This is a genomic window from Rathayibacter sp. AC451, from assembly GCF_979253095.1.
Genome location: NZ_CEEDBD010000001.1, coordinates 113611 through 170255, shown reverse-complemented (window position 1 = coordinate 170255; position 56645 = coordinate 113611). Strand labels below are relative to the sequence as shown.

Sequence of the window (56645 nt, the reverse complement as noted above, 5' to 3'; positions counted from 1 at the left end):
ACGAAGACGGTCGCGTCGGGCTGACGGGTCTGTGCTCGGAGCGCCGCGAGGGTGCGTTCCAGATACGCTGCGCCGTTGCGCGCGACGAGGACGGCGGTTACTCGGGGATACATCGCGGACCACCCTAGGCGATGCCGACGGACCACCCGCCAGCGGCTCGCCGCCCCGCCCCCCGCGCCCGCTCGCCGGCGCCCCCTCCTCGAGGGAGCCCCGTCACCGCCCGCCGCTGATCACCAGGGAGCGAGCCGACGCGGACGCTGCTCCGGGCGGCCGATCGCCTGCGCCGACGCACCGAGCCCTTCCGGCTCCCGGGCGTGCGACCGAGAAGTACGCACAACCTGAGCGGAACACGCCCCATCGCGCAAGCGGCACCAGCCATGCTCGACCCGAGCCGGATCCGTGCCACGCATCCCCTGCGGCAGCAAGCACGCGCAGCCTCGGCGGAGCGTGCCCCACCTCCCCTGCGGTAGCGAGCACGCGCAGCCTCGGCGGAGCGTGCCCCGCCGGGAGGGCGAAGAGCAGGGGGCGGAATTCAGGCCCGGCGTCGGAGCTTGCGGCGCTCGCGCTCGGACAGCCCGCCCCAGATGCCGAAGCGCTCGTCGTTCTCGAGCGCGTACTCGAGGCACTGGGAGCGCACCTCGCAGGACGTGCAGATCTTCTTCGCGTCGCGGGTGGAGCCGCCCTTCTCGGGGAAGAACGCCTCGGGGTCGGTCTGCGCGCAGAGCGAGTCGGCCTGCCAGGAGAGGGCACCGCCGGGCGCCTCGCTCTCCGTGACGATGCCGGGGCGGACGCCGGGCACGCCCAGGCGGATCGGGTCGACGAACCAGTCGTCGGGCACTCCCGCGCGTCCTGCTGCTCCGGAGAGACGGTCTGCTGCGGCGGCGTGGTCCGCTTCGGAGAAACGGTCCGCTCCGCCGACGCTGTCGGGAATCGCCATGCCGTCTCCTACCCCGCCGGTACCGATGAACGGCGACCCGCTCCTCCCGGAGGCGCCGCCCACGTAATTACATCGGTGTCATTCGCTGAGGTCAAGTCGCAGACTGTAAACCCTCAACAACCCGTGGAGGGTTCACGACACTCCGGCGTGTCGCAAGCGTGACGCCGGAGTGCCGTCGGTCAGGAGGTCGCCGCGCTCCGCGCGCTCCAGGCGCTCTCGACCATGTCGGAGAGCGAGTGGCGCATCTCCCAGCCGAGGTCGCGCGCCGCGCGCTCCCCCGACGCAACGATGCGCGGCGGGTCGCCCGGACGGCGGGGAGCAGTCTCGGGCTCGAAGGCGATGCCGGTGGTCTCGGCAATGGCGCGCATGATCTCGCCGACCGAGGCGCCGTCGCCGCTGCCCAGGTTGTAGACCGGCTCGATCGGCTCGCCGGCCGCCAGGCGGCGGGCCGCGGCGACGTGGGCGAGGGCGAGGTCGGCCACGTGGATGTAGTCGCGGACGCACGTCCCGTCGGGCGTGGGGTAGTCGGCGCCGTTGATGCGCGGCGTGCGACCCGCCAGCAGCGCCTCGAAGACGAGGGGGAAGAGGTTGTGCGGACTCGTGTCGTACACGTCCGGGTAGCCGGAGCCGACGACGTTGAAGTAGCGGAGCGAGGCGTGCCGCACGCCCCACGCGCGCCCCGCGTCGGCGAGGAGCCACTCCCCGATCAGCTTGGTCTCGCCGTAGGGCGACTCCGGGCTCTTGGGGGTCTCCTCGGTGACCAGCTCGACGTCGACCGCTCCGTAGACCGCGGCGCTGGAGGAGAACACGATCGAGGACACGCCCGCGCGCTCCATCGCCGCGAGGACCCGGAGGGTCGCGGTCACGTTCTGCTCGTACGTGTGCAGCGGCCGCTGCACCGAGACGCCCGCGTACTTGAAGCCCGCGACGTGCACGACCCCCTCGATGTCGTTCTCGGCGAAGGCGCGGTCGAGCAGCGCCTCGTCGAGGATCGAGCCGCGGTAGAAGGGGACGCCCTCGGGCACGAACGAGGCGTGGCCCGACGAGAGGTCGTCGATGACGACGGGGTCGATGCCCTGCTCGGAGAAGGCCCGGACGACGTGCGCCCCGATGTACCCGGCTCCTCCGGTGACCAGCCATGCCATGTGCGTCCTCCTCGTGATCCACGTCGGCCGTCGACGTCAGCGCTCGGCGCCGTCGCTACCCTATCGGCGCGGTACGACGGCGCAGGACTGGCAGGAACGGGACGCCGAGCGCTATCCTGCCACCGTGCTCCACTCCGTCGCCCTCGTCGCGCTGCCCGGCTTCGCCCCGTTCGAGTTCGGGGTCGTCTGCGAGGTCTTCGGGATCGACCGGAGCGAGCAGGGCGGGCCGCGTTTCGACTTCCGGGTCGTCACCGCCGATCCGGGTCCGGTGCCCATGAGCCTCGGCCTCGACACGATCGTGCTCGACGGTCTCGACACGGCCGAGAGCGCCGACCTGATCGCGATCCCGGCACTCCCGCGCGGACCCGTCGACGAGCGCGTCCTGGCCCTGCTGCGCCGCGCGCACGAGCGGGGGGCGTGGATCCTGAGCGTCTGCAGCGGTGCGTTCGTGCTCGCCCAGGCGGGACTGCTCGACGGTCGGCGTGCGACGACCCACTGGATGCACGCGCAGGAGCTCGCCGAGCGCTTCCCCGCGGTCCGGGTCGATCCCGACGTCCTCTTCGTGCAGGAGGGGCGGATCGTCACCAGTGCCGGCACGGCCGCGGGCATCGACGCGTGCCTGCACATCGTCCGGGAGGAGTGCGGGGCCGCCGCCGCGAACGTCGTAGCGCGGCGCATGGTGGTGCCGCCGCAGCGCCACGGAGGGCAGGCCCAGTACATCCGCACCCCCGTCCCCGAGGTGCGGGCCGACTCCTTCGCCGAGGTCACGGAGTGGATGCTCGACAACCTCGACCAGGAGCTGTCGGTCGAGACGCTCGCCCGGCGGGCGCTGATGTCGCCCCGGACCTTCGCACGGCGGTTCCGCGCCGACCTCGGCACGACTCCGCTCGCCTGGCTCAACCGGCAGCGGCTCCTGCGCGCCCAGCAGCTGCTCGAGGAGACGGACCTGACCCTCGAGACCATCGCCGGACGCGTCGGCTTCGGCACCGCCGCCGTCATGCGGCACCACTTCGTGCGGGTGCTGCAGACGACGCCGGCCGCGTACCGGCGGACCTTCGCCTGCGCCGCGGCGTCCTGACGCGCGCCGCCGCCGGGGGTGCCGCGTCCTACAGCGTCGCGACGAAGAGCGTGCCCGTGCCGGTCACCGAGAGCCCACCCTCGGACGGAGTGACGAAGACGCTGGCGCCGCGCTCGACGCGCGCCTCCCCCTCCGCCCCGCGCAGCACGAAGGCGCCCGAGGTCGCGATCGCGATGGCCGGCCCGGTCAGGGCCAGCTCGACGGCGTCCTCCGAGACGGGCTCGATGACGGCGAGCACGAAGTCCGGCACGTCGGGGCGGTAGATCCGGAGTCCGGGAGCGGCGTCCTCGGCGGCGAGGTAGGGCACCGGCAGCGGCGAGAACTCGAGCACGTCCAGAAGCTCGGGCACATCGATGTGCTTGGGGGTGAGCCCGCCCCGCAGCACGTTGTCGGACGCCGCCATCAGCTCGACCCCTGTGCCGTGCAGATACGCGTGGATGTTGCCCGCGGGGAGGTAGAGCACCTCGCCGCGGGCGAGTCGCACGCGGTTCAGCAGGAGCGAGAGGACGATCCCCGGGTCGCCCGGGTAGCTGTCGGCGAGGTCGCCCACGGTGCGGAGCTCGAGCCGCTCGTCGCCGGCGGCCGCGCGCACGACGGCGTCGACGAGCGCCGCCACCTCGGCGCGGTCGCCGTCGGCGAGGAGCCAGGACACGGCACCGCGGAGGACCTGCTCGGCCTCCCCGTCGAGGGTCGCCGCGAACGCGAGGACCGCGTCGGCGCCGGCGTCCGGCAGACGGGCGGCGAGCTCCGCGAGCAGCGAGCGCGTGCTCTCGGGATCGCGGAAGCCGCACAGGGCGTCGAAGCTCTCGCTCAGCGCGTAGATCAGCTCGGGCTTGTGGAACGGGTCCTTGTAGTTGCGGTTCGCGGCCTCCCGCGCGATGCCCGCCTCGTCCTCCTCGACGAAACGGCGCTGCGCGGTCTCGGCCGAGGGGTGCGCCTGGAGCGAGAGAGGAGCGCCGGCGGCGAGGATCTTCAGGAGGAACGGCAGCCGGGGCTCGCCCGAGACCGGGTCGACCGAGCCCTGCACTCCGGCGAGCGCCGCCTCGGGCTCCCGGGCGATGAAGTCGGCGAGGGTGCGGGCGCCGACCCGGTCCGGCTCGAGGATCCTCGACGGCGATCCGGCGTGTGCACCGAGCCACAGCTCCGCCTCCGGGCCGCCCGAGGCCGGCGTGCCGAGCGCGTCGGAGATGCCGGTGGAGGAGCCCCAGGCGTAGTCGCGGGGGGTGTTGCCGATCGGGATGAACACGGGGCGGGCCTTTCCGTCCGGGGAGCAGTGGGAGCCGCGCCGTCCGGACCCTGCCGGGGCCGCTCCGCTGCGACGGTAGCAGGATCCACAACGGCGACCGCTGGTCGCGGGCACCGGGTTGGCGCTCCCCTCCACCGTTCGTGCCCCGACGGCGTGGTCTTCGTACGCTGGCGGGAGCCGCGTCGCCGCCGCTGGAACACAGGGGCGGCCCGGCTCGAGCGAGGGAGCGACGGAGCACATGGACAGCACGATCTTCGAGACGTTGGCGGCCGACTTCTACGGGTTCGCGGGGAGCCTCTCCCCCGCCGAGAAGGAGCTCCTCGCGGGCATGCGCTCGTTCCTCGAGGAGCAGGTGCGCCCGATCGCCGACGACTACTGGGAGCGCGCCGAGTTCCCCCGCCACCTGGTGCCCGGCATCCACGCCACCGGCGCGATCGGACTGTCGTGGCCCGGCACCCGGGCGATCGAGAACTCCGCGGTCTTCCGCGGCTGGGTGGCGCTGGAGTTCGGTCGGGTCGACGCGGGCATCGCGACCTACGTCGGCGTGCAGAACGGGCTCGTGATGGGCACGGTCCAGGTGACGGGCTCGGACGAGCAGCGCGCGGAATGGCTGCCGAGGCTCGCGTCGGGCGAGGTGATCGGAGCCTTCGGGCTGACCGAGCCGCAGTCCGGCTCCGACTCCGCCCAGGGCCTGCGGACGACGGCGCGGCGCGAGGGCGACGAGTGGGTCCTCGACGGGGAGAAGCGCTGGATCGGCAACGCGACGTTCAGCGACATCACCGTGATCTGGGCCAAGGACGTCGCCGATCAGCAGGTGAAGGGGTTCCTGGTCCCGACCTCGACGCCGGGCTACCGTGCCACCGCGATCGCCCGCAAGCAGAGCCTGCGCACGATCCAGAACGCCGACATCGTGCTCGAGGGCGTGCGGGTCCCGGAGTCGCTCCGCCTGCAGAACGCGAACTCGTTCCGCGACACCGCGAAGGTGCTGCGCCTGACGCGCGCCGAGGTGGCGTGGCAGGCGATCGGAGTCGCGATCGGCGCCTACGACGCGGCACTGCGCTACGCCCGCGAGCGCGTCCAGTTCGGCAAGCCGCTGGTCGGCCACCAGCTCGTGCAGGACCTGCTCGTCAAGAGCATCGGCAACATCACCGCCAGCATCGCTCTGGCGACGCGGGTGTCCGAGATGCTCGACGCGGGCGAGCAGCGCGACGAGCACTCCGCCCTCGCCAAGGCCTACACGACGGCGCGGATGCGGGAGACGGTCGCCTGGTGCCGCGAGGTGATGGGCGGCAACGGCATCGTCCTCGACTACGGAGTCGCCCGCTTCTTCGCCGACGCGGAGGCGCTCTACTCCTACGAGGGCACCCGCGAGATGAACACTCTCATCGTCGGCCGCGCCATCACCGGGACGGCGGCGTTCGTCTGATCCGCAGTTGCGCGGCCCCTCTCTAGACTGATCGCCATGATCCGTCGTGCCGCGCCCTCCGCTCCCCGGGTGCTCGCGGTCGCCGTGCTGACGGTCCTGATCTCCGGGCAGGCCCTGCGGAACCTGGCCGGGTGGTGGGGCTGGGGCCTCGTCGTCGGCGCTCTCCTCGTCGCGGTCGTCGTCGTCGTCGTGCGCGAGCGGCCGAGGCTGCTCTGGAGCCGCACGCCCAAGTCGCTCCTCGCGTTCCTGTGCCTCGTCGTCCTGTCGCTGCTCTGGTCCGCGTACCCCGGTGCGAGCGCGATCGGAGTCACCGCGCAACTCGCCACGACCTTCGGAGGCGTCGCCCTCGGGCTCCTGCTCGGCACCGGCGCCTTCGTCACCGCTCTCGGGCGAGCCCTGCGGATCACGGTCGGCCTCTCGCTCCTCTTCGAGCTGGTGGTCGCCGTCGTCGTGCGGCAGAGCGTGCTCCCCCTCGTCATCGACCTCCCGGCGAGCGGCCGGATCCCCGACGCCTTCTACTGGTCGCAGGCCGCCCTGTTCACGGGCGACCCGATCCAGGGCATCGTCGGCAACCGCAATCTGCTGGGGTTCGCGGCCCTGCTCGGCCTCGTCGTGGTGCTCCTCGAGCTCGCGGCGCGCACCGTCCGGCGGCGCTGGGGCGTCGTGTGGGCGCTGGTGTTCGCCGCGACCCTGCTGCTCACCCGCTCGTCGACCGTGCTGCTCTGCCTCGTCGCCGTCGCCCTCGCCGCGGTGTTCGCGCTCTGGGCCCGCCGCCGGGGCGAGGACGGACGCCGGCCGGTGTACCTCACCGCGGCCGCCGTCGCAGCGGTGCTCGCCCTCGGTCTGCTCGCGGGCCGGGGTGCGCTCCTCGCCCTCCTGGGCAAGAGCGAGGACGCGACCGGCCGCCTCGACATCTGGAGCGCGGTCGCGGCCCTCGCCGCCGAGCGCCCGGTGCTCGGCTGGGGCTGGGTCAGCTACTGGGCGCCCTGGGCCGCGCCGTTCGACACGCTCGCCGAGCGCAAGGGCGTCCTCTACCTCCAGGCCCACAACGCCGCGCTCGACGTCTGGTTCCAGCTGGGCGCCGTCGGTCTCGTGCTCTTCACGGCGCTCGTCGTCTCGACCCTCTGGCGCTCCTGGTTCCGCGCCGTCGACCGACCCCGCCGCAGCGCCACCGCCGCGCTCCCCTACTCCACCCTCTCTCTCGCTCCGCTCCTGATCGTCGTCGCCCTGCTCGCGCAGTCGCTGGCCGAGAGCCGTCTGCTGATCGAGAGCGGCTGGCTCCTGCTCGTCGCCCTCGCCGTGCTGACGAAGCAGCCCGCGAACGAGGCGGAGGAGGCCCTGGCGGCCGAGCCCGTCCCCCTCGCCGGCGAGCGCGCAGGGCGATGACGGGCCGGCGTCCGTCCGCTCTCCCGCCGTACCTGTCGGACGCGGTGGCCTCGCCGCAGTTCGCGGCCGCCCTCGCCCAGTCCACCCTCGTGGTGGTGCTCTGCGCGCCCGCCGTCCGCGGGGTGATCGGCTGGCCCGGCTACATCGCGGCCATCGCCACGCTGACCGTCCTCGCCGCGGCGATGATCGTCCTGCGCCGCGGGATGCTCGACTGGGAGGGGCTGCTGCCGACCAGCATCCTCGTGTTCCTGGGGTGGATCGCGCTGAGCGTGCTCTGGAGCGGGTACCAGTGGTCGACGGTCTCGGGTGTCGTCTACCAGCTCGCGCTCGCGTTCCTCGCCGTCGCGATCGGGGTGACCCGCGACATCATCCAGATCATCCGCTCGGTCGGCGACGTCCTGCGCTTCGTGCTGATCGCCTCCGTCGCCGTCGAGGTGGTGGCGGGCGTGCTGATCGACCGGCCGCTGCGCTTCCTCGGCGTCGAGGGCCAGCTCGCGGTCGGCGGTCCGATCCAGGGCCTCGTCGGCACCCGGAACCAGCTCGGACTGGTCTGCCTGCTCGCCGTGGTCACGTTCGCGGTCGAGCTGATGACCCGTTCCGTCGCGCGCGGCCCGGCGATCTCCTCCCTCGCCCTCGCCGTCGTCACCCTGCTCTTCACCCGGTCGGCCGTGAGCGCGGGGGTGCTGGTGGTCGCCGCCGTCGTCGCTCTCGCACTGCGCTGGGTGCGGCGCGGAGACAGCGAGCACCGGCGGACCCGGCAGTACGCCACCCTCGGAGTCGCCGTCGCCGCCGCTCTCGCCGCCTGGATCTTCCGCTCGCGGATCATCGCCCTGCTCAACGCGGGCAGCGAGTTCGAGTTCCGGCTCACCCTGTGGCAGCAGGTGTGGCGCTTCACCGACCTCGATCCGCTGATCGGCTGGGGCTGGGTCGGCTACTGGCGCACCGACATGTACCCCTTCAACGCCATCGACTACCTCTCGGGCCGGCCGCACTCATCGAGCCTGAACGCCCTGTTCGACCTCGCCCTGCAGGTCGGCGTGGTCGGCGCCGCGCTCTTCGTGGCGCTCGTCGGGCTCGCACTGTGGCGGTCCTGGCTGATCGCGTCCGAGCGCAAGGCGGTCGTGCACGTGTGGCCGGTGATGGTGCTCACGGTGCTGGTCGTCACCGGACTCGCCGAGAGCTCGATCCTGCTCGACGCCGGCTGGCTGCTCGTGGTGATCTGCGCCATGCGCGCCGCGCAGGGGCTCAGCTGGCGGCGCCTCCTGCACCCGCGCGACTGATCCGGCGGCGCCGGGATCCCCGGCGGACGCGCCGTCCCTCCGCCACGGCGCGGAACACCTCGAGGTGCTCCCGGCGGCAGCGCTCCCAGTCGAAGCGGGCGGCCCGGGCCAGGCCCAGCGGAGCGAGCTCCTCGCGTCGGGCGATCGCCTCGAGGATTCCGTCGGCGATCGAGCGCGGATCGAGCGGATCGACGTACACGGCGGCGTCCCCGCAGATCTCGGGCAGGGATCCGGCATCGGCCGCCGCGACCGGGCATCCGGACGCCATCGCCTCGATCGGCGGGAAGCCGAAGCCCTCGTAGAGGCTGGGGAACGCGAGCACCGCCGCCCGCCGGTACAGCTCGGCGAGCTCCTCGGGATCGACGTGGCCGTGCCACTCCACGAAGTCGGGCAGCTCGCCCAGCCGGTCGAGGTCCCCACCGGTCAGCACGAGGCGCAGGTCGTGTCCGTCGGCGCGCAGCAGCCGCATCGCCTCGAACAGCCGCACGTGGTTCTTGTGCGGCCACGCGCGCGCCGGGAAGAAGACGAAGTCGTCGCGCTCGCCGAGGTTCGCCCGGAACCGCGAGGTGTCCACGCCCAGGTGCGAGACGTGCACCCGCTCCTCCGGGATCCCGAGCAGCTCGACGATGCGGCCCTTGGTGAAGGCGCTGATCGTGATGACCGCGTCGGCGCGGCGGGCCGTCGCCTCGTAGGCGACGCGGCGGAACACGCGCTCGACGCGGGGGAAGAGCTCGGGGAGGTCGCGGTGCTGGAGGTCGAACAGCATCTGCACGTGGCCCTGGCGCCGCGAGGGCCACGGCAGCGGAACCGTGAACGGGAAGTAGAGGATCTCGTCACGATCCAGCCGCCGCCTCAGCCGCACGGTGCGCGCGAGCGCCTGCAGCATGCCGATCGCCCGTCGGCGGTGCCCCGCTCCGCTGATGACTCCGTCCGCGACCTGCTCCGGGACGCCCTCGCTGAAGCCGCGCGCGTTCTCGGGCACCAGCACGCGCACGCGAAGTCCCTCCTCGCCGGGACGCGGCACCAGGAGGCGCGTCAGCGCGCGGGCGTAGGTCTCCCCGCCGCCCATCCCGCCCGGGTCGACGGTGAGCACGGCGAGGGTGACGGGGAGCGGTTCCGGCATGGCGTCCAATCGTGTCCGAGACGGGTCAGGATACCGGCGCGCGGTGCCGCCCCGCCGGTCCCGATCCGGACGGCGCGGGAGGCGATGGGTAGTATGTAGCCCGCTGTCATCGACCCACGACGAAACGGACCACCACGTGCCCCGCGCTTTGATCACCGGAATCACCGGCCAGGACGGCCTCTACCTCGCCGAGCTGCTGCTCTCGAAGGGCTACGAGGTCTTCGGCCTGGTCCGCGGGCAGAACAACCCGAAGTACGAGCTCGTGCGCCGGGTCGTGCCCGAGGTGACGCTGCTCACCGGTGACCTCACCGACGTCTCGAGCCTCGTCCGCGTGCTCGCCGTCGCCCAGCCCGACGAGGTCTACAACCTCGGCGCCATCTCCTTCGTGGCGTACTCGTGGGAGAACGCGTCCCTCACCTCCGACGTCACCGGCAAGGGCGTGCTCAACATCCTCGAGGCGACCCGCCTCTACGCCGGCGACGACATGTCGCGCGTGAAGTTCTACCAGGCGTCCTCCTCCGAGATGTTCGGCAAGGTCCAGCAGGTGCCGCAGCGCGAGGAGACCCTCCTCTGGCCGCGCTCGCCCTACGGCGTCGCCAAGGTGTTCGGTCACTACATGACCATCAACTACCGCGAGTCCTACGGCATGCACGCCTCGTCGGGCATCCTGTTCAACCACGAGTCGCCCCGCCGCGGCCCGGAGTTCGTGACCCGCAAGATCAGCCTCGCTGTCGCCCGCATCAAACTGGGCCTGCAGGACACCATCGAGCTCGGCAACCTCGACGCGAAGCGCGACTGGGGATTCGCCGGCGACTACGTCGACGCGATGTGGCGCATGCTGCAGCAGCCCGAGGGCGACGACTTCGTGGTCGCGACCGGCGAGACCCACGAGATCCGCGAGTACCTCGACATCGCGTTCCAGCACGTCGGCATCGACGACTGGACCCCCTACGTCACGCAGAACCCCGCGTTCATGCGCCCCGCCGAGGTCGACCTCCTCATCGGCGACCCGTCGAAGGCCCGCGACGTCCTCGGCTGGGAGCCCAAGGTCTCCTTCCCCGAGCTGGTCGCGATGATGGTCGAGAACGACCTCGTCGAGCAGACCGCGCTGATCAAGTAGTCATGCCCTCCGCTCTCGTCACCGGGGCGAGCGGGCAGGACGGGGGCTACCTCGTCGAGCGCCTGCTCGAGGACGGCTGGGACGTCACCGCGCTCGTGCGCGGGGACGACTCCGGTCTCCCGGCCGCCGTCCGCTCCCTCGAGGGCGACCTCCGCGACGCCACCGGCCTCGGCCGGGTCGTCGCGGAGGCGGCGCCGGACACGATCTTCCACCTGGCCGGGCTGTCCTCCGTCGCCCTGTCCTGGCAGGAGCCGGTGCTGACCGCCGAGGTCACCGGCACGGCCGTCGCCGCACTGCTCGAGGCGGCGCTGTCGCTGCAGGAGTCGACCGGCCGCGAGGTGCGCTTCGTGCAGGCCTCCTCCAGCGAGATCTTCGGAGCCGCGGTCGAGAACCCGCAGACGGAGTCGACTCCGATCCGCCCGGTGTCGCCCTACGGCGCCGCCAAGGCGTTCGCGCACCTGCTCGTGGGCGTCTACCGCGGTCGCGGGCTGCACGCCTCCTCCGGCATCCTCTACAACCACGAGTCGCCCCGCCGGCCCGAGGCCTTCGTCACGCGCAAGATCACCGCGGGCGTCGCGGCGATCGCCGCGGGAACGGCGACCGAGCTGTCCCTCGGCAACCTCGACGTCCGCCGCGACTGGGGCTGGGCTCCCGACTACGTCGACGCCCTCGTCCGCGCGTCGCGGGCCGACGAGGCGGGCGACTACGTCGTGGCGACGGGAGTCGCGCACTCCGTCCGCGAGTTCGTCGCCGCCGCCTTCACCGCCGCCGGGATCGACGACTGGGAGCGCCTCGTCGTCCTCGATCCGCGCTTCGCCCGCCCGGTCGACGCCCCGGAGATGCGCGGCGACGCCTCCCGCGCCCGCGACGTCCTCGGCTGGCGGCCGACCGTCGCCTTCGAGGAGATCGTGGCCCGCATGGTCGCGCACGACCTCGACCTCGCCCGGCGCGCGAGCTGAGCCACCGGGCCTCCGTCTCCCGCCTCTCCCGGGGCTCCGAGCGGACGGAACCGTACAATGATCCCGCTGCCGCCACGGCAGTGCTATGGCTGGGAGACCGATGAGCACCAACAAGTCGACGATCACGCGCGCGGCCGACCGCGTCGACGCGATCGCGCAGGAGCCGTTCCACCAGAGCGGCACCCAGCCGGGCACGAGCCGCGCGAGCGGATTCGTCTCGTCGCTCCTCGACATCTTCCGCCACCGCGAGCTGCTCAAACTCCTGGTGAACCGCGAGCTCAAGGCGCGCTACAAGGACTCGAGTCTCGGCTTCGTCTGGACGCTCATCCGCCCGCTCGTCATGCTGATGATCTACTACGTGGCGATCGGTCAGTTCCTGGGCGCCGCCCGCGGGATCCCCGTCTTCGCGATCTTCGTCTTCTGCGGCCTGACGCTGTGGAACCTCTTCAGCGAGATCGTCGCGACCGGCACCACCTCGATCCTCGCGAATGCGGGCCTGATCAAGAAGGTCTACCTGCCGCGCGAGATCTTCCCGGTCGCCACCATCGGGGCCGCGCTCTTCAACTTCGCGGTGCAGTTCCTGGTGCTGATCATCGGGGCCGCGGCGCTCGGTGCTCTCGAGATCAGCTGGCAGCTGCTCTTCATCTTCCCGGCCCTCGCGGTGACCCTCGTCTACGGGCTCGCCCTGGCACTCGCCCTCTCGGCGCTGAACGTCTACCTCCGCGACATCCAGTTCCTGGTCGAGGTGGGCCTGCTCATCTTCTTCTGGCTCTCGCCCATCACCTACGCGTGGTCCTTCGTCGTCGAGACCGTGCCGCCGTGGCTCGAGCAGATCTACCTGCTCAACCCCATGACCAACGCGATCCTCGCCTTCCAGCGCGCCATCTGGGGTCCCGGCTCGCGCGAGACCATGGTCGAGCAGACCGACGGGACCGTCCGGGCCGTCGCCGGCCAGCCCTGGCCCGCCGACATGGCACTCCACCTCTTCCTCGTCTTCCTCGTCGGGCTCGTGCTGGTGTGGGTCTCGCACCGCATCTTCCGCCGCCTCGAGGGCAACTTCGCCCAGGAGATCTGATCCCATGACTCTCGAATCCGAGATCTCCGTGCCCGACTCCGTGGCGATGCCCACGATCATCCGGGTGCAGAACGCGTCCAAGCGGTTCGTCATCCGCAAGGACAAGAGCCTCAAGGAGCGCGTCGTCAACTTCGGCCGGGGCAAGCAGCACCGCGACGACTTCTGGGCGCTCAAGGACATCGACCTCGAGATCCCGCTGGGCTCGACCGTCGGGCTCATCGGCGCGAACGGCTCGGGCAAGAGCACGCTGCTCAAGCTCATCGGCGGCATCATCCAGCCCACGACCGGAACGGTCGAGCGCCGCGGCCGCCTCGCCGCGCTCCTCGAGCTCGGCGCCGGATTCCACCCCGACCTGACCGGGCGCGAGAACGTCTTCCTGAACGGCGCGATCCTCGGACTCTCCCGCAAGGAGCTCGAGGACAAGTTCGATTCGATCGTCGACTTCTCCGAGATCGCCGACTTCATCGACACCCAGGTCAAGTTCTACTCGTCCGGCATGTACGTCCGGCTCGCCTTCGCCATCGCGATCCACACCGACCCCGACCTCCTGCTGGTCGACGAGGTGCTGGCCGTCGGCGACGAGCCGTTCCAGCGCAAGTGCATGGACCGCATCCGTGCGTTCCAGCGCGCCGGCAAGACGATCGTGCTGGTCACCCACTCCCTCGAGCAGGTCGGCGAGCTGTGCGATCGTGCGATCGTGCTCCAGCACGGCGCGGTCATCTACGACGGCGAGACCGCCCGCGGCCTCGAGGTCCTCCGCAACGGCTTCGAGAACTCGCGCCAGGAGCGGGTCGAGCGCGAGACCGCCGAGGCCATCGTCGAGGCCGAGGAGACCGGTGAGGAGCCCGAGCAGATCCAGCCGGGCGAGATCGTCGGCATCGAGCTGGAGGGCGGCACCCTCGAGGACGGCAACCGCACGCTGCGCCCCGGCGACGACCTGCGCGTGCACGTCACCCTGCGACCCCTGACCAGCACGCCGCTCGAGCGCTGGTTCGTGGGGATGGGAGTCGACACCCCCATGGGGCAGATCGTCTTCGGCACCAACACCATGCGCCTCGGCTTCGAGCACCCCCCGCTGACGGAGGAGACGACGATCACGTTCGACCTCCCCGACATCCGCTTCGGCGGCGGGACCTACGCCGTGCACGCGTCGGCATCGACCCTCGGGAACGGCGAGTTCACCCGCGTGCCCGTGGGCGCGAGGTTCACCGTGGAGCGCAGCGACAAGCGCGTCGGCCTGGTGAGCGTCGCCGCTTCGGCGACCGTGAACGGGGTCACGAAGGCGTGAGCCGCCGCGTGCGCCTGCGCATCGACGCGACTCCGCTCGCTGCAGGGGCGATGACCGGCGTGGGCCATGTCCTCCTCGAGACGGTCCGCGCGCTGGGCGACCCTCGCTTCGCGGAGCGGATCGACCTCGCGCTGTTCGTGCCCCGCTCGGAGCGGGCCGCGGTCGAGCGGGTCGTGCCGGCCGGGACCCGGGTGATCGGGGTGCCGCTCCCCCGCCGTGTGCTCGGCGTCCTGACCCGCACCCCGATCCCGCTCGATCTGCTCGTGGGCCGCGGCGTGTACTTCTTCCCCAACTTCCGCAACTGGGCTCTCACCGCCCGCTCGGCGGGCATCACCTTCGTGCACGACGCGTGCTTCGCCGTCGCACCCGAGCTGGTGCCGGAACCGCGCCGCTCCCTCCTCGCCGCGCGGATGCCGGGCTGGCTGGCGCGCTCGCGCCTCGTCGCGACCGGCACGCCCTCGGCCGCCGCCGAGATCGCCGGGAGCCTCGGGATCCCCGAGAACCGCCTCCGCGTGCTGCCGACCACCGTCGACACCCGCGTCTTCCGGCCGAGGCAGGAGGCGGAGGTGCGCGCCGTGACCCAGCGGCTCGGGCTCTCCCACTACCTGCTCTTCGTCGGCTCGATCGAGCCGCGCAAGAACGTCGCGGAGCTCGTCCGCGCCTACGCAGCGGCCGAGCGCCCCGCCGGGCACACCCTGCTGCTCGTCGGCGGCACGTCGTGGGAGGCGGAGGACGTGCACCGGGCCGTGCGCGACGCGGTCGCCGCGGGGGCCGACGTGCGGTTCCCCGACTCCTTCGTCGAGGACGAGGAGATGCCCGCCCTGATGACCGGGGCCGACGCGCTGGCGCTCGTCTCGCACCACGAGGGCTTCGGTCTTCCCGCCCTCGAGGCCGTCGCGACCGGCACTCCGGTCGTCGTCTCCGACATCCCCGGGATCCGGGACGCACTCCGCGGCAACGAGCACGCGGCCGTCTTCGTCGAGCCCGGCGACCGGCGGGGTCTCGTCCGCGCTCTCCGAGCAGGCCGTGAACGCCCCCGGCGGGTGCGAGCCGAGGCGATCCGACCGTGGACCGACGCGGCCCACGCGCTGGTGGGCGCCGCCGAGGGCCTCAGCGCCGGCCGTCCGCGGGCCCGGCGCCGCTGATCAGGACGCGGCGACCGCGGGCGTTCCCGTCAGGAAGTCCCAGAGGGAGTCGGCGTACTCGGCCCACGACGAGTTGTCCCGGGTGAGGGCCTCCGTGCGCAGACGCTCGAGGAGCTCGTCGTCGGTCAGCAGCGCGCGCATGCCGCGGGCGATGTCGTCGTCGTCGCGCGAGTCGACGAGCACGGCTCCGCCCTGCGACGCGATCTCGGCCATGCTGCCGAAGCGCGCCGTCACGACGGGGGTGCCGACGGCGAGGGACTCGGCGACCGGCAGGCCGAAGCCCTCGTTGAGCGAGGGGAAGACGGTGAAGCGCGCCAGCCGGTACGCGCTCCAGAGGAGTTCGTCGGTGATGGCGGAGTGCGACGAGACCTGCCGGCCGTCGTTCTGCAGCTCGCCCAGTCGGACCTGGAACTCCTCGCTGTTCCAGGCGTTGCCGCCGACGAACACCAGTGCGAATCGCTGCCCCTCGCGCCAGAGGAGCTCCGCCGCGTGCAGCACGGCCAGGTGGTTCTTGCGCGGCTCATGGCTTCCCACGCACACGACGAGCGGCAGATCCTCCGAGAGCAGGTCGGCCCGGGCCCGGAGGAGCCCGTCCTGATCGACGACGCCGGCCTCGGAGGGCAGGATCACCTCGCGGATCTCGGGGCCGGTGCGGCCGACCCCGCGGAGCATCTCGCGCCAGCCGCCGTACTCGATCGCCGCGGCCTCCGAGATCGTCGCGACGCGGTCCATGTGGCTGACCGCCACGAGGGTGCGCGAGAACGCGGCGCTGATGCCGATGTGCGCGGTCTCCGCCGTGGTCAGGGGAACGCAGTCGAAGCCGATGGTCGAGGACGCGTTGCCGCTGAACTCGGCCAGAGCGGCGATGCGCGAGGTGCGCTCGTCCTCGGTCGCGAGCTCCGGGAGGATGTAGCGCGAGCGCCACGGCACGAGGATCTCGGCAGCCGGGTCGGCCTTCGCATCCGGGAGCGTGCCGTACAGGGCGTTGCGGCGCAGGGCCGGATCGAGCTCGCGGAGCGTGCGGCCCGCGCCGTCCCAGCCCACGAGGACGATCTGGTGGCGCTGGACCCACTCCGCGATAGTCTTGCGGACGACGCGCTGGATGCCGGTGGCGAGCCCGGTGCGCGCGGTGTGGTGCACGTCCACGACGACGGCCCCCGAGACCACGCGGACTCGGGGCGTGCGCAGGCGGTTGAGGACGAAGCCGTTCGCCCGGCTGCCGATGAGGGAGCGGACGAGGGCGCGGGGCCCGTCGAGCCGCACGAGGCGGAGCGCGTCGACCACCTCGTCGCGCACGGGCAGGGCGCCGGTGAGGACGGAGAGCGTCAGCCACACCTCGTCGCTGCCTGGCTCGGCGAGCGCGTCCGCGAGCTGGTGGACGAGACCGTCGGCGACGGCGGCCGGAGCGATCTCGGGGGCCAGTGCCTCCAGCAGCACGCTCATGCGGTCCACGGCGAGTGCATCACGCATCGACGTCCTCCTTCGTGATGACGGAGCGGGCGGCTCCCCGACCGTCGGGGACGAGCGCGTCCCACAGCTCCTGCGCGTAGTCGTCCCAAGTGCGGACCGGTCGAGCGAGAGCCTCGGCACGGAGCTGCTCGATGCGCTCGTCGGAGTCGAGCAGCTCGCGCATCGCGGCGAGCAGCGCGTCGTCGTCGCCGGGGTCGACGGTCACGCAGCCCCCGTCGCGGGCGATCTCGGCCAGCGAGCCGTGATCGGACGTGATGACCGGGACCCCGAGGGCGAGGGCCTCCGCGACGGGCAGTCCGTATCCCTCGTGCGTCGAGGGGAACACGAGGAAGCGCGCGTTCTCGTAGGAGGCGATGAGCTTGTCGTCGCTCGCCCCGCGCCACAGCTCGACGGTGCGCCCGCGGTTCTGCGCCTCGCGGATGCGGACGTCGAAGACCTTCGTCGACCAGTCGTTGCCGTTGCCGATGAAGCGCAGCGTGAACACCTCCCCCTCGCGCCAGAGTCGCTCGGCCGCGTGCAGCACGGCGAGGTGGTTCTTGCGCGGCTCGGTGCTTCCGACGGCCAGCACGAGCGGGCCGACGACCGAGGGGGCGATCGACGCGTCGACCGTGTTGGGTCGGTCGACGGGGAGGGCGACCGTGCTGATCCGCGGCCCGACGAGGCCCTGGGCCGGGAGTGCGTGGGCGAAGCCCTCGAACTCGGCGGAGGCGGACTCGCTGATGCCGGCCACACGGTCGGCGTGCTTCACGATCGAGAGGTAGTTCACGAAGCGGGCGGTCTCGATCCCGGGGACGGTCTCGGCGCTCACGACAGGGATCGCGTCGTACCCGATGAGACCGACCGAGTTGCCCGAGTGGGCCGCGAGGGACGCGTAGGGAGCGCACAGGTTGAATCCCGGGACTTCGGGGATCAGCACGGTGGAGCGGAAGGGCACGACGAAGCTCACCTGGTCCGGATCGCCGTCCTGCCAGGGCTTGGAGCGGCTGACCTCGTAGTCCACGACACGCTCGAGCTCGACGGGGCTCAGACGGCGCATGGCCATCGAGCCGTTGACCCAGGCCACCGGCAGGACGTCCTTGTCGCCGTGCCAGCGCCTCATCGTGTTGCGCACCACCCGCTGGATGCCGGTCTGGTGGGCGTGGCGCGCGCAGAAGTCGACGTCGGCGACCACTGCACCGGTGACGATCTCGACCGTCGATCCGAGGTCGGCGTAGCCGGTGGTCGCGCGGGCGCCCGCCGCGAGGAAGACGCGGATCGCCTCGTCCGGCTCGCAGAGCTCGAGGGAGCGGCGGAACCAGAGGAAGAAGTGCTCGACGGGCATGACCGCGAGGAACGCGGCGAGCGCGAGCCACGTGATGTCGTCGGACGCGCGCCGTTTCGTCTCTCTGGCGATCGCGTCCAGGAGCGGCCCGGGGCCACGACCCAGGAGGGCCGCGCGCCGGTGCTCGTCCTCGATGACGAACGGGGCGAGCTGGTCGAGGCGCTGCTGGAGGAACGCCCGCCGCTGGGAGCGGGTCGACTGCTCCGCCATCAGGCGCGGCGGCCGAGTCGGCGGGAGACGTACCGGGCCGTGTGCCCGACCGCTCCGCCCACACCGAGCTGGGAGGCGCGGATCTGGAAGAGGCGGACGGCCCGGAGAGGCTTCGTGACCCGCCACGAGAGGGTCGACTCGAACGGCGCCGCGGCGACCACTCCACCGACGTGCATGTGCTGGAGCCACTCGTCGAGAGGATCGTTCAGCAGAGCGTCGAGGCGCGCTCGGAGCTCCTCGACGGTCTCCTCCTGCGACGGAGCGGCGGTCGCGGAGTCGGATGCTGCGGGGTGGGAGTCCTCGCGGGGCGGCTCGTTCTCTGTCACGTCAGGCACCCGTACATATTAGGCGGACGTCGCGGAGCCGACCGACTCGAGGGCGGTGCGGTCGAAGAGGTCTCGGTACTGCGCCACCACGGTCTCCCGCGAGTAGAGCTCCCCGGCGATGCGCGCACCCTCGACGCGGTCGAGGGTGTCCGAGCGGATGCTCTCGATGGCCCGCGTGATCGCCGGCGCGTCGCGCCGGGGCACGATCCGGCCGAAGCCGGTGCGCTCCACCGGCGTGCGGACGCCGGGCAGATCGGAGGCGATGGCCGGTGCACCGGCCCGCATCGCCTCGACCTGCACGATGCCGAAGGCCTCGAGGGCGTTGATCGACGGGAGGGCGAAGATGTCGAGCGACGCGTAGAAGTCGGGGATGCTCTCCTCCGCGACGAAACCGAGAACGGTGATGCGGTCGTCGCCGCCGATGCGCCGGCGCACCTCCTCGATCACGCTGCCTCCCGCCACCGCGGCGAAGTCGCCTCCGATCAGGAGGCGCGCGTCCGGGTCGTCGAGGGCGCGGAAGCCGTCGACGAGGTAGCCGATCCCCTTCTCCTCCACGATGCGCCCGAGGAAGCCGACGTGCAGCCCGTCGCCATGGCGGAAGGTCGGCGATCCGCCGGTGCGGTCGCGGGTGGGCGGCGGGATCTCCTCGAGGTGGCCGCGCCGGAGGGTCGACGCGAGACGCGAGTGCGTCGCGTAGTCGAAAGTGGTGACGACGGTCACCGTCGACAGCCGGACGGCCGCTCGGCACGAGGCGTCCATGGCGGCCATCTGGAAGCGCTCGAAGGCACTGGAGCCCAGCGTGACGTCGCAGTTGTAGGTCGAGATCACGGGGGTGCCGGTGCGGGCGATCGCGGCGACGACCCCGGACTCGAGCATGGGGAGGTGCATGTTCACCACGCGGCTGCGGCGCGCGTACCGCGCCGCGACGACGGGGAAGGAGGCGGACAGCAGGCCCTTCCCGATGCGGACCTGGACGGCGCACCGGACGACCTCGACTCCCGCGAGCACCTCGTGCGACGCGAGGGAGTCGTCGTGCTTCTGGGCGACGACGACCACGCGCCTGCCCTCCGCGGCGAGCGACTCCGCGACCATCCGGACGACGTCGGTGAGGCCGCTGACGTAGGGCGCGTAGTAGTTGAGGACGAAGAGGACGTCGATGTCGCGGTCGGGACGGGGCACGCCGCTCCTTTCGGGTTCTGAGCAGGATCGGGTCGTGATCGGGATCACTGCGGTCGGGTGACGGCCGCGACCCGGACGAGGTGCAGGGCTCCTGCGATCACCGATCCGACGGCGAGCGGGAGTACCGATCGTACGACATCGTCGACGGGGAGCAGGAGGGCGAGCGCCCCGGCGACGGCCCCGACCAGCCAGTGCGCCGAGAGCGCGGCGTGGTCGCCGAGGGCGGCCAGTCCGTCCGAGGCGACGAGGGCGACCAGGAGCAGCGAGACGGCGGCGGCGATCGAGCCGATGCCCACCGCGTCGGGGGCGGCGACGGCCGGGAACGCGAGGGACATGACCCAGGGGCCCAGCAGCGAGGCCGTCGCCGTGACGAGGACCGCGACCGCGGCGGCCGCGCCGACCGCCACAGCGACAGCGCGCCGCGCCCGGGGGCCGTCCCCCTCGCGGATCGCTCCGGCGACCACCGGCAGGTACATCGACTGGATCGACTGGTACACGAAGATCGGGATGCGCGCCAGCGTGACCGTGGACAGCACGGCGCCCGCGAGCGCCCCCGGCGAGAACGCGGCGGCGAGCAGCGGCGGGGAGTTGAGCAGGAGCTGCAGGACGATGGTGCCCAGGACCAGGCGGGACAGCCCGCGGCGCACCTCGGCACCGGTCGGAGTGCGCGCGGCGTCGGCCCGCGGGCCCCGCTCCCCCTCAGCGCGAGCAGCGCCGGGAGCGCCGATGCGGCGGCGGCGACGGCGACGAGACCCGCGAACGCCGCCGTCTCGGGCAGGAGCAGCGCGACCAGGAGCGCGAGGACGATCCGCGCGACGCCCTCGGACGCGACGACCGCTCCGTAGAGCGCGCGACGGCCGGTCCCCGCGAGATGCCCGCGCACCGAGAACTGCACGGCGTATCCCGCATAGCTGAGGACGAGCGCGCCGAACAGCAGGCTCGAGCGGGCGGAGAAGCCCACCAGGCCCGCCCAGACCGCCGCGCTCACGACGCCGGCGAGGAGAGCGAGCACGAGACCGCGGCGCAGCATCGACCCGATGACCGTCGAGGCCGGCCCGCTGAGCCTGCCCGTGCTGACCAGTCGCGAGGTCTCCTGCTCCAGCGGGAGGAAGACGCCGAGCGCGACGATCACGGTCATCGACCAGAAGACCGAGAACTCGGAGTACGCCGACGCGTCGGTCGTCGCGGCGACGATCAGCACCAGCGCGTACGTCGCCACTCCCGCCACGCCGGCTCCTGCGAGGAGGACGAGCGCGGTCGTGCGAGGAGCGAGCGCCACGCTCAACGGCCGATCAGGGTGAGCTCGTCCAGTGCGACGCGGACGTCGGGGCCGGGTGCGCTCGCCGGGTCCAGCGTCTCGACGACGCACACGCCCGAGGAGGCCGAGACCTCCGCGGCGGTGACCTGGGCGGCGTCGCTCACGGCGGAGCAGCCCTCCCCGTCGAAGTCGACGTCGACTCCGGCGTCCGCCACACCGGCGAGGTTGACCACGGCGAGGCCGACCTCGACGTCGGTGTTGCCGACGACGGCGATGCGCGCGCCGGTTCCTCCGTAGAGCCGCTCGCTCGGGTCCACGAAGTAGCTCCACGCCGGACCCGGCGAGGTGTTGACCGCGGCCGCCGCGGCCCCGGCGCTGAGATCGAGCAGGACGAACGTGCCGTTGCGCTCGAGGACGGCGCTGTCGGAGGCGGCGTAGCGCGCTCCCGTGCCCACGAGCAGGTAACGGGTCGCCGTCCCGTTCCAGAACGAGGACATCGAGAGGTCGCCGCGGTAGCCGAGGTCTCCGCGCAGACTCGGATAGGCGACGTCCGGCTCGTCCTGCAGCTCGTCCGAGATCCACATCTGCTGGAACAGGTCTCCCGTCATCACGGTGACGTCGGCGCCGTCGTCCAGCGCCGCGACCCAGTCGCCCGCCTCGCGGTAGTCCGGGCTGATCTCGCGCTCGCCCCAGGTCGGGATGAGCTGCTGCCCGTAGGCGATGCCGTTCACGGCGACCCAGCCGAGGGAGAGCCCTCCGAGCGCGACCGCGCCGACGATCCGGGCGGCTCCCCCGCGACGCACCAGCGGGACCAGGAGCAGCACGACGCCGAGGGCGCTCACCGCGACGACGAAGGGGCTGACGACGTCGATCATCCGCTGGAAGAAGTACGACGAGCCCCGCAGCGCGCCGTAGGAGGCGAGGAGGACCGACGCGATCAGCACCGCCCGGCCCACCCGGGCCGTGGAGCGGTGCACGGCCGCGACGAGGAGTCCGAGGACGACGACGACCCCGACGCCCCAGACGGTGGCCGAGGACAGGAGCGTCGAGAGGCGGCCGGTCGGAGCGAACCCGTGCAGGCCGACGAACTCGCCGGCACTGGCCAGGGTGCCGAAGACCGTGTCGACGATGTAGTCCTCGCCCTGCTCGGTCGGCGGGGCGGCGACCGCGGCGATGTTCAGGACGTTGCTGACGGTCCTGACCCAGCCGACGGGATTGAGGACGAGCGAGGCGAGCGCGATGACCACCGCGCCCAGCAGGGCTCCCGGGACGGCCCGGACGGGGCGCAGGACGGTCACCAGCCCCAGCACCACGATGACGAAGGAGAAGTACTCGGAGTAGGTGCCGGCGAGCCCCGCGAGCGCGAAACCGGCCAGTGCGACGAACGGGGCGCGGTGCTCCGGCGTCTCGAGGGCTCGCCACACGAGGCCGATCGAGAGGATCGCGAAGGACCCGCCGAGGAGCGAGTCGGCGTTCTGCGCGACGAACTGGTGCAGGACGTTGTTCGAGGTGGCGACGGCGAGCGCCGCGATCACACCGGCCACCGGAGGAAGCCGCAGGATCTGGGCGAGGGAGAACGCCGCCAGGGCGATGAGCGCGATGTAGAGCGCCGTCCACGCGGTGAAGGCGTCGGTCAGGTCGATGCCGGTCAGGCCCGACAGCCAGCCCTGCACGAGCTCCTGCCCGTACCGCAGGGAGAAGAAGAGCGTCTCGGACGCCGGTCCGGCGTTCGGCGCCGACACCCCCGCCACGGGGTCCTGCTCGATCGAGGGGACGATCGTGGTGGCGTTCTCCGAGAACCAGCGCGCGGTGGAGATGTAGTAGTAGCCGTCGTTGCTCAACCCCATCAGGAGCGAGCGCGAGGAGCCCGTCCCGATCATGGGGATGAGCGCGACAGGGATCGCGACAGCCGACACGAGGACGCCCGTGACGGCGCGTCCGACGCCCGAGCGCCCGCCGAGGGAGACGGAGCGGTGCACCCGAGCGCCGATGACGGCGAGCACCACGGCGAGGATCGGGAGCACCCAGGGCGCGACAGCCGTCCCGACGACGAGCGAGTGCAGGTGCAGGTAGCAGACGGCGAGCGCGACGCCCAGGATCGGCGCGGCCGGCAGGACCTGCGCGCGCACCGCCGGCGGCAGGAGCAGGACCACGGCGAGACCGAGGAGCGACAGGATCGCGAGCGCGAGCAGGGCGACGATGATTCCGATGAACACGCGGGCGCGGATCCCCTCCGAAGGCGGTGCGACCGAGCGGCGACCGGGCTGAGCCGTTGCGGGCGACGGCGGCGACGATCCTAGCAAGCCGCGTCCGCGGACCGCCGTCGCCGGCTGCGACTAGGGTGTCGGTGTCGTCCGTTCGGATCGGCCCCCTCGCCCCGCTCACGCGGCCTCCGCCCCGTCTCAGGAACCCCTCACATGCTCACGAGTCTCATCGCCGGCCTGCGTCCCCGCCAATGGGTGAAGAACATCCTCGTGATCGCCGCCCCGCTCGCCGCGGGGATCCTCCTGCAGCCGCCCGTGCTGCTGCGGGTCGCGATCGCCTTCGTCGTGATGTGCCTCGCCTCCTCGGCGATCTACCTCCTGAACGACCTGCTCGACGTCGAGGCCGACCGGGCGCACCCGAAGAAGCGCTTCCGCCCGATCGCCTCGGGCCGCCTGCCGGTCCCGCTCGCCTGGGTCGCGTTCGTGGTGCTCGTGATCCTCGCGCCCGTGCTGGCCCTGGTCTACGGGACCTTCGGGTTCTTCACGATCGTGATCCTCTACATCGCGCTGCAGGTCTGCTACTGCGTCTGGCTGAAGCACGTGGTCGTGCTCGACCTGGTCATCGTCTCGAGCGGCTTCCTCATCCGCGCCGTCGCCGGTGGTCTCGCCACCGATGTCACGCCGTCGCAGTGGTTCCTGCTCGTGACCGCCTTCGGGTCCCTCTTCATGGTGGCGGGCAAGCGCTACTCCGAGAAGCGGCAGCTCGAGGGCTCGAGCGAGACGCGCCGCAGCCTCGCCGCGTACAGCCCGGGCTACCTCCGCTTCGTCTGGCAGACGGCGGCCGGAGTGGCCCTCGTGGCCTACACGCTCTGGGCCTTCGAGCTCTCCGCCCCGGACTCGGCCGTGGCCTGGACGACGATCTCGATCATCCCCTTCGCCGTCGCCCTCCTGCGCTACGCCTACGAGATCGACCGCGCCGAGGCGGGCTCGCCGGAGGACACGGTCCTGGGCGACAAGCCGCTGCTCGTCCTCGGCCTGCTCTGGGTCCTGACCTTCTCGCTGTCGGTCGTCGTCCGCTGACCCCCTCGCAGACGGCCCCCATCGGAGGACGGGCCCTCGCGGGCGACCGGTGTCGGATGACGGCAGGATCGACGCGTCAGCCTTGCGCGGGCACCTCGAAGAGGAGCCAGCGGCCGGCACCCTCGAGGCCACCTCGGGGTCCAGGTCCGGCGACACGGCGCCGACCAGCGACCGCCACGCCTCGGCGTCCTCGGGGTAGGCCGCGGTGTCGACGAGGACCGCGCACGCTCCGCTCCCGCGCACCGCCTCGGCGAACGACGCCGGTGATCCGGAGCCGTCCCACACGTCGAAGCCGGTCGTGCCCTCGATCGATCCGTAGCTCCAGCGCAGCGCGGCGTCGTCGGTGTAGAGGTAGGGCAGCGCCTCGTCGTAGTCGCGCATGCCGCCGATCGGACCGGTGTCGGGGAAGCTCTTGATCGGCAGCTGCACGACTCCGCACCCGTCGGGCAGAGCGTCGTCGACCGAGTCGACCAGCTGCACCACCTCATCGTCCGCCACGGGATCGACCGGCAGGTCCTCGCGGACGCCCAGGAGCTGATCGGACACCGCGACCAGCGCGAGCAGGCTCGCCACGACGACGAGGGAGCGCCGGCGCATCCGCTCGAGCGCCAGCGCGAGTGCGCCCAGCGCGAGGAGGCACAGGACGATGCTCAATCGCGACCAGGCGCGGATCGTCGGACCGACGAGGAAGGCGAACGCCATCCCGAGACCCGTGAGCAGGTAGAAGGCCAGGGTCCAGAGCGTGGCCGCGGCCAGCACGCGGAAGCGGGAGTCGTCGAGCAGGCGTCCGACGGCGGAGCGCCGCAGTCCTGCACCACCGAGCGCCAGGACGGGCAGCGCCGCCAGGAGGACCCCGAGGGCGAGCGACGCGATCAGGGGCAGGCCCGGCGGCTCGGTCATCGGACTCGAGCCGGACTCCGCGTAGTAGAGGACCGAGATCGTGCCGAGCTTCGGGATCCCTGTCGCAGCCCAGGGGAACAGCAGAGGCAGGAACTTCCCGGCGTACAGCTCCGACTCCGCGATCCGCCTGCCCTCGAAGTACGGCGCGTAGCGCTCTCCGTAGCCCAGCGAGAGCAGGAGCAGCTCGGCGCCGATCACGACGGCGAGGGCGACGACGGGCGCCGCTCCCCCCAGCGCGGAGCGCAGCCCTCCTCCGCGGACCAGGCGGGAGACCGCGCCGATCCCCCACACGCCGCCGACCACGATCGCGGCGAAGACGTAGTAGTAGCCGCCGCCGCTGGCGATGAGCAGGGCGACGACGGCGGGGGCGGCCCACCTCCGCAGCAGCGCCGAGCGGCGGCTCGTCGAGGAGCGCGCCCAGCGGCGGAACGGATCGGTCGACTCCCCCGCGACCGCCAGCACGAGGATGCCGAGCAGCGGGATCGTCCAGTAGTTCGCGAGGAAGGCGTGCCCCGAGGCGACGCGGAGGAAGTGGTACGGAGCGAGGGCGAAGACGACCGCCAGAGCGGCGGAGAGCCAGGGGCGGACGCGCAGGACGCGGAAGAACGGGTAGGCGGCGGCTCCGACCGAGCCGAACGTCAGCAGGTAGAACGTGTTCAGCAGCACGATCCCGTTCGGGATCGCGAGCCCGAGGACCGAGACCGTCAGCGCGCTCGCCAGGTCGAACTGCGTGCTGAAGAAGGCGTTGAACCCGTCGGGGAAGCCCAGCGCCCCGTTCGTCGCGAACGGGAAGGACTGCGTCGCGCTCGTGAACAGCAAGTAGTGCAGGATCTGGTCGTCACCGCCCGCCGTCCACCGGCGGGCCAGGTCGCCGGGGTCCAGGCCCAGGGCGAGTGCCGCGGCGAGGATCGGCACCACCGCGGCTCCTGCCGCCCAGGCGACCTCGACGAGGAGCGGTCGGGAGCGGCGGAGAGCGCGGCGCGGCCGTGTCAGAAGTCACGATCCTCCTTCGCCCGGTCGATGCTCTCGCCCACCAGGCGGTTCAGCTCGGCCGCGCCGGGACCGCCCTCGTAATCGTAGATGTCGAACTCCCCGCAGGGCACGACGGCGAGCGGCTCGCCGAGCGCCCGCGTCGCCAGCACTCCCCAGTCGGGATCGTGGTCGGCGAGGACGAAGGTGAAGGGCCGGCGCTCGTAGTCGTCGATGTTGCTCATCCAGAGCTGCGCCGAGAAGTCGAAGTTCACCTGGACGAGCTCGAGGCGCGGATCGCCGTAGAGCTGCAGCGGTCGCACCGTCCAGAAGGATCCGACGCCGGCCAGCTCGCGCTCGCCGATCCAGTCGGTCAGGCACCGCTCGGACGACGAGTCCCGAGTGCCCGCGGACGCCGACGCCACGGACGGCAGCGCGACCGCGGCGACGACGAGCGAGGCGACCGCGGCGATCGCCGCACCCGCACGGCGCACCCCGCGCCGCGGCGTCCTCGGTGCCGCGCGCGCGACGAGCACCAGCGCGGGCAGAACGGCGAACACGGCGACCGGCATGAGGTAGCGCGTGACAGTGCTCCCGGTCACGACCTGCCCCGACAGCATCGCGAGCGCGGCGACGACGGGGAACACGGTGAGCAGCGCGGCCGTGACGTCCGGGTCGTCCCCCTCCGGCGCGCGGAGCGCAGGACGACGACGGGGACGACCACCAGCAGCGCCGCCAGCAGGACGAGCTCGAGCACGCCCGCCGGAGTCGACGCGACCGACTGCACCTGCAGCCGGAGCGCCCCCGCGGCGAAGCGGATCCGCTCGAGGTGGAGGTAGGTGCTCGCGTCCACGGCGACGAAGCGCTCGAACGGCCCGCGCGACGCGTAGCCGAGGACGGCCGAGCCGACCACGGGCGCCGCGAGGAGCATCGCCGCGCGCACGGGCACGACGCGCACCAGCGCGAGCAGGACGACCGAGGCCAGCCACGGAGCGACGACCACGAGCACGAACAGCGGATTCGAGAGGGTCGTGAGCGCGCCGATCACGAGGGCGAGCACCACGGGCACGACGACGGAGCGGCCGTCCCGCCGGCGGCGCAACGCGTGGAGCACCAGGGCGAGGCAGGCCAGCCCCGAGAGGACGACCCCTCCGTAGTACGTCGTCAGCAGGAACGTGGTGGCGAGGGCGCCCTCGTTGTTGAGCGCCCGCCCCTCCGTCAGCACGAGCACCAGCAGGAGCAGGGTCGCGACGACGGCGCCGACCACCGCCTGCGGCCGCCGCGGGGCGACCAGCGAGGCGAGAGCGCGGAGGAGGGCGTAGAGGACGACGACGTTCAGCACCGCGTTCACGAGGAGCGAGCCCTCGACGGACCCGCCCAGCAGTCGGCTGAGCAGGTGGAGCGGGATCTCCGGGAAGAGGAAGATCTGGCTCGTCATCACCCAGTGCAGGGGATCGACGTCGGTGCGCAGCAGCAGCGGCAGCGCGAGCGAGTCCCCCTCGTAGAGGATGTAGTGGCGCCACGGACCCGAGACGAGCACGGCGAGGGTCGCGATCGCCGACGCGGTGACGACGACGAGGCTCAGCACCTCCCGCGCGACGGCCGCACGGCGTCTCCCGGCGGGGTCGGAACCTCCTGCGATCGGCTCCCCCATCAGCGCCGCCGCGAGAATCGGAGCCGCAGGACGAGCAGGAGGTTCCGCGCGAGGGTGTCGCGCGGGATCTTGGACGTGCCGTGCGTGCGGTCGACGAAGACGATGGGCACCTCCCTGGTCCGCTTCGATTCGCGCAGGGCCCGGTGCTTGAGGGCGATCTGGAAGCCGTACCCGGACGCGTCGACGTCCTCGACGTGGATGCGCCGCAGGAGCTCCGTGCTGAAGAGGTTGAAGCCGCCGGTCCAGTCCGTGAGCCGGGAGCCCAGGAGCAGTCGTGTGTAGATGTTGCCGCCCCAGCTCAGCAGCTTGCGGTCCAGGGTCCAGTCCGGCGTGCCACCGCCGCGGACGTAGCGCGACGCGACGACCAGATCCGCTCCCGCACGGACCTCCTCGAGGAATCGCGCCACGTACTTCGGATCGTGCGACAGGTCGGCGTCCATCTGCAGGATCGCGTCGGGCGGGTGCTCCGAGGAGAGGATCCGCTCGAACGCCCAGAGGTAGGCGGCTCCGAGTCCCTTCTTCTCGGCCCGGACGAGCACCTCGACCGAGAACCGGTCGGAGACGAGGCCCGCACCGACCTCGCGAGCCAGTTCGGCGGTGCCGTCGGGCGACGAGTCGTCGACCACGACCACGCGCACGACGGTGTCCGCCTCCCGGGCGGCGACCTCCGCGAGCCGTCGGAGGAGCTCGCCGATGTCGGCGGCTTCGTTGTAGGTGGGGACGACGAGTGTCAGCGAGAGCATCAGGATCCGATTCGTACCGGGACGGCGGCGGCGGTGGACGCGGGCAGCCGAACATTATCAGCGCTTCCGCGGCCCTTCCGCCGAGTGGATGTCCGTGGAACGACTTCTCAGACGCCGTTCGCCTGCGAGGGGGTCACTCTTCAGATCCAGTGCGTAGTGTCGATTCCGTCGTGTTCGTCCGAGCCGATGGAGACGAGCCCGGAGGACACCCCGCACATGCCCCACCGCGAACCGGATCGCAGTGCTCGCAGGAGCACCGTCCGGACTGCCCGCGCCGAGGCGCGCGGCACCGGTGCGCGCGGCGTGCGGCGCGTGCTCGATTCGCAGAAGGTGCGCTTCCTCCTGGCCGGGTGCACCAACACCGCGCTCGACTTCCTCGTCCTCAACGCGCTCATCCTGCTGCTGCACCTGCCGACCCTGGTCGCGAACGTCTTCTCGGTGCTCCTGGGCATCACGATCTCGTACGCGCTCAACCACTTCTTCGTGTTCCGTCACCCGGGTCGCATCAAGTGGTCGACCTTCGCGAAGTTCTTCGCCGTCACGGGCTTCAGCTCGCTGGTCCTGCAGTCGGTCGTCATCTGGGGCTTCGAGGTGTTCTTCGACACCCGTTTCGGCAACTCCCTGCTCTTCCTGCCCAGCTCGGGCGAGAACGCGTTCCTCGCGATCAACGTGGCCAAGGCGTTCGCGGTGTTCGTCGGCCTGATCTGGAACTTCTGCATGTACAAGTTCGTCGTGTTCCGCGCTTCCGCGACGCCCCCGGTGCCCGCGCTCGAGACCGTGTCCCCGGCGGCCGTCGCCGTCGCCGGCGAGCCCCTCGACGTCACCCGCTGAGGCTCAGGGCCGCTTCTCGGGCCCCGTGCTAGCCTCGTCGAGTTCTTCCGACGGAGCCTTCGCCCGTCGACGCCGCACCTCCGGAGGCTCCCATCGCCCGCTCGACGTTGCCCATCGCGGTGGTCGTGGTCACCCACTTCTCGGGTGAGGTCCTGCGCGCGTGCCTCGAGTCGATCCCGGAGGCGACCGAGCACGACGTGCACGTCGTCGTCGTGGACAACGCGACGACCGACGACTCGGTGCGCAGGGTCGTCGAGCGTCGTCCCGAGGTCGTGTTCCACGAGACGGGCGAGAATCTCGGCTACGGCAAGGCCGTCAACTACGCCGTCGACCGCCTGGGTCCGGAGTACGAGTGGATCCTGGTGACGAACCCGGACACCGTGTTCCTCCCCGGCTCGATCGACGCTCTCTACGCCGCGGCCTCCGCCGACTCCCGGATCGGCTCGATCGGCCCGCGCATCCTCGACTCGGACGGCACCGTGTACCCGTCGGCGCGCGCCCTGCCGTCGCTGCGCACCGGAGTCGGTCACGCCCTCTTCGCGCACGTCTGGCCCGGCAACCCGTGGTCGGCCCGGTACCGCCGCTCCCGAGCGGTCGGCACCCTCGAGCACGGGAGCATGACGGCCGGCTGGCTCTCGGGCGCCTGCGTGATGGTGCGCCGCACCGCGTTCGAGCAGATCGGCGGCTTCGACGAGCGCTACTTCATGTACTTCGAGGACGTGCAGCTGGGCGACTCGCTTGGCCGACTCGGCTGGACGAACCTCTACCTGGCGGACGCCCTGGTGTCGCACCTCGGCGGCCACTCGACGCGGCTCGCGTCCGCGCGCATGCTCGCGGTGCACCACCGCAGCGCCTACCTCTACCTCGCGCAGAAGTACGACGCCTGGTACCTGGCGCCGGTGCGTCTCGGGGTGCGCATCGGGCTGCTCGCCCGAGTGGGGCTGATGCGCCTCCGCCCTCACCGCTGAGGCAGAGCGGAGGCGCTCGTCAGCGCCCGAGTTCGAGCAGCCGCTTGAGGTAGGCGCCGTAGCCGCTCTTGACGAGGGGTGCGGCGAGGTCGGCGAGCTGGGTGTCGTCGATCCAGCCGTGGCGCCAGGCGATCTCCTCGATGCAGCCGATCTTGAACCCCTGACGCTGCTCGATCACCCGCACGAACTCGGTCGCCTCGATCATCGAATCGAACGTCCCCGTGTCCAACCACGCCGTCCCACGGTCCAGGACCTGCACGTTCAACCGGCCCGACTCGAGGTAGCGCTCGTTGATCGTCGAGATCTCCAACTCCCCCCGAGCCGACGGCTCGATCGTCTTCGCGATCGCGACGACGTCGTTGTCGTAGAAGTACAGACCCGGGACCGCGTAGTTGCTCTTGGGCGTCTCGGGCTTCTCCTCGATCGACAGAGCCCGGAACTCGCCATCGAACTCCACCACCCCGTACGCACGAGGATCCGCGACCTGGTACGCGAAGATCACCGCACCCTCGATGACCGTGTTCGCCGCCAACGCGGTGCCCAAAGCGGTCCCGTGGAAGATGTTGTCGCCCAGCACCAGCGCGACGGAGTCGTCGCCGATGAAGTCCTCACCGATCAGGAACGCCTGCGCCAACCCGTCCGGCGACTCCTGCACCGCATACGAGATCGACATCCCCAACGACGATCCGTCGCCCAGCAGAGCCCGGAACTGGTCGTTGTACTCCGGCGTCGTGATCACCAGGACCTCATCGATCCCGGCCATCATCAACGTCGACAACGGGTAGTAGATCATCGGCTTGTCGTAGATCGGCATCAACTGCTTCGAGATGCCCTTCGTGATCGGCCACAACCGCGACCCCGACCCACCCGCCAGAACGATCCCCTTCATCGACCCGCCTCCTGCTCGTCGAGACCCGAGTAGTAGGCCCGAGCCTCGTCCCACGTCGGCAGGAGGCCCTGCGCCTCGGCCTCGGCCAGGGTCGGGGCGTCGGTGTCCTTCGGCGAGAGCAGCAGCTCGCCCGCCTCGGCGGGGAAGCGGAGGCCGATCTGCTCGTCGAGCGGGTCGATCCCCTTCTCCCGCACCGGGTCGAAGGTCGAGTTCACCAGGTACGAGACGACGGCGCCCTCGGTCAGGGCGACGAAGGCGTGGCCGATGCCCTCGGAGATGTAGACGGAGCGGCGGTCGACGTCGTCCAGCAGGATCGTCTCGTACTGCCCGAAGGTGGGCGACCCGACCCGGATGTCGACGACGTAGTCGAGCACCGCGCCCGAGAAGCACGACACGTACTTCGCCTGCGACGGCGGGATCTGCGCGAAGTGGATGCCCCGCACGGTGCCGCGCTTGGACACGGAGGTGTTGCCCTGCTTCAGCGAGAGCGGGTGGCCGACCTTCTCGGCCAGGTGGTCGAAACGGTAGAACTCGAAGAACACCCCCCGGTCGTCGGGGAACTGACGCGGAGTGATCTCATAGACGTCGGGGATGTCGAGTTCGCGGATCTGCACGGGGGCCAGTGTAACGAGCGCGTGTTTCCAGGACGCGACGCCCGTGCGGGGGCACCTCCCCGTCGGGCGCGGTGCGCCCCCTCCTCGCCGGACGGCGCCTCCGGCATGATGAACGGGTGACCTTCCTCCTCACGGGCGCCTCCGGCATGCTCGGCACCGACCTCCGCTCCGCACTCGGCGATCGACCCGTCACGGCCCTCGGCCGCCGCGACCTCGACGTCACCGATCTCGACGCCGTGCGCGCCGCGGTCGCGGGGCACGACGCGGTCCTCAACTGCGCCGCCTACACCCGCGTCGACGACGCCGAGAGCGACGAGGAGGAGGCGCGCCGGGTCAACGCGCTCGGTGCGCAGAACCTCGCCCTGGCCGCCGCCGAGATCGGCGCGGCGATCGTGCAGGTCTCGACCGACTACGTCTTCGACGGATCCGCGACGAGCCCGTACCGCGAGGACCACCCGCGCGAGCCGATCTCGGCGTACGGCCGCACCAAGGCCGAGGGCGAGGAGCTCGTGCTCGCCGCGAACCCGGAGCGCGGCTACGTGGTCCGAACTGCCTGGCTCTACGGGGCGCACGGCGGCAACTTCGCGAAGACCATGGTGCGCCTCGCCGGCTCGCACGAGACTCTCACCGTCGTCGACGACCAGCGCGGACAGCCCACCTGGACGGGCGACCTGGCCGTGCGGATGATCGAGCTGATCGACTCCGCCGCCCCGTCGGGCGTCTACCACGGCACGAACGCCGGCGAGACGACGTGGTTCGGCTTCGCCCGCGCCGTGTTCGAGAAGGCCGGGCTCGACCCCGAGCGGATCCGCCCGACCGACAGCGGCAGCTTCGTCCGCCCCGCCCCGCGCCCCGCCTACTCCGTCCTCGGCCACGACGGCTGGAGCCGGGCGGGCCTCGCTCCGCTGCGCTCGTGGGAGGACGCGCTCGCCGCCGCCCCCTCGAGGCGGTCACGCCGTGACCACGACCCTGCGCGTCGTCGTCGACCAGATGCTCGCCCGCGTCCCGGGCGGCATCGGCCGGTACACCGAGGAGCTGACCCGGGAGCTCATCGCGACCGCTCCGCGCGACTGCGAGGTCGAGGCCGTCGTCTCGGCGCATCCGCCCGAGAAGGAGGAGGAGCTGCGGCAGCGCCTCCCCGGTCTCGCCCGCATCCACCGACTGCACCTGGGTCGGCGCGAGCTCTCGCGGGCGTGGCAGTACGGCATCGGCATCCCGGCCGGCGGCGGCATGCTGCACGCACCCAGCCTCTTCGCACCGCTGCGGAGTCACGAGGGCCGCGAGGGCGAGCAGATCGCCGTGACCATCCACGACACCGTGCCGTGGACGCACCCCGAGACGCTGACGCCCCACGGTGCGAAATGGCACCGCGCCATGGCGAAGCGGGCGCGCAAGCACGCCGACGCCGTCGTCGTGCCCACCCACGCGGTCGCCCAGCAGCTGTCCGAGGTCCTCGATTTCGGCGACCGGCTGCGCGTGATCGGCGGCGCCGTCGGCTCCGCTCTCGTGCTGCCCGACGACGCCGACGAGCGCGCTGCGGCTCTCGGACTGCCGGACGAGTACGTCCTGAGCGTCGGGACCCTCGAGCCCCGGAAGGGCCTCGTCTCGCTGATCACGGCGTTCCAGGGCGCGTCCGCCCCGCAGATCCCCCTCCTGATCGTCGGGCCGACCGGGTGGGGCGAGCTCGACATCGCCTCGGTCGCCGACGAGCAGGGTCTGGACGAGCACCGGGTGCGCGCCCTCGGCGTGCTGAGCGACGCCGACCTCGCCGTCGTCCTGTCCCGCGCGACGCTCTTCGTCTACCCCAGCATCGCGGAGGGCTTCGGCCTCCCGGTGCTCGAGGCGATGCACTTCGGTGTGCCGGTGATCCACTCCGACGACCCCGCCCTGCTCGAGGTCGCGGCCGATGCCGGAGTGGCCGTGGAGCGCGCGGTCGCCAAGGACTACCCCGAGCGCCTCGCCCTCGCGATGAGCAGCGTGCTCGCGGACACCGCGCTGCGCGAGCGGCTGTCGATCGCCGGTCGCGACCGTGCGCGCGCCTTCAGCTGGCGCGACTCCGCCGAGCGCGTCTGGGCGCTGCACGCCGAGATCTGACGACCCGCGGGGCCCGTCGAGCTATTCCCCGGAGTCGGGGAACAGCGCCTCGCGCACCATCGAGTGCACGAGGTCGTAGTCGGGGTCCGTCGGATCGATCGCCGGCGGCACCATCTCGACCGAGGAGACCGGCAGGCCCTTGGTCTTCAGCCCCAGCTGCACGAAGTAGCCCAGCATCCCCTGCGGCACGTCGGTCTTGATGACCTGGGATCCCGCCGCGGCGACGTCCTGGAACTTCGAGAGCACGTTGGCCGGCTCGAACTGGCGCAGCAGCGCCTCCTGCACCTGGCGCTGCCGGTTCATCCGGTCGTAGTCGCTCGTCGTGTAGCGCGAGCGGGCGTAGGCGAGTGCCTGCTCGCCGTTGAAGTGCCAGTCGCCGGGGTCGATCCACTGGTTCACGCCCTGCATGACGCCGTCGGAGTCGGGCAGGCCGCCCAGCGGCAGCGGATCCGGACCCGCGTAGGTCACGTCGATCCCGCCCAGCGCGTCGATGAGCTGCGCGAAGCCCTCCATGTCGATGAGCGCGTAGTACTGCACGGGGAGGTCGAGGATCCCCTCGACCGCGTCGCGCATCGCCTCGATGCCGGGCTCGCTCCCGTCGGCGACCGCGTCCGGGTAGAGCTCGGCGTTCTTCAGCTCGACCTCGGTGTAGATGGAGTTGAGCTGGCAGACGTCGACGTTGCAGTTGTAGGTGTTGTAGCCGTCCGGGTAGAGCTCGTGCATCGGGCTCCCGTCCGGGAACGGGATGTTGTGGAAGTCGCGGGGCAGGCCGATGATCGTCGCCTCGCCGGTGGAGGCGTCGAGGCTGACGACCGAGACGCTGTCCGGGCGCAGCCCCTCCCGGTCCTCGCCGGCGTCGCCGCCGAGCAGCATGATGTTGTACCGGCCGTCGACCGGAGCCTCCATCGCGCCCCCGCCGAAGATCGACGAGAGAGTGCCGCGCGTGACGCCGAGGAGGTACGTGCCGACTCCGGCCGTGCCGACCGAGACGGCCAGCAGCGCGACGGTCGCGAACGCCAGCACCCCGCGCATCCTCGGCCGCACGCGGACGACCCGGATGAGCCGCAGGGTGTCGAGGGTCAGCACGAGCCAGACGACCGCGTAGATCACGAGCGCCGCCTGGAGCGCCAGCATCGACAGATCGAACGTCGCGAGGGTGTAGAGCCCCGTCGGGAAGACGAAGTAGAGGGCGACCGCGACCAGCAGAGCGGTCCACAGCGCGAGGGTGAACGCGAGCCCGAGCCGGCCGAGCCGGCGATTGCCCGCGAGGACCTGGGCGGAGCCGGGCACCAGGAAGTTGCCGACCAGCAGCCACCAGGCTCGGCGCGTCATGAACGTGCTGGACCGCACGTCCGGATGGCGCAGCGGCAGGGACACCGCCGTCACAGGCTCGCCACCAGGGCGTCGTTCTTCGCGGCGACCTGGGTCTCGAGGTCCGCGGCGAACGCGACGAGCTTCTCGGAGAGGGCGTCGTCGGCCGTGGCGAGGATCTTGACGGCGAGCAGCCCCGCGTTGCGGGCTCCGCCGATGGAGACGGTCGCGACGGGGACGCCGGCGGGCATCTGCACGATCGAGAGGAGGGAGTCGAGGCCGTCGAGCCGGGCGAGAGGCACCGGCACGCCGATCACGGGCAGCGGAGTCACCGCCGCGAGCATCCCGGGCAGGTGCGCGGCACCGCCCGCGCCCGCGATGATCGCCTTCAGGCCGCGCGACCGGGCGTCGCGACCGTAGGCGATCATCGCCTCCGGGGTGCGGTGCGCCGAGACGACCCGGACCTCGTGGGCCACGCCGAACTCGGACAGGGTCGTCGAGGCGGCCTGCATGACGGACCAGTCGGAGTCGGAGCCCATGACGACGCCGACGACGGGCGCAGATCCGTTCACGAGCGCGTCCGCGCTCACGTGGGGTCTCCGGCGGGGGCGGGGGTCGTCAGTCGGCTCGTCACGGCCACCATGGTACGTGTCAGTCGGTGAGAAGCGCCGCCGCGGCTCGCGCCTCGTAGACGACGCTCTCGAGCTCGTCGCCGGTCGCGTTCACGTGGCCGACCTTTTCGCCCGGGGCGCGGCTGCTTGGAGTAGTTGTGCACCTTCACGCCCGGGTGCTCGGCGAGGACGCGCGGGTAGCGATCGGTGAGGGACTCCCCCACCGGCCCGCCGAGCACGTTCACCATCACGGTCCACGGGTCCCGGCAGCCCGTCGCGCCCAGCGGCAGGTCGAGGACCGCGCGCAGGTGCTGCTCGAACTGCGAGGTCGTCGATCCGTCCATGGTCCAGTGCCCGCTGTTGTGCGGCCGCATCGCCAGCTCGTTCACCAGGATGCGGTCGTCCGTCGTCTCGAAGAGCTCGACGGCGAGGACACCGGTGACGCCCAGGCGCTCGGCGATCGACTCGGCGATCTCGGCGGCGGCCGCCGCGACACGACCGGCCGATGCCGGGGCGGGCGCGAAGACCTCGGCGCAGACCCCGTCGCGCTGGACCGACTCGACCACCGGCCAGAGCATGGTCTCGCCCGAGGGCCGGCGGGCGATGAGCTGCGCGAGCTCTCGGCGGAACTCGACCAGCTCCTCGACGAGGAGCGAGCCGCCCCGGCCGTCCTCGGCGAGCGCCTCGAACCAGTCGTCGGCCTCCGCCGCGCCGCGCACGACGCGCACCCCCTTGCCGTCGTAGCCGCCGCGCGCGGTCTTGACGACGGCGCGGCCGCCGTGATCGGCGAGGAACGCCGCCAGCTCGTCGGCCGACGAGACCTCCGCCCAGTCGGGGACCGGGAGGCCGAGGTCGGCGAGCCTGCGGCGCATGAGCAGCTTGTCCTGCGCGTAGAGGAGGGCGTCGGGACCGGGGTGCACGGCGATCCCGCGGGCGACGAGCTCGCGCAGGATCGGCTGGGGCACGTGCTCGTGGTCGAACGTCACGACGTCGACCGTCTCGGCGAACGCCAGCACGGTGGCCTCGTCGCGGTAGTCGCCGACCTGCGTCGCGGCGAGCGCCGCGGGGGCTCCCACGGTCTCGGCGAGCACGGCGATCTCGATCCCGAGCTCGACGGCCTCGGGGATCATCATCCTGGCGAGCTGGCCGCCTCCGATCACGCCGACGCGCATGGTGCTCCTCCGTCTCCGCCCGCTGGCGCGGGGCGGGACCATGGTACCGACGGGGAGTCCGGACGGATCACTCCGGCGGGAGGGGGTCCGGCCACTCCGGGACCGGCATCGGCGCCGCCGTGATCGCCTCCAGGAGCACGGAGGCGGTGAGCTCCGGGTCCGGCAGGTCCCGGAGCACGAACACGTCCTCGCCGTCCTGCACCAGGTGGACGTCCGCGCAGCGCGCCAGCCGCTGGGCCGGAGTCCGCGACACGCTCACGCTCATCCGCGGGTCGAAGTCGACGACCGCGCGGCGCACCCTGACGAGACCGCGGCGGGCGTGCAGCCTCTGCGGGGTGATCCGGTAGCGGATGCCCGCCCAGCGGGCGAGTGCCGGAGCGCAGAGGAGGAGGACGAGGACGGCGGTGCCGATCGCGATGATCCACCGCTGCAGCGCGAGGTCGAACTGCGCGGCGAAGTAGAAGCCGGTCCAGGTCAGCAGCAGGAGCCCCACGACGGGAGCGACGGCCTTCCGCGCCCGCGGGGCGAGCCGCGCGAGCTCGCGCTCCCCGGTCATCGGAGGGTGCTCACTGGCGCAGGTGCGTGACGTCGCCCGCCGAGAACGAGCGCCGTCCCGCCGGCAGATCGACGACGAGGCTCCCGTCGGCGTCGAGGGCCACGGCGTCGCCCTCGAGGACGGAGCCGTCCGGCAGCTCCACGCGGACGCGACGCCCGAGCGTGCCGCAGCGCTCCCGGACGGCGTCCGCGGTGCCCGCCGCCTCCGCGTCGCCCCGTGCCAGCAGGGGCGCGAGCAGAGCCGACAGCTCAGTGAGGTACGCCGCCAGGACCGCGTCCGCGTCGGTACTGCGGGCCCCGACGAGCGAGAGCGACGTCGCGGTCGGCACGGGCAGCTCGTCCTCGCCGAGGAGCAGGTTCACCCCGGTGCCCAGGACCACGCGCCCGTCGGGCAGCCGCTCGGCGAGGATCCCGGACGTCTTGCGCTCGTCGAGGAGCACGTCGTTGGGCCACTTCACCGCGACCGGCACGTGGACGAGCGGAGCCAGGGCCCGGGCGAGAGCGGCGCCGGCGACGAGCGGCAGCCAGCCGGCCGCCGCGGCCGGCAGAGCAGACGCGTCGACGAGGATCGACGCGGCCAGCGTGCGCCCGGGCGGCGCCTGCCACACGCGCCCGAGACGGCCGCGGCCGGCGCGCTGGTCGTCGGTGGCGACGACGGACAGGTGCGGCCACCCGGCGGGATCCGCCGTCGCTCGCTCGCGGAGGACGTCGTTCGTCGACCCCGCGCTCTCGAGCCAGAGCACCTGCGGGGAGACGGAGCGGGAGAGCGGGAGCTGCATCCCGCCACGGTACCCGCGCCTCCCGTCCGCCCGCTGGAGCAGCGGTGCTTGTCGACATCCTCCCGTCCCGGGCCGCGCTCCCTGTGGCCGGACGACAAGGGGGCCGCCCCCACCCCCGCCGGTAAGGTGAGCGGGTGACCGCGAACATCGAACGTCCCGCGCCCGACATGTACACGACCGCGGGGAAGATCGCCGACCTCAAGGCCCGATACCACGAGGCGGTCACCGCGAGCGGCGAGGCCGCGATCCAGAAGCAGCACGCCAAGGGCAAGATGACGGCCCGCGAGCGCATCGACACGCTGCTGGACCCGGGATCGTTCGTGGAGCTGGACGAGTTCGTCCGCCACCGCACCCACGCCTTCGGCATGGAGAAGAAGCGGCCCTACGGCGATGCCGTGGTCACCGGCACCGGCACCATCCACGGCCGTCAGGTCGCGGTCTACTCGCAGGACTTCACGATCTTCGGCGGCTCCCTCGGCGAGGTCGCCGGCGAGAAGATCATCAAGGTGATGGATCTGGCCCTGAAGACGGGCGTCCCGATCATCGGCATCCTCGACTCCGGCGGAGCGCGGATCCAGGAGGGCGTCGTCGCCCTGGGCAAGTACGGCGAGATCTTCCGGCGCAACACCGCGGCGAGCGGCGTGATCCCCCAGATCTCGATCATCTGCGGACCGGCGGCCGGTGGCGCCGTCTACTCCCCCGCGCTGACCGACTTCGTGATCATGGTCGACAAGACCAGCCAGATGTTCGTCACCGGCCCCGACGTGATCAAGACCGTCACGGGCGAGGACGTGGGCATGGAGGAGCTGGGCGGGGCGCTCACGCACAACAAGATCTCGGGAGTCTCGCACTACCTCGCGAGCGACGAGAACGACGCGCTCGACTACGCGCGTACGCTGCTCTCCTTCCTCCCCGACAACAACCTCTCGCAGGCCCCGGTCTTCGACAACGAGGTCGACCTCGAGACCACCGACTCGGACCGCTTCCTCGACACGGTCATCCCGGACAGCCCCAACCAGCCGTACGACATGCGCGCCGTGATCGAGCACATCGTCGACGAGGGCGACTTCCTCGAGGTGCAGCCGCTGTTCGCCCCCAACATCGTCATCGGCTTCGGCCGGGTCGAGGGCCGCTCGGTCGGCATCATCGCGAACCAGCCGAGCGCCATGGCCGGCACCCTCAACATCGAGGCTGGAGAGAAGGCCTCGCGCTTCGTCCGCTTCTGCGACGCGTTCTCCCTCCCGATCCTCACCCTCGTCGACGTGCCCGGCTACCTCCCCGGCACCGATCAGGAGTGGACCGGCGTCATCCGCCGCGGCGCCAAGCTGCTCTACGCGTACGCCGAGGCGACGGTGCCGCTGGTCACCGTCATCCTGCGCAAGGCCTACGGCGGCGCCTACATCGTCATGGGCTCCAAGCAGCTGGGAGCCGACATCAACCTCGCGTGGCCCACCGCCGAGATCGCGGTCATGGGCGGCCAGGGTGCGGTCAACATCCTGTACCGCACCGAGATCAAGAAGGCCGAGGAGGCGGGCGAGGACGTCGCCGCCGTCCGCACGCGCTTGGCGAACGAGTACACGTACAACGTGGCGAGCCCGTTCCTCGCCGCCGAACGCGGCGAGCTGGACGGGGTCATCGAGCCCTCCGCGACCCGGGTCAGCGTGATCAAGGCGCTGCGGGCACTGCGCACCAAGCGCGCGAACCTGCCCGCGAAGAAGCACGGCAACATCCCGCTCTGAGGCGTCGGCGGCAGCGGCCCCCGGGCCGCGCCGCCGCCCTGTTAGCGTGGGCGCCGACGGCATCGACCGTCGGCGACGGAGGGAGGGCGAGGATGACCGCGGACTCCCTCGCCCGCCTGTCGATCTCGTACACCGACGACTTCCCGGTGCGGGGTGCCGCCATCTCGACCATCGGCTCCTCCTTCGGGGGCGAGACCGTCTCGGCGACCGACGACGTCGCCGCTCGGCTCGACGAGATCCAGCTCGACCTCGGCGAGGGACCCTGCTGGGAGGCCTCCCCGCCGGAGGACCCCGGTGCTCGTCGTCGACGTCCGGGCCGAGGCCGACCGCTGGCCGCTGTTCTCGGCGGAGGCGGGTCTGCTGCCACTGGCCTCGGTCTACGCCTTCCCGCTGCGCATCGCCGGGCTCGACGTGGGAGTGGTGGACCTCTACAACGTCCGCGCCGCCCCCCTCTCGACGGCTGACATCGAGCGCATCCGCTCCCGATCTCCCGGAACGGCCCTGCGCGTCGTCGCCCAGGTGCTCACCGACGACGCGGGCGAGGCGAGCGCCAACGTGCACTCGCGGCGGCTCGTCCACCAGGCGACGGGCATGATCCTCGCCCGTCACGGCATCACTGCCGACGAGTCGCTCCTGCTGCTCCGGGCCCACGCGTTCGCCCAGGGCCGCCCGGTCTCGGAGGTCGCCGAGGAGATCGTCGACCGCCGCACCGGCTTCCCCCTCCTCCCCCTCGAAATCTAGGATCGACAGCATGGCGGCCCGCACACGGGAGCACGACCTCATCGAGACGTTCGTGACTCTCTCCGACACCCTCGTCGACGACTACGACACGGTCGAACTGCTCCAGACCCTCGTCGACCGCAGCGTCTCGCTGTTCGACGCGGCGTCCGCGGGCATCGTCCTGCGCGATGCGAACGGGGTCGCCGAGGTCCTCGCGTCGACGGACGAGGACTCGCGGCTGATCGGGCTCCTCCAGCTCCGCGAGGAGGCCGGGCCCTGCCTCGAGTGCCTCACCACGGGCGAGGCGATCATCGTCGCCGACATCGAGGACGTGCGAGCGGCGTGGGGGCCCTTCCGCGATCGGGCCCTCGAGCTGGGGCTGCGCTCCGTTCACTGCGTGCCCATGCGGCTGCGGAACGAATGCATCGGCTCGCTGAACCTGTTCCGCACGGAGACGGGGACGCTGCCCGACGAGGACGTCGCCGTCGTGCAGGCGTTCGCCGACGTCGCCACGATCGGGATCCTGCACCAGCGCGCGCTCGTCGAGAGCGACACCGTGCGCAGCCAGCTCCAGCACGCTCTGAACAGCCGGGTGCTGATCGAGCAGGCCAAGGGAGCCGTCGCCTACGCCCGCGAGATCTCGCCCGACGAGGCGTTCCAGCTCCTGCGGCGGCACGCCCGCTCGCACTCGACCGCGCTCACCGTCGTCGCGGGCCGGGTCGTGGCGGGCGAGCTGCGCCTGTAGGCGGGCGCCGACCGCACCGAGCGACCGGCGGTTCAGGCCGCGGTCGTCTCCGAGACAGCCTCCCGAGCCTCCGGGCGTGCGCCCAGTGCGCGAGCGAAGGCGAGGGCGTCGCGCGCCGAGAGGTCGGGCAGGTACGCGCGGGCGAGGGCGGTCCCGATCTGCGGGAGGCGCAGCGCGTCGGGGTACGCGAGCCAGAGGCCTTCGTAGCGGGGGTGGAACTTCGCCTTGAAGCGGAACAGCGACGTGAATCCGTACGCCGGTTCGAGAGTCCGCGCGAGGAACTCGAGCAGCCGCGAGAGCACGGTCGGCTCCGGCGGCTCCTCGCCGTCCGCGACCGGAGCGGTCGCGAGCGGCGCACCCGAGAGCGAGACGAACTCGGCACCGTCCTCCTTCGCCCGCAGGGCCGCCGAGGCGATCAGGAACTCCATGATCCCCGGCATCGCATCGTCCGAGCGGCGCATGAAGTCGAGGGTCCAGCCGACGACGGCGCCCTCGCGGCGCACCGGCAGCCAGCTGGTGACGCCCTGCAGGACGCCGTCGGGGCCGACGGCGAGCAGGAGGGCGACCTCGGGATCGCGCGCCTCGTCGAGACCGCCCAGCGTGAAGCCCATCTCGGGCAGCGCCTTCTCGGCGACCCAGCGCTCCGAGAGGTCGACGACGCTGTTCGCGGTGGCGAGCGACAGCTCCGGCCAGGTGGTCCACTCGGCCCGGATGCCGAGCTTCAGACCGCGATTGAGCGGGTAGCGCACCTTCTGCCACTGCTTGCCCGTGAGCTCGAAGCCGGCGAGGTCGATCACGGTCTCCTCGCCGACCGAGACCGCGGACCAGCCGAGGGCGCCGAGCACGGGCAGCAGCTCGTCGTGCACGCTGTAGAAGACGGGCGACCAGCCGTGCTCGTCGCAGTGACGGAGGAAGCCGTCGACCACCTCGCGGCGGCACCCGGGAGCGCAGGCAGGATCGGACAGGGCGATCGCCACCCCTCCCACGACGCGGTAGGCCACGCCGCCCTCGCCGTCCGGAGCGATCCAGTGGTCGTTGCCCTGCCACGTGCCCTGATGACCCAGGCTGCCGGCACCGTGCCGGGCCAGGATCCCGCGGTACCGCGCCTCGTCGCCGTGCAGCCGCTCGGCGTCCGTCGCCCGCAGCAGCGCCAGGACGGCGATGATGACCACGAGCCAGAACACCGGTCCGACCCACTCGAAGACGGACCGCGCGAGCGGCTCCCGGGGCACGGCGATCCGTCCGGCTCCGCCCAGGAAGACCACGGGGACGAAGCGCAGCAGGCCGTCCACCACGAGCCGGGCCGTGCCGACGGCCGGCTCGAAGCTCGACCGCGCGGCGAAGGCGAGGGCCAGGCAGCCGCCCAGCCCGACGGCGAAGGACGCGGCGACGACGCGCCGCCAGCGTCGGGCGGCCGCGCGCGGGGCGCGGATCCGGAAGTGGCGCCGCCCGCCGATGAGGAGCGCCATCACCGCGAGCGGCACCAGAACGGTCGTCGCCACCCAGAGCAGGTACTCGGTGTAGTGCGCGAATTCGGGGTGCCGTGCCGTCCGCTGGAGCGAGAGGACGTCGAGCACGACGATGGCGCCGTTCACACCGAGGGCGAGGACGAGCCCGAGGCGCCGCCCGGACCGCAGGCCTCCGGCGGCCACGAGCAGCAGGACCATCGGCACGAAGGCCAGCAGGATCGCTCCGGGCTCGGCGAGGCTGAGCCTGACGTGGTGCGTGCAGTGCCGCGCGAGGCGGGTGCACGGGTCCTCGAGGTCACCCGTCCCGGTGAACGCGTTCTGGAGCAGTCGGCCGAGGAACGAGAAGGGACCGTACCCGGAGTCGGAGAGCACGGCCACCAGCGGTCCCAGAGCGGTGACCGCCACGATCACGGCGAGGAGGCCCCGCGACTCGCGATGCGAGCTGGGTGCGATCCGGCGGGGGCGGAGCCCTGCGACTCCGCCCGACAGGACCGCGCCGAGCACGAGACCCGCGAGCCCGGCGAGCAGGCGGTGGACGTCGGCGGAGTCGCCGGCGTAGAGCACGAACATCAGCACGACGGCGAAGGTCGTCACCCGCAGTCTGCGGCGCCACAGCGCACCCGTGACGGCCGTGGAAGCCATCAGCGCGCCGACCGCCCCGATCAGAGGATCGAAGGTGAGGTCGCCGAGGGTGTCGCTCGCCCACCACTCGCCTGCCGCGGCTCCCACGACCTGCAGGAGCGACCCGGTCGTCACTCCGATCGCGCCCGTGACGACGAACGAGAGCGCGGTGCGCAGCGGCCCGAGGCGCCGTTCGGCGATCACGAGCACCAGGAGCACCAGGACCGCGTCGAGGACGAGCTGCAGCGGATCCGAGGCGATGAGCAGAGCCGTCACCGCCGTCCAGGGGCGCCCGGCGAGGGTCGTGCCCGGTCCCGCGGCCCACGTCTGCCCGGTGAGCGCCGAGGCGGGTCCCGCCGTCGTTCCGGCGAGGGTGCTCGCGACCAGGAGGAGGGACACGACCGCCACGGCGACGGGCGAGCGGCGCGCCCCCGCGATCACGGAGCGGGCGGCGGCGGAGGCGCGCGGAGGGATCCACGACGGCACGATGGGACTCCCGGTTCGAGAACGGTGCGGTCGTCGCTCCAGCGGCGTCCGGCGTCAGCATAATGACACCCCGCCGCGCGTCGGCCGCGAGTGGCATGCGGTACCGTCGCGGGATGAGTGCTCAGGACTCCTCCCCCTCCGTCGTGATCTCCACCCCCGGTCTCGGCGATCGCGAGATCGCCGCTGTGACCGCTGTCGTCACCGCCCTCGCCGCTCAGGCGGCCGACGTGCCGGAGGAATCGGCCGAGCTCGTGAGCGGCTGGAACGACCGCTCGAACGCCGTCCGCGCGCCGCTGCACCCTGGCCCCGGAGCCTGGCGCTCGTTCTCCGGCTGAGCCCCACCGGGCAGCTGTCGCCCGTCCAGGGGGACGCCTTCCGTAGGAGCCTCGAATTTGTACCCCGATTAGTCCCCTAAAGTGACGACTATCTGGGGGCGTCCGGACTGAGCATGATTATCCGTGTTAGGTGTTCACTCCTCGGAGAGAGCATCGCCAATCACTCGCCGACCAGGGTAACGAGGCGGGTGTTTTGGGGGCGAGTGAGGGCGATATTCGGGTTATTGCCCTCACTCGGGGTTTGACGGCGGGCTGGGCCCCCTCTTCGGAGGAGTGGACAGCCCGCCGCACTCTTTTAACCGGTCCGTTCCGGTGCCCCGGTGCGGCACGGTTCCGCGATCGGGTCGGGCGGGGAGCGACGTCAGGCGGGCTCCTCGTCGACGGCGGCGCACCTCCGAGACCCCCGAGGCCGGGAGGCTACGCGCCGCGCCCGTCGCGGCGGATCTCGACCCAGGCGTCGACCTCGTCCGCGGAGTCGTCGGAGCCCAGCGCGCCGGCACTGCCGTCGTCCGCCGTCCGCAGACCGACCACCGTCACGGCCGACGGCGAGTCGGCGGAGGCGGTCCGCACGACGATGCGGTCCACGCCGTCGCGGATCCCTCCGAGCGCCTGGGCGAGCTCGCTCAGCACGCGACTGCTCTCCTCCTCGGAAGTGTGGTCGAGCCCGCCGTCATCGAGCACCGAGACGGTCACTCCCCGTCGACGCGCGTCGAGGACCAACCGGCGGACCCGGTCGTCCAGCAGCCGCCGGCCCCGGATCTCGTCGCGCACGGACGCCTCGAGGAGACGGCACTCGCGGCGCTCCTCGTCCGACAGCCCCGAGCCGCCCGTGGCGATGCGGCGGAGCATCTCGGAGGCGATGGCGCGGGTCTGATCCAGGCGCACCTCGCGCTCGGAGAGGTGCGCCTCCTCCGCCGCCCGCCACGACGTCGCCGCGCGTTCGGCCGCCTCGAGGACGCGCGCCTCCGAGCCGGCCCGGCCGAGCTCGATGATGAGCAGCTGCGCGATCCCGACCCAGGCGAGACCGCCGATGACGCCGAGCGTCGCGAGGGCGATCGGGCCGGCCCACACCACGGTGTGGACGGCGAGGAAGAGCATGCCTGCCCAGGCGAAGGCGGGGCGGCTGCGCGCGCAGACGATGGTCATGAGCGTGCCGACAGCCGCGATGTACCACGTGGAGTACCCGTTCGACGCGGTGGGGGTCCTGCGTCGGTGCGACCAGGAGCGGGAGGGCGATCGCGACCGCCGTCATTCCGGCGGCGAGCGCCGACTCCATCCGGGTCGTCGATCCCGGCCACAGGGCGAGGACGGTCGCCGCGACGTAGACGGCGACCGCGACCAGGTCGAAGACGCTCGCGGGCGAGTTCCGGAACGAGAAGAAGGCGAGGACGACGTGGTAGAGCGAGAAGCCGGCGCCGAGCGCGTAGAGCAGCGGTCGCGGGTAGGCGATCACGAGCGCGCTCCCGACCGGACCGCCTGCGCGGCCGCGGTCCAGGCGATGCTGACCCGCGTGCCCCGCCCCGGACTCGACTCGACCCCGGCCTCTCCGTCGACGTTGTGGACCCGCTCGAGGATCGAGAGGCGGATCCCGAGGCGCTCGCGCGGCACCTCGGACACCCGGAAGCCCCGTCCGTCGTCCTCGACCACGACCGCGACCGCATCTCCGCGGAGCAGCCCGGTGACGCTCCTGCGCACCCGATCGCTCGGGCCTGCGTGCTGGACGCTGTTCGTGAGCGCCTGCCACACCGCGCCGAGCACGGCCTCGGCGACCGCGCGCGGGACCGCGTCGGTCCTCCCGTCGGCACCGTCGGCGATCCGCACGTCGTTCACCGCCGAGAACGTGGAGGCGGCGTGCGCGAGCTGACGCTCGACCAGCTCGAGGGGCACCGCTCCCTCCGCCACCTCCGACTCCTTCTCGGGGAGCAGGACCGCCAGCGTCCGCCGCGCCATGGAGGCGACGAGCGAGCGCTCGGCCGGCGACTCGGCGGTGGCCGCGGCGAGCAGAGTGGCCAGCACGTTGTCGTGCACGAGAGCGTCGACCTCGATCCGCTCGACCTCGCCCGCGTGCTGGCGCATGGCGGCCTCGTACTGCTCCATCGCGGTCGTCTGGGCCCGATCGACCTCGTCGGCCGACTGACGCAGCACCGTGATGAGGACCATCATGACGAAGCCCACGATGCCGACGTAAAAGGCGTCGAGCACCGCGCGGGTCGGCTCCGCCGCGCCACCGGCGGGGAGCACGCGCAGGACGCCGAAGAGGACGGGGGTGAGGACCGCGTACACGATGACGACGCGCAGCGGAGCGACCACGGTGCAGAAGGCGGTCCCGATCGTCAGCAGGTAGTAGACCCAGGGCGTGTCCGTCGCGACGCCCGGCTGGACCGCGAGCGGCCAGGTCAGGAGCGCGATCAGGAGGCCGCCGGCGGCGAGCACGGCGGTGACCCTGGTGCCGCGCCCCAGCACGGCGGTGACGACCGACGCCGCCATCGCACCGAAGACGAGCACGAGCACCGGCCACGCGACCGCGGGCACGAGGTCCGGCAGCTGGTTCAGGATCGGCGGGATCGTCTGCAGGGCGAAGCCGAAGCCGAAGAACGAGACGACCGTGCCGATGATGCGGTCGATGCGCGTCCGGTTGGCGTGCGCGCGGGCGGGAGCGACCTCAGCGGCCGACATCGCCGTCGTCCGGATCGATGCCGGGCAGGATCCCGTCCTCCACGGCGCGGCGCAGGAGGTCGACCTTGGTGGGCGCCGGCCGGCCGATCTCGACGTACTTGTCGCGGATCCGGTCGAGGTACTCCTTGGCCGTCGACACCGAGATCTGCAGCCGGTCGGCGACGAGCTTCAACGGCAGACCGGAGGCGTACAGGTGCAGGACATCGCGTTCGCGGCGACCCAGCACGGCCCGGGCGAAGTCGTCGTCGGCGTCGATCGCCGACGCCCACTCGAGGTTGTTCAGCACCTCGCCCCGGGCGACCGTCCGGATCGCGGCGACGACCGTCGACATCGGGGAAGACTTCGGGATCACGCCGGCGGCACCGGCGGCGAGCGCCTCCCGCACCGCGACGACCCGGTCGGCGATGCTGTGCACGAGGACGGCGGATCCGCGGACCTGGCCCCACTTCACGTTGGCGGTGATGCTCGATCCGTCGTTCAGCGAGAGGTCCAGGACCAGGACCTCGATCTCGGCTCCGCCGACCACCTGCTCGAGCGCTCGGACCGTCTCTGCGGCGGCGACCACGTGCATCCCCGCGGCATCGATCGCGGCGGCGACCCCGAGGCGCACCGACTCGTGGTCGTCGACGATGGCCACGCGCACGCGCGGATCCTCGGCGGGCTCAGCGTTCATCCGTCCACTCCATCGGGGATCATCGTAGCGAGGGCGGGGTCAGCCGGAGCGGCGCGAGAGGCGGGCGACGGCCTCGACGTGCGAGGTGTTCGGGAAGAGGTCGAAGCCGTCCAGCCGCTCCAGCTCGTACCCGCCGGCGGTGAGCGCTCCGACGTCGCGCGCGAGGGCGACCGGGTCGCAGGCGACGTAGACCAGCTGCGCCGGCGCGAGCTCGACCAGCGCATCGGTGACCGCGCGGCCCGCACCGGAGCGCGGCGGATCGAGGACGACGGTCGCCGAGCGCCAGCGCTCCCGCTCGCGGGCGTCCGCCTGGGCGATCGCGTCGCGGAGGTAGCGGTCGACCCGCGCGGTGACGGCGCGGGCGCCGACCTGGTCGGACAGGTTCTCGAGCGCGTGCTCGGTGGCCCGGGAGTCGCTCTCGACGCTCGTCACGCGGACGCCGGCGCCGAGACGGTCGGCGAGCGCGGCCGCGAGCAGGCCGACTCCGCCGTAGAGGTCGTGGTTCGCGGCCCGCGGATCGCTCAGCTCGACGTCGAGGGCCGACTGCACGGCGTCGAACAGCGCCGTGGCGGCGCCGCGGTGCACCTGCCAGAAGCCGGCGCGGTCGACGCGGAAGGTGCGGTCGGCGACGAACTCGGTGACGACGGTCCGATCGCGGCGCGCACGCTTGTCGGAGGGGTCGTGCACGAGGACGGCCGCGCCGTCGGAACCCGCCGCATCGACGAGGTCGACCACGGAGCCGGGTGCGAGCCGATCGGCGAGGGGCGCGGCCGCGGAGGAAGCCGCGGTCGCGAGCGGCAGGCTCTCCACCGTGACGACGTGGTGGCTGCGCGAGGCGTAGGGGCCGACCCTGCCCTCGTCGTCCACGTGCAGGCGGTTCCTCGTGCGCCAGCCCAGACCCCGCGTGCCGTCGTCACCGGCGATCGTCGACACCTCGACGCTCACCTCGCGGCGGGCGAAGCGGGAGAAGGCGTCCTCGAGGACCGCCCGCTTGAGGGTGCGCTGGTGCTCCAGCGCCGCGTGCCCGAACTCGGCTCCGCCGACGCGCTCCTCCGGTCGGCGCTCGATGGCGGCCTCCGGCCAGACGTGGGGCACCCGGTGCGGCGAGGCCTCGAGCACCTCGAGGGCGTCGGCGCGCCAGAAGCTGTCGTGACGGACCTCGCTGATGCGGGCGCGCACCCGCTCCCCGGGGAGCACGTCGGGGACGAAGACGACGCGGCCCTCGTGGCGGGCGACGAACACGCCGCCGTGGGCCACGTTGCTAATCTCGAGCTCGACCTGCGTCCCGAGTGCGCCGTCGTCCTCGGAGGGACGGGAGGGTGTGCGGGACGCGGACTTCGACATCCATCGAGCATCCCACAGCGGGGGCCCGGCCGCAGGGAGCACGCATGCGCCTCTACCTCGCCTCCACCTCCCCCGCGCGCCTGGCGCTGCTGCGGGCCTCGGGCATCGAGCCGGTGGTCGTGCCCTCGGAGGTCGACGAGCCCGCGGCCGTCGCCCGCGCCGAGGAGGAGGCGGGTGCGCCGCTCGACGCCGACGGGACCGTCGCCCTGCTCGCACGGGCGAAGGCCCGTGCCGTCCTCGGACCGCGGATCGACGGGCTGGTGCTGGGCGGCGACTCCGCCTTCGTGCTCGACGGCGTGGTGCACGGCAAGCCGCACGAGCCGGAGCGGGCGCGGGAGCGCTGGCGGGCCCAGCGCGGCAGGGAGGGGCGCCTCCACTCGGGTCACTGGCTGATCGACCACCGCGGCGGGCGGGTCCGCGCCGAGACCGGGGCGGTCACCTCCGCGGCCGTCCACTTCGCCGCCGACATCGAGGACGACGAGATCGACGCCTACATCGCCACGGGAGAGCCGCTCGAGGTGGCCGGAGCGTTCACCATCGACGGACGCGGAGCCGGGTTCATCTCCCGGATCGAGGGCGACCCCTCGACCGTCGTCGGCATGTCCGTGCCGACCCTCCGCTCGCTGGTGCGCGAGCTCGGCGTGCCCTGGACGGCGCTCTGGAACCGCTGAGTCCGCGGGGGTTGTGAGGAACCGACGAAGCCCCCGCTCTTCTTTGTGGTGAGCCGCCACAGGCATCGCCGAGCGGGCCCCTAGGGTGGGGAACCATGTCGCGTATTACGAAGGTGCTCATCGCCAACCGAGGCGAGATCGCCGTCCGAGTCATCCGAGCCGCCCGCGACAGCGGTATCGCGTCGGTCGCCGTCTACGCCGACCAGGACCGCGACGCGGTGCACAGCCGCCTCGCCGACGAGTCGTACGCCCTCGGCGGCACCACCAGCGCCGAGACCTACCTCGTCATCGAGAAGCTCCTCTCGGTCGCCCGCCGCTCCGGCGCCGACGCGGTCCACCCCGGCTACGGCTTCCTCGCAGAGAACGCCGACTTCGCCCGCGCGGTCATCGACGCCGGGCTCGTCTGGATCGGCCCGAGCCCCGACGCCATCGAGCGCCTCGGCGACAAGGTCTCGGCGCGCCACGTGGCCGAGAAGGTCGGCGCGCCGCTGGCCCCCGGAACCCTGAACCCCGTCTCGGGCGCGGCCGAGGTGCTCGAGTTCGTCGATCAGCACGGTCTGCCCGTCGCCATCAAGGCGGCGTTCGGAGGCGGCGGTCGCGGCCTCAAGGTCGCCCGCGAGCGCGACGAGGTCGAGGAGATGTTCGCCTCCGCCACCCGCGAGGCGGTCGCCGCCTTCGGCCGCGGCGAGTGCTTCGTCGAGAAGTACCTCGACCAGCCCCGGCACGTCGAGACGCAGTGCCTGGCGGACGCCCACGGCAACGTCGTCGTCGTCTCCACCCGCGACTGCTCGCTGCAGCGTCGTCACCAGAAGCTCGTCGAGGAGGCGCCCGCGCCGTTCCTCACGGACGAGCAGAACGCCGAGCTCTACCGCGCGTCCAAGGCGATCCTCCGCGAGGTCGGCTACCAGGGCGCCGGCACCTGCGAGTTCCTCGTGGGCAAGGACGGCACCGTCTCGTTCCTCGAGGTCAACACCCGGCTCCAGGTCGAGCACCCGGTCTCGGAGGAGATCACGGGCATCGACCTCGTCCGCGAGCAGTTCCGCCTCGCCGAGGGCGGTGTCCTCGACTACGACGACCCGGCTCCCCGCGGCCACTCCTTCGAGTTCCGCATCAACGGCGAGGACGCGGGACGCGGCTTCCTGCCCGCCCCCGGCCCCGTGCACGTCTTCAAGGCGCCGGGCGGACCCGGCGTGCGCGTCGACTCCGGCGTCGTCTCGGGCGACGTGATCTCGGGCTCGTTCGACTCGCTGCTCGCCAAGCTGATCGTGACCGGCAGCACCCGCGCGGAGGCGCTGGAGCGCTCGCGCCGCGCCCTCGAGGAGTTCGAGGTCACCGGTCTGCCGACCGTCCTCCCCTTCCACCGCGCGATCGTGCGCGACCCCGCCTTCGCGCCGGAGGGCGACGCCCCGTTCTCGATCTACACGCGCTGGATCGAGACCGAGTTCGACAACACGATCGAGCCGTGGAGCGGTGAGCCGGGAGCGGCCCCGGAGGCCGCAGCACGTCAGAGCGTGGTCGTGGAGGTCGACGGGCGCCGCGTCGAGGTGTCGCTGCCGGGCGACCTGATGCGCTCCTCCGGCCCGGTGCGCTCGGCCTCGGCCGCGAGCGCCCCAAGCGCCGCGGCTCGGGCTCGGTCAGCACCGTGACGGGCGACTCGGTCACCTCGCCGATGCAGGCGACGATCGTGAAGGTGGCCGTCGCCGAGGGCGACAGCGTCGTGGCGGGCGACCTCGTCGTGGTGCTCGAGGCGATGAAGATGGAGCAGCCGCTCACCGCCCACAAGGACGGCGTCGTGACGGGCCTGGCCGCCGAGGCGGGCACGACGGTCTCCGCGGGCCACGTCCTGCTCTCGATCGTCTGACGCGCATCCGCCGCGCGCGGGGCGGGTGACCGCTCCCCGCGCGTCCGTCGTCGGTGGATCTCGATACGCCCGCTCCGCGGGCTACTCGATCAGCGAGGGGAAGGCGCCGTCCCCGGTCAGCGACGGCGGCGGCCCGGGGTGAGAGCCTCGGGCGAAGCCCGGGCGTGAATGCGGTCCGTCCGCGGGAGTCCTGCTCATCGAGCATCGAATCGGTCGGATGCAGAACCTCAGCCGACAGCGCCCGTCAGCCACGATGGCGTCCGGGCCCCCTCCTGACTGTCGTTCTGCACAGCTAGCCTGACTTCTCGAAAGACCGGACGCCGCGATCCGCGCTCTCGACCTTCGATCCGGGATCAGCAGAGGCGAGCCTCCGTAGTGCTGACCCCGCACGAGCGCGAGTGTGAGAATCGCGTGTCAGCGATTCGAAGCAGCGCGACGCGACCCGCTCTGCAGAACGCCCCACCCGCTCAGCCGACCGCGCTGAGCCGCACAGGGGGCGGCTCAGAAAAAGGCAGCAGATCGCGTGCCAGCGATTCGAGACAGCGCGACGCGACCCGCTCTGCGAAACGCACCACCTACGCAGCCGACCGCGCCGAGCCGCGCAGGGAGCGGCTCGGAAAGAGGACCGCACATCGTGAGCTAGCGCTCATCGTGAGCGAGCTCACGATGAGCGCTAGCTCACGATGTGCATGGCACGCGCCGCATCCGAGATCGAGCCGGTGAGGCTCGGGTACACGGTGAAGGCGCGGGCGACCTGGTCGACGGTCAGCCGGTGCTCGACGGCGAGCGCGAGGGGGAAGATCAGCTCGCTCGCCTTCGGGGCGACGATGACGCCTCCGATGACGGTGCCGGAGCCGGTGCGGGCGAAGAGCTTCACGAAGCCGTCGCGGATGCCCATCATCTTCGCTCGCGGGTTCGCGGCGAGCGGGAGCTTGTAGATCTCGCCCTGCGCGATGCCCTCCTCGATCTCGCGCTGGCTCCAGCCGACCGTCGCGATCTCGGGCTGGGTGAAGATGTTCGCGGCGACGTTGCGCACCTCGGTGGGGTTCACGGCGTCGCCCATGGCGTGGAACACGCCCGTGCGTCCCTGCATGGCCGCGACGGAGGCGAGCGGGAGGAAGGTCGTGCAGTCGCCTGCCGCGTAGATCGACGGGACGCTGGTGCGCGCGACGCGGTTCACGCGGATGTGGCCGGACTCCGTCAGCTGGACGCCCGCCTCCTCGAGGCCGATGCCGGCCGTGTTCGGCACGGAGCCGACGGCCATCAGGCAGTGCGAGCCCTCCACGACGCGGCCGTCGGAGAGCACGGCGCGGACGCCCTTCTCGGTCCGCTCGACTCGGTCGGCGCGGGACTTGGAGAGCACGGTCATGCCGTTGCGCTTGAAGACGTTCTCGATGACGGCGGCCGCGTCGGCGTCCTCCCCCGGCAGCACCTGGTCGCGGGACGAGATCAGGGTGACCTTCGCGCCCAGGGCGCGGTACGCGGAGGCGAACTCGGCGCCGGTCACCCCGGAGCCGACGACGATCAGGTGCTCGGGAACGGTCTTGAGGTTGTAGAGCTGCGTCCAGCTCATGATCCGCTCGCCGTCGGGGGCAGCGGTGGGCAGGACGCGCGGGCTCGCCCCGACCGAGACGACGATGGTGTCGGCCTCGATGCGGTCGAAGTCCATGCCCTCCTCGCCGGGCGCGGTCGAGACGATGAGGGCGTTCGAGCCGTCCAGTCGGCCGTCGCCCGAGACGATGCGCACGCCGTGGTGCACGAGGTTCGCGCGCATGTCCTCGGACTGCTGGCGCGCGAGACCGAGCAGGCGCTTGTTGACGGTGGCGAGGTTCACCGCCACCTCGGGGCGGACCGGCTTGTTCGTCTGCTCGGAGCGGGTGAAGAACTGCACGCCGAGATCGGCGGCCTCGCCGATCGCGTTGGTCGCCTCGGCGGTCGCGATCAGCGACTTCGACGGGACGACGTCGGTGATGACGGCCGAGCCGCCCACTCCGACGCGCTCGACGAGCGTGACCTCTGCGCCCAGCTGCGCGCCGGCGATGGCGGCTTCGTAGCCTCCGGGTCCCCCTCCGAGTACGGCGATCCTCTGCGTGCGCTCGAACTCGTAAGCCATGGCTCCCATTGTCCTCCGTCGCTGGGAGTTCACCCAATCGGCGTGGCGCCCGGCCCGGCGCCTTCCGCGCTCGGACCTTCCCGCGGGCCGTGGATAGGGTGGGGGAATGGCCGACCAGACCCCGAATCCGCTCGATTCCGCCGACGCCGATCCTTTCGCGATCGCCCGCGACGCCGCCGCTCAGATCGCCGAGGCGACGGGCGTCGAGAAGCACGACATAGCCCTCACCCTCGGCAGCGGATGGGGCAAGGCCGCCGATCTCATCGGCGAGACGACCGCCACCGTCGACGCGACCGAGATCGTCGGCTTCTCGAAGCCGGCGGTGCACGGCCACGGCGGCACGCTCCGCTCCGTCCTGCTGCCCACCGGCAAGCGCGCGCTCATCATCGGCGCCCGCACGCACTACTACGAGGGCTACGGCGTGCGCCGGGTCGCCCACAGCGTGCGGACCGCGGCCGCGACCGGCGCCTCGGTGATGATCCTCACCAACGGCGCGGGCGGCATCAAGGAGCACTGGACGCCGGGGACCCCGGTGCTCATCAGCGACCACATCAACCTCACCGCCGATTCGCCCCTGGAGGGCGCGACCTTCGTCGACCTCACCGACCTCTACTCCTCCCGGCTGCGCGCTCTCGCCCGGGGGACGCGCGCCGAGCTCGACGAAGGCGTCTACGTCCAGTTCCGCGGTCCGCACTACGAGACGCCCGCCGAGGTGCAGATGGCACGGATCATGGGCGGCCACATCGTCGGCATGTCGACGGCTCTCGAGGCCATCGCCGCACGCGAGGCGGGCATGGAGGTGCTCGGCATGTCGCTGATCACCAACCTCGCCGCCGGCATCCAGAAGACGGCTCTGAGCCACGAGGAGGTCCTCGAGGCCGGTCGGAACGCCGAGGACGATCTCGCCGGGCTGCTCGCGGGCATCACGGAGACCCTGTGAGCGCCGGGATCCGCTCCCTCGCCGAGGACTGGCTCGCCCAGGACCCCGACGCCGAGACCCGCGAGGAGCTCGTGCGCCTGCTGGTCGCCGACGAGGCCGGCGACGCCGAGGCGTCGGCCGAGCTCGAGGACCGCTTCGGCTCGCGCCTCGCGTTCGGCACCGCGGGCCTGCGGGGTGCGATCGCCGCCGGCTCCAACCGGATGAACCGCGTGCTGGTCTCGCAGGCCGCCGTCGGCCTCGCCGAGTACCTCCTGGAGCGCGGCACCGTGCGCCCCGTCGTCGTCATCGGCTACGACGGGCGGAAGAACTCCCGGATCTTCGCCGAGGACTCCGCTGCACTGATGGCCGGAGCGGGCGTCGACGCGGTGCTCCTGCCGCGCCTGCTGCCCACGCCGGTGCTCGCCTTCGCTGTGCGCCACCTGCGGGCGGACGCCGGCGTGATGGTCACCGCGAGCCACAACCCGCCTCAGGACAACGGCTACAAGGTGTACCTCGGGGGCGCGGACGACGGCTCGCAGATCGTGCCGCCGGTCGACGGCGAGATCGCCGAGAGGATCCTCGACGTGGCGCGGACCCGGCGTGTGACGGACCTGCCGCGCGGCGAGTACCGGACGGCCGACGAGAGCGTCGTGACCGCCTACATCGACGCCACGGCCGGCGTCGGGCGCCAGAGCACGCCCCTGCGCGTCGTCTACACGGCGATGCACGGGGTCGGCTGGGAGACCGCGCACCGCGTGCTGTCCGCGGCCGACTTCGACGAGCCGCTGGTCGTCGTGGAGCAGATCGATCCCGACCCCGCGTTCCCCACGGTCGCGTTCCCGAACCCGGAGGAGGACGGGGCTCTGGATCTCGCCTTCGCCACTGCCCGCACCGGACGAGCCGATCTGATCGTGGCGAACGACCCCGACGCCGACCGGTTCGCCGCCGCGATCCCGGACGAGAGCGCTCCGGAGGGCTTCCGCCGCCTGACCGGCAACGAGGTCGGCTCGCTGCTCGGCTGGCGGGCAGCGGAGCGCGCCCGCGCCGAGGGCCGGGTGGGAGGGGCGCTCGCCTGCTCGATCGTCTCCTCCCCCGCGCTGGGCGCGGTGGCGGCCGACTACGGGCTCGCGTTCGTCGAGACCCTGACCGGCTTCAAGTGGATCTCGCGCGTGCCGGACCTCGTGTTCGGCTACGAGGAGGCGCTCGGCTATCTCGTGAATCCGGCGACCGTCCGGGACAAGGACGGCATCTCGGCGGCGCTCGCGTTCCTCGATCTGGCCAGCTCCCTCGCCACCGAAGGGCGGACGATCGCCGACGAGCTCGAGTCGTTCGCCGAGCGCTTCGGGCTCTTCGGCTCGGAGCAGATTTCGCTGCGGGTCACCGACCTGTCCGAGATCGGTCGGATCATGGCGGCGGTGCGCGCGACTCCGCCGACCTCGATCGGCGGGCTCCCGGTGCAGCGGGTCGAGGACCTGCTGGAGGTCGAGGACGGTGCGCCGCCGACGGACGCGCTGCGCTTCACCCTCGACGGCGCGCGCCTCATCGCCCGCCCGAGCGGCACCGAGCCCAAGGTCAAGCTGTACCTCGACGCGTGGTCCTCGGACCCCGACCCCTCGGTGCGCCGCTCCGAGGTCTCCAGCCGCCTGTCCGCCCTCCGCACCGGCGCCGAGTCCCTCCTCCACTGACCCTGCCGCGCCTCCCGCGAGCTGCCACTTCGGTACGCCTCCCTCGGCGCGCCCCGCACCGAAGTGGCATCTCGCAGCGCACGAACGTCGGCGCCGCCCTCGAGCAACTCGAGCGCTTCCCGACCCGACAGGGGCGCCGGAGCACCACTAGACGTCTGGATGACCGGATCGCCGCCCCGCCGGAGCGCGCGATCCGGAATCGCGTGCCAGCGATTCAGGACAGCGCGACGCGACCCGCTCCA

Annotated in this window: 51 protein-coding genes and 2 pseudogenes (1 of these 53 running past the window's edge); 26 read left to right on the top strand and 27 right to left on the bottom strand. The window is 72.2% G+C overall.

The features are described from left to right. The 3 genes from AC0CID_RS00810 to galE form a co-directional block, all read right to left on the bottom strand. On the bottom strand, nt 1–113 hold the start of the coding sequence (locus tag AC0CID_RS00810) for a glycosyltransferase (protein ID WP_465225450.1). It extends 2758 nt beyond the left edge of the window; the window shows 113 of its 2871 coding nt (coding positions 1–113); its start codon is at nt 111–113; the stop codon falls past the left edge of the window. Nucleotides 114–532: 419 nt separating this feature from the next. Then, complete coding sequence (locus tag AC0CID_RS00805) at nt 533–937, bottom strand: WhiB family transcriptional regulator (protein ID WP_465225449.1); 405 nt, start codon at nt 935–937, stop codon at nt 533–535. Between the two features lie 179 nt (nt 938–1116). Further along, entirely contained in the window at nt 1117–2082 is a 966-nt protein-coding gene (galE, locus tag AC0CID_RS00800; RefSeq protein ID WP_465225448.1) for a UDP-glucose 4-epimerase GalE, read from the bottom strand. Between the two features lie 124 nt (nt 2083–2206). Here galE and AC0CID_RS00795 point away from each other — a divergent pair, with 124 nt between their 5' ends. Beyond that, nucleotides 2207–3160 (top strand): GlxA family transcriptional regulator, encoded by a 954-nt coding sequence (locus AC0CID_RS00795; protein WP_465225447.1) that lies wholly within the window; start codon nt 2207–2209, stop codon nt 3158–3160. Nucleotides 3161–3188: 28 nt separating this feature from the next. Here the strand turns inward: AC0CID_RS00795 and manA are convergent, their stop codons facing one another. Continuing rightward, nucleotides 3189–4406, bottom strand: coding sequence for a mannose-6-phosphate isomerase, class I (gene manA / locus AC0CID_RS00790; RefSeq protein WP_465225446.1), 1218 nt, complete (start codon nt 4404–4406; stop codon nt 3189–3191). A gap of 238 nt (nt 4407–4644) precedes the next feature. Between manA and AC0CID_RS00785 the strand changes: the two genes are divergently transcribed. Genes AC0CID_RS00785 through AC0CID_RS00775 form a run of 3 tightly spaced genes read left to right on the top strand, consistent with a single transcriptional unit; the run spans nt 4645 to nt 8498 of the window. Beyond that, on the top strand, nt 4645–5832 hold the full coding sequence (locus AC0CID_RS00785) for an acyl-CoA dehydrogenase family protein (protein WP_465225445.1): 1188 nt from the start codon (nt 4645–4647) through the stop codon (nt 5830–5832). A 36-nt stretch (nt 5833–5868) separates the two neighbouring features. Continuing rightward, entirely contained in the window at nt 5869–7218 is a 1350-nt protein-coding gene (locus AC0CID_RS00780) for an O-antigen ligase family protein (RefSeq protein WP_465225444.1), read from the top strand. Beyond that, entirely contained in the window at nt 7215–8498 is a 1284-nt protein-coding gene (locus AC0CID_RS00775; protein ID WP_465225443.1) for an O-antigen ligase family protein, read from the top strand. Before AC0CID_RS00780 ends, AC0CID_RS00775 begins: the two co-directional genes overlap by 4 nt. On the opposite strand, the gene AC0CID_RS00770 is transcribed toward AC0CID_RS00775, so the two are convergent. Continuing rightward, entirely contained in the window at nt 8464–9621 is a 1158-nt protein-coding gene (locus AC0CID_RS00770; protein ID WP_465225442.1) for a glycosyltransferase family 4 protein, read from the bottom strand. The two genes, AC0CID_RS00775 and AC0CID_RS00770, sit on opposite strands and share 35 nt — an antisense overlap. A gap of 136 nt (nt 9622–9757) precedes the next feature. On the opposite strand from AC0CID_RS00770, the gene AC0CID_RS00765 reads away from it, so the two are divergent. The 5 genes from AC0CID_RS00765 to AC0CID_RS00745 all read left to right on the top strand — a co-directional run bounded on the left by AC0CID_RS00765 (nt 9758) and on the right by AC0CID_RS00745 (nt 15208). Then, nucleotides 9758–10741, top strand: coding sequence for a GDP-mannose 4,6-dehydratase (locus tag AC0CID_RS00765; RefSeq protein WP_251944200.1), 984 nt, complete (start codon nt 9758–9760; stop codon nt 10739–10741). Nucleotides 10742–10743: 2 nt separating this feature from the next. After that, on the top strand, nt 10744–11700 hold the full coding sequence (locus AC0CID_RS00760; RefSeq protein ID WP_465225441.1) for a GDP-mannose 4,6-dehydratase: 957 nt from the start codon (nt 10744–10746) through the stop codon (nt 11698–11700). A gap of 100 nt (nt 11701–11800) precedes the next feature. Continuing rightward, nucleotides 11801–12775, top strand: coding sequence for an ABC transporter permease (locus tag AC0CID_RS00755; RefSeq protein WP_251944198.1), 975 nt, complete (start codon nt 11801–11803; stop codon nt 12773–12775). Between the two features lie 46 nt (nt 12776–12821). Next, a complete protein-coding gene (locus AC0CID_RS00750) occupies nt 12822–14063 on the top strand; it encodes an ABC transporter ATP-binding protein (RefSeq protein ID WP_465228019.1) in 1242 nt (413 codons plus the stop codon). Next, nucleotides 14060–15208: a glycosyltransferase family 4 protein gene (locus tag AC0CID_RS00745; RefSeq protein WP_465225440.1), complete on the top strand. Its 1149-nt coding sequence runs from the start codon at nt 14060–14062 to the stop codon at nt 15206–15208. The genes AC0CID_RS00750 and AC0CID_RS00745 overlap by 4 nt, the downstream gene beginning before the upstream one ends. Here AC0CID_RS00745 and AC0CID_RS00740 read toward each other — a convergent pair whose 3' ends face one another. Genes AC0CID_RS00740 through AC0CID_RS00720 form a run of 5 tightly spaced genes read right to left on the bottom strand, consistent with a single transcriptional unit; the run spans nt 15209 to nt 20361 of the window. After that, nucleotides 15209–16678 carry a glycosyltransferase family 4 protein gene (locus AC0CID_RS00740; RefSeq protein WP_465225439.1) on the bottom strand — a complete coding sequence of 490 codons (1470 nt, stop codon included), beginning with the start codon at nt 16676–16678 and terminating at the stop codon, nt 15209–15211. Further along, nucleotides 16671–18209, bottom strand: a complete 1539-nt coding sequence (locus tag AC0CID_RS00735; protein ID WP_465225438.1) for a glycosyltransferase family 4 protein — start codon at nt 18207–18209, stop codon at nt 16671–16673. The genes AC0CID_RS00740 and AC0CID_RS00735 overlap by 8 nt, the downstream gene beginning before the upstream one ends. Beyond that, entirely contained in the window at nt 18209–18544 is a 336-nt protein-coding gene (locus AC0CID_RS00730) for a hypothetical protein (RefSeq protein WP_465225437.1), read from the bottom strand. The genes AC0CID_RS00735 and AC0CID_RS00730 overlap by 1 nt, the downstream gene beginning before the upstream one ends. Nucleotides 18545–18553: 9 nt before the next feature. After that, entirely contained in the window at nt 18554–19714 is a 1161-nt protein-coding gene (locus AC0CID_RS00725; protein WP_465225436.1) for a glycosyltransferase family 4 protein, read from the bottom strand. Between the two features lie 44 nt (nt 19715–19758). Then, nucleotides 19759–20361 carry a hypothetical protein gene (locus tag AC0CID_RS00720; protein ID WP_465225435.1) on the bottom strand — a complete coding sequence of 201 codons (603 nt, stop codon included), beginning with the start codon at nt 20359–20361 and terminating at the stop codon, nt 19759–19761. A 390-nt stretch (nt 20362–20751) separates the two neighbouring features. On the opposite strand from AC0CID_RS00720, the gene AC0CID_RS00715 reads away from it, so the two are divergent. Then, nucleotides 20752–21015, top strand: a complete 264-nt coding sequence (locus tag AC0CID_RS00715; protein ID WP_465225434.1) for a hypothetical protein — start codon at nt 20752–20754, stop codon at nt 21013–21015. Here the strand turns inward: AC0CID_RS00715 and AC0CID_RS00710 are convergent. Beyond that, nucleotides 20996–23188, bottom strand: a complete 2193-nt coding sequence (locus AC0CID_RS00710; protein WP_465225433.1) for a hypothetical protein — start codon at nt 23186–23188, stop codon at nt 20996–20998. The two genes, AC0CID_RS00715 and AC0CID_RS00710, sit on opposite strands and share 20 nt — an antisense overlap. Nucleotides 23189–23389: 201 nt before the next feature. Between AC0CID_RS00710 and AC0CID_RS00705 the strand changes: the two genes are divergently transcribed. The 3 genes from AC0CID_RS00705 to AC0CID_RS00695 all read left to right on the top strand — a co-directional run bounded on the left by AC0CID_RS00705 (nt 23390) and on the right by AC0CID_RS00695 (nt 25979). Beyond that, nucleotides 23390–24256, top strand: a complete 867-nt coding sequence (locus tag AC0CID_RS00705) for a decaprenyl-phosphate phosphoribosyltransferase (protein ID WP_465225432.1) — start codon at nt 23390–23392, stop codon at nt 24254–24256. A 1243-nt stretch (nt 24257–25499) separates the two neighbouring features. After that, the gene (locus AC0CID_RS00700) at nt 25500–25649 is read left to right on the top strand and encodes a hypothetical protein (protein ID WP_465225431.1); all 150 of its coding nucleotides are present in this window, start codon (nt 25500–25502) and stop codon (nt 25647–25649) included. Between the two features lie 159 nt (nt 25650–25808). Continuing rightward, nucleotides 25809–25979, top strand: coding sequence for a hypothetical protein (locus AC0CID_RS00695; protein ID WP_465225430.1), 171 nt, complete (start codon nt 25809–25811; stop codon nt 25977–25979). 166 nt (nt 25980–26145) lie between these two features. On the opposite strand, the gene AC0CID_RS00690 is transcribed toward AC0CID_RS00695, so the two are convergent. The 3 genes from AC0CID_RS00690 to AC0CID_RS00680 are packed head-to-tail and all read right to left on the bottom strand — an operon-like array spanning nt 26146 to nt 28522. Then, a complete protein-coding gene (locus AC0CID_RS00690) occupies nt 26146–26727 on the bottom strand; it encodes a hypothetical protein (protein ID WP_465225429.1) in 582 nt (193 codons plus the stop codon). After that, nucleotides 26724–27779, bottom strand: a complete 1056-nt coding sequence (locus tag AC0CID_RS00685; protein ID WP_465225428.1) for a hypothetical protein — start codon at nt 27777–27779, stop codon at nt 26724–26726. Before AC0CID_RS00685 ends, AC0CID_RS00690 begins: the two co-directional genes overlap by 4 nt. After that, complete coding sequence (locus AC0CID_RS00680) at nt 27779–28522, bottom strand: polyprenol monophosphomannose synthase (protein ID WP_465225427.1); 744 nt, start codon at nt 28520–28522, stop codon at nt 27779–27781. The genes AC0CID_RS00685 and AC0CID_RS00680 overlap by 1 nt, the downstream gene beginning before the upstream one ends. Before the next feature lie 216 nt (nt 28523–28738). On the opposite strand from AC0CID_RS00680, the gene AC0CID_RS00675 reads away from it, so the two are divergent. Together AC0CID_RS00675 and AC0CID_RS00670 are read left to right on the top strand one after the other, a co-directional pair. After that, complete coding sequence (locus AC0CID_RS00675; RefSeq protein ID WP_465225426.1) at nt 28739–29353, top strand: GtrA family protein; 615 nt, start codon at nt 28739–28741, stop codon at nt 29351–29353. A 107-nt stretch (nt 29354–29460) separates the two neighbouring features. Continuing rightward, entirely contained in the window at nt 29461–30321 is an 861-nt protein-coding gene (locus tag AC0CID_RS00670; RefSeq protein WP_465225425.1) for a glycosyltransferase family 2 protein, read from the top strand. 19 nt (nt 30322–30340) lie between these two features. Here AC0CID_RS00670 and rfbA read toward each other — a convergent pair whose 3' ends face one another. After that, nucleotides 30341–31210: a glucose-1-phosphate thymidylyltransferase RfbA gene (gene rfbA / locus AC0CID_RS00665; RefSeq protein ID WP_465225424.1), complete on the bottom strand. Its 870-nt coding sequence runs from the start codon at nt 31208–31210 to the stop codon at nt 30341–30343. Next, the gene (locus AC0CID_RS00660) at nt 31207–31824 is read right to left on the bottom strand and encodes a dTDP-4-dehydrorhamnose 3,5-epimerase family protein (protein WP_207402893.1); all 618 of its coding nucleotides are present in this window, start codon (nt 31822–31824) and stop codon (nt 31207–31209) included. Before AC0CID_RS00660 ends, rfbA begins: the two co-directional genes overlap by 4 nt. Before the next feature lie 116 nt (nt 31825–31940). Here AC0CID_RS00660 and rfbD point away from each other — a divergent pair. Together rfbD and AC0CID_RS00650 are read left to right on the top strand one after the other, a co-directional pair. Further along, a pseudogene (rfbD, locus tag AC0CID_RS00655) lies at nt 31941–32762 on the top strand (dTDP-4-dehydrorhamnose reductase); the annotation flags it as partial. A gap of 19 nt (nt 32763–32781) precedes the next feature. Beyond that, complete coding sequence (locus tag AC0CID_RS00650; protein WP_307786046.1) at nt 32782–33918, top strand: glycosyltransferase family 4 protein; 1137 nt, start codon at nt 32782–32784, stop codon at nt 33916–33918. 21 nt (nt 33919–33939) lie between these two features. Here AC0CID_RS00650 and AC0CID_RS00645 read toward each other — a convergent pair whose 3' ends face one another. From AC0CID_RS00645 to AC0CID_RS00625, 5 genes and pseudogenes are all read right to left on the bottom strand, one after another. Further along, nucleotides 33940–35250, bottom strand: coding sequence for an LCP family protein (locus AC0CID_RS00645; RefSeq protein ID WP_465225423.1), 1311 nt, complete (start codon nt 35248–35250; stop codon nt 33940–33942). A 50-nt stretch (nt 35251–35300) separates the two neighbouring features. After that, a complete protein-coding gene (gene purE / locus AC0CID_RS00640; RefSeq protein WP_465228018.1) occupies nt 35301–35768 on the bottom strand; it encodes a 5-(carboxyamino)imidazole ribonucleotide mutase in 468 nt (155 codons plus the stop codon). A gap of 112 nt (nt 35769–35880) precedes the next feature. Continuing rightward, nucleotides 35881–37054: pseudogene (locus AC0CID_RS00635) on the bottom strand (5-(carboxyamino)imidazole ribonucleotide synthase). 25 nt (nt 37055–37079) lie between these two features. After that, nucleotides 37080–37568 (bottom strand): PH domain-containing protein, encoded by a 489-nt coding sequence (locus AC0CID_RS00630; RefSeq protein WP_465225422.1) that lies wholly within the window; start codon nt 37566–37568, stop codon nt 37080–37082. Between the two features lie 10 nt (nt 37569–37578). Next, a complete protein-coding gene (locus AC0CID_RS00625) occupies nt 37579–38346 on the bottom strand; it encodes a biotin--[acetyl-CoA-carboxylase] ligase (protein ID WP_465225421.1) in 768 nt (255 codons plus the stop codon). 167 nt (nt 38347–38513) lie between these two features. Between AC0CID_RS00625 and AC0CID_RS00620 the strand changes: the two genes are divergently transcribed. The 3 genes from AC0CID_RS00620 to AC0CID_RS00610 all read left to right on the top strand — a co-directional run bounded on the left by AC0CID_RS00620 (nt 38514) and on the right by AC0CID_RS00610 (nt 41550). Then, nucleotides 38514–40085: an acyl-CoA carboxylase subunit beta gene (locus AC0CID_RS00620; RefSeq protein ID WP_207402922.1), complete on the top strand. Its 1572-nt coding sequence runs from the start codon at nt 38514–38516 to the stop codon at nt 40083–40085. 294 nt (nt 40086–40379) lie between these two features. Beyond that, nucleotides 40380–40826: an ANTAR domain-containing protein gene (locus AC0CID_RS00615; protein ID WP_465225420.1), complete on the top strand. Its 447-nt coding sequence runs from the start codon at nt 40380–40382 to the stop codon at nt 40824–40826. 10 nt (nt 40827–40836) lie between these two features. Then, the gene (locus AC0CID_RS00610; RefSeq protein WP_465225419.1) at nt 40837–41550 is read left to right on the top strand and encodes a GAF and ANTAR domain-containing protein; all 714 of its coding nucleotides are present in this window, start codon (nt 40837–40839) and stop codon (nt 41548–41550) included. A gap of 32 nt (nt 41551–41582) precedes the next feature. Here AC0CID_RS00610 and AC0CID_RS00605 read toward each other — a convergent pair whose 3' ends face one another. After that, entirely contained in the window at nt 41583–44126 is a 2544-nt protein-coding gene (locus AC0CID_RS00605; RefSeq protein WP_465225418.1) for a bifunctional lysylphosphatidylglycerol flippase/synthetase MprF, read from the bottom strand. A 113-nt stretch (nt 44127–44239) separates the two neighbouring features. Here AC0CID_RS00605 and AC0CID_RS00600 point away from each other — a divergent pair, with 113 nt between their 5' ends. Beyond that, nucleotides 44240–44461 carry an acyl-CoA carboxylase subunit epsilon gene (locus AC0CID_RS00600; RefSeq protein WP_207402884.1) on the top strand — a complete coding sequence of 74 codons (222 nt, stop codon included), beginning with the start codon at nt 44240–44242 and terminating at the stop codon, nt 44459–44461. Between the two features lie 417 nt (nt 44462–44878). Here the strand turns inward: AC0CID_RS00600 and AC0CID_RS00595 are convergent, their stop codons facing one another. The 4 genes from AC0CID_RS00595 to AC0CID_RS00580 form a co-directional block, all read right to left on the bottom strand. Next, nucleotides 44879–45607 carry a hypothetical protein gene (locus tag AC0CID_RS00595; protein WP_465225417.1) on the bottom strand — a complete coding sequence of 243 codons (729 nt, stop codon included), beginning with the start codon at nt 45605–45607 and terminating at the stop codon, nt 44879–44881. 303 nt (nt 45608–45910) lie between these two features. After that, on the bottom strand, nt 45911–47137 hold the full coding sequence (locus AC0CID_RS00590; protein WP_465225416.1) for a sensor histidine kinase: 1227 nt from the start codon (nt 47135–47137) through the stop codon (nt 45911–45913). Then, the gene (locus AC0CID_RS00585) at nt 47124–47810 is read right to left on the bottom strand and encodes a response regulator transcription factor (RefSeq protein WP_465225415.1); all 687 of its coding nucleotides are present in this window, start codon (nt 47808–47810) and stop codon (nt 47124–47126) included. Before AC0CID_RS00585 ends, AC0CID_RS00590 begins: the two co-directional genes overlap by 14 nt. A 39-nt stretch (nt 47811–47849) precedes the next feature. Further along, nucleotides 47850–49154, bottom strand: coding sequence for a class I SAM-dependent RNA methyltransferase (locus AC0CID_RS00580; protein WP_465225414.1), 1305 nt, complete (start codon nt 49152–49154; stop codon nt 47850–47852). A 44-nt stretch (nt 49155–49198) separates the two neighbouring features. Here AC0CID_RS00580 and AC0CID_RS00575 point away from each other — a divergent pair, with 44 nt between their 5' ends. The 3 genes from AC0CID_RS00575 to AC0CID_RS00565 all read left to right on the top strand — a co-directional run bounded on the left by AC0CID_RS00575 (nt 49199) and on the right by AC0CID_RS00565 (nt 51686). Beyond that, a complete protein-coding gene (locus AC0CID_RS00575) occupies nt 49199–49825 on the top strand; it encodes a Maf family protein (protein ID WP_207402879.1) in 627 nt (208 codons plus the stop codon). A 95-nt stretch (nt 49826–49920) separates the two neighbouring features. Further along, nucleotides 49921–51471 carry an acetyl-CoA carboxylase biotin carboxylase subunit gene (locus tag AC0CID_RS00570; protein WP_465225413.1) on the top strand — a complete coding sequence of 517 codons (1551 nt, stop codon included), beginning with the start codon at nt 49921–49923 and terminating at the stop codon, nt 51469–51471. Then, nucleotides 51468–51686, top strand: a complete 219-nt coding sequence (locus AC0CID_RS00565; RefSeq protein ID WP_465225412.1) for a biotin/lipoyl-containing protein — start codon at nt 51468–51470, stop codon at nt 51684–51686. The genes AC0CID_RS00570 and AC0CID_RS00565 overlap by 4 nt, the downstream gene beginning before the upstream one ends. 673 nt (nt 51687–52359) lie before the next feature. Here AC0CID_RS00565 and AC0CID_RS00560 read toward each other — a convergent pair. Then, nucleotides 52360–53799 carry an NAD(P)H-quinone dehydrogenase gene (locus AC0CID_RS00560; protein ID WP_207402877.1) on the bottom strand — a complete coding sequence of 480 codons (1440 nt, stop codon included), beginning with the start codon at nt 53797–53799 and terminating at the stop codon, nt 52360–52362. Between the two features lie 106 nt (nt 53800–53905). Between AC0CID_RS00560 and AC0CID_RS00555 the strand changes: the two genes are divergently transcribed. Next, nucleotides 53906–54739 (top strand): purine-nucleoside phosphorylase, encoded by an 834-nt coding sequence (locus tag AC0CID_RS00555; protein ID WP_465225411.1) that lies wholly within the window; start codon nt 53906–53908, stop codon nt 54737–54739. Continuing rightward, complete coding sequence (locus tag AC0CID_RS00550; RefSeq protein WP_465225410.1) at nt 54736–56403, top strand: phospho-sugar mutase; 1668 nt, start codon at nt 54736–54738, stop codon at nt 56401–56403. Before AC0CID_RS00555 ends, AC0CID_RS00550 begins: the two co-directional genes overlap by 4 nt. Nucleotides 56404–56645: the final 242 nt, after the last annotated feature.

Excerpts from the sequence above, each read along its gene's own strand:
- AC0CID_RS00750 (WP_465228019.1), top strand. The coding sequence starts at position 12,822 with ATGCCCACGATCATCCGGGTGCAGAACGCGTCCAAGCGGTTCGTCATC.
- AC0CID_RS00705 (WP_465225432.1), top strand. The coding sequence starts at position 23,390 with ATGCTCACGAGTCTCATCGCCGGCCTGCGTCCCCGCCAATGGGTGAAG.
- AC0CID_RS00590 (WP_465225416.1), bottom strand. The coding sequence starts at position 47,137 with ATGTCGGCCGCTGAGGTCGCTCCCGCCCGCGCGCACGCCAACCGGACG.
- rfbA (WP_465225424.1), bottom strand. The coding sequence starts at position 31,210 with ATGAAGGGGATCGTTCTGGCGGGTGGGTCGGGGTCGCGGTTGTGGCCG.
- AC0CID_RS00575 (WP_207402879.1), top strand. The coding sequence starts at position 49,199 with ATGCGCCTCTACCTCGCCTCCACCTCCCCCGCGCGCCTGGCGCTGCTG.
- AC0CID_RS00580 (WP_465225414.1), bottom strand. The coding sequence starts at position 49,154 with ATGTCGAAGTCCGCGTCCCGCACACCCTCCCGTCCCTCCGAGGACGAC.
- AC0CID_RS00645 (WP_465225423.1), bottom strand. The coding sequence starts at position 35,250 with ATGACGCGCCGAGCCTGGTGGCTGCTGGTCGGCAACTTCCTGGTGCCC.
- AC0CID_RS00570 (WP_465225413.1), top strand. The coding sequence starts at position 49,921 with ATGTCGCGTATTACGAAGGTGCTCATCGCCAACCGAGGCGAGATCGCC.
- AC0CID_RS00560 (WP_207402877.1), bottom strand. The coding sequence starts at position 53,799 with ATGGCTTACGAGTTCGAGCGCACGCAGAGGATCGCCGTACTCGGAGGG.
- purE (WP_465228018.1), bottom strand. The coding sequence starts at position 35,768 with ATGGGCTCCGACTCCGACTGGTCCGTCATGCAGGCCGCCTCGACGACC.
- galE (WP_465225448.1), bottom strand. The coding sequence starts at position 2,082 with ATGGCATGGCTGGTCACCGGAGGAGCCGGGTACATCGGGGCGCACGTC.
- AC0CID_RS00740 (WP_465225439.1), bottom strand. The coding sequence starts at position 16,678 with ATGCGTGATGCACTCGCCGTGGACCGCATGAGCGTGCTGCTGGAGGCA.
- AC0CID_RS00770 (WP_465225442.1), bottom strand. The coding sequence starts at position 9,621 with ATGCCGGAACCGCTCCCCGTCACCCTCGCCGTGCTCACCGTCGACCCG.
- AC0CID_RS00610 (WP_465225419.1), top strand. The coding sequence starts at position 40,837 with ATGGCGGCCCGCACACGGGAGCACGACCTCATCGAGACGTTCGTGACT.
- AC0CID_RS00735 (WP_465225438.1), bottom strand. The coding sequence starts at position 18,209 with ATGGCGGAGCAGTCGACCCGCTCCCAGCGGCGGGCGTTCCTCCAGCAG.
- AC0CID_RS00760 (WP_465225441.1), top strand. The coding sequence starts at position 10,744 with ATGCCCTCCGCTCTCGTCACCGGGGCGAGCGGGCAGGACGGGGGCTAC.
- AC0CID_RS00585 (WP_465225415.1), bottom strand. The coding sequence starts at position 47,810 with ATGAACGCTGAGCCCGCCGAGGATCCGCGCGTGCGCGTGGCCATCGTC.
- AC0CID_RS00620 (WP_207402922.1), top strand. The coding sequence starts at position 38,514 with ATGTACACGACCGCGGGGAAGATCGCCGACCTCAAGGCCCGATACCAC.
- AC0CID_RS00785 (WP_465225445.1), top strand. The coding sequence starts at position 4,645 with ATGGACAGCACGATCTTCGAGACGTTGGCGGCCGACTTCTACGGGTTC.
- AC0CID_RS00715 (WP_465225434.1), top strand. The coding sequence starts at position 20,752 with ATGACCGTCGAGGCCGGCCCGCTGAGCCTGCCCGTGCTGACCAGTCGC.
- AC0CID_RS00775 (WP_465225443.1), top strand. The coding sequence starts at position 7,215 with ATGACGGGCCGGCGTCCGTCCGCTCTCCCGCCGTACCTGTCGGACGCG.
- AC0CID_RS00755 (WP_251944198.1), top strand. The coding sequence starts at position 11,801 with ATGAGCACCAACAAGTCGACGATCACGCGCGCGGCCGACCGCGTCGAC.
- AC0CID_RS00700 (WP_465225431.1), top strand. The coding sequence starts at position 25,500 with ATGAGCAGGGCGACGACGGCGGGGGCGGCCCACCTCCGCAGCAGCGCC.
- AC0CID_RS00685 (WP_465225428.1), bottom strand. The coding sequence starts at position 27,779 with ATGGGGGAGCCGATCGCAGGAGGTTCCGACCCCGCCGGGAGACGCCGT.
- AC0CID_RS00625 (WP_465225421.1), bottom strand. The coding sequence starts at position 38,346 with ATGCAGCTCCCGCTCTCCCGCTCCGTCTCCCCGCAGGTGCTCTGGCTC.
- AC0CID_RS00595 (WP_465225417.1), bottom strand. The coding sequence starts at position 45,607 with ATGACCATCGTCTGCGCGCGCAGCCGCCCCGCCTTCGCCTGGGCAGGC.
- AC0CID_RS00680 (WP_465225427.1), bottom strand. The coding sequence starts at position 28,522 with ATGCTCTCGCTGACACTCGTCGTCCCCACCTACAACGAAGCCGCCGAC.
- AC0CID_RS00630 (WP_465225422.1), bottom strand. The coding sequence starts at position 37,568 with ATGACCGGGGAGCGCGAGCTCGCGCGGCTCGCCCCGCGGGCGCGGAAG.
- AC0CID_RS00555 (WP_465225411.1), top strand. The coding sequence starts at position 53,906 with ATGGCCGACCAGACCCCGAATCCGCTCGATTCCGCCGACGCCGATCCT.
- AC0CID_RS00805 (WP_465225449.1), bottom strand. The coding sequence starts at position 937 with ATGGCGATTCCCGACAGCGTCGGCGGAGCGGACCGTTTCTCCGAAGCG.
- AC0CID_RS00600 (WP_207402884.1), top strand. The coding sequence starts at position 44,240 with ATGAGTGCTCAGGACTCCTCCCCCTCCGTCGTGATCTCCACCCCCGGT.
- AC0CID_RS00780 (WP_465225444.1), top strand. The coding sequence starts at position 5,869 with ATGATCCGTCGTGCCGCGCCCTCCGCTCCCCGGGTGCTCGCGGTCGCC.
- AC0CID_RS00675 (WP_465225426.1), top strand. The coding sequence starts at position 28,739 with ATGCCCCACCGCGAACCGGATCGCAGTGCTCGCAGGAGCACCGTCCGG.